The 57,671-nt window shown below is 48.7% G+C and carries 51 protein-coding genes (1 of these 51 cut by a window edge); 45 read left to right on the top strand and 6 right to left on the bottom strand.

What is annotated here, in order from left to right:
* The first annotated feature begins 1 nt into the window (after window position 1).
* From B9D94_RS12525 to B9D94_RS12555, 7 genes are all read left to right on the top strand, one after another.
* A complete protein-coding gene (locus tag B9D94_RS12525; protein ID WP_006210517.1) occupies window positions 2-1,297 on the top strand; it encodes a PTS ascorbate transporter subunit IIC in 1,296 nt (431 codons plus the stop codon).
* Between the two features lie 159 nt (window positions 1,298-1,456).
* Window positions 1,457-2,449: a phosphotriesterase family protein gene (locus B9D94_RS12530; protein WP_036637405.1), complete on the top strand. Its 993-nt coding sequence runs from the start codon at window positions 1,457-1,459 to the stop codon at window positions 2,447-2,449.
* Between the two features lie 14 nt (window positions 2,450-2,463).
* Window positions 2,464-3,192: a creatininase family protein gene (locus B9D94_RS12535; RefSeq protein ID WP_148247149.1), complete on the top strand. Its 729-nt coding sequence runs from the start codon at window positions 2,464-2,466 to the stop codon at window positions 3,190-3,192.
* Window positions 3,193-3,276: 84 nt separating this feature from the next.
* Window positions 3,277-4,011 carry an SIS domain-containing protein gene (locus B9D94_RS12540; RefSeq protein ID WP_006210513.1) on the top strand — a complete coding sequence of 245 codons (735 nt, stop codon included), beginning with the start codon at window positions 3,277-3,279 and terminating at the stop codon, window positions 4,009-4,011.
* Window positions 4,012-4,130: 119 nt separating this feature from the next.
* Window positions 4,131-4,400, top strand: a complete 270-nt coding sequence (locus B9D94_RS12545) for an HPr family phosphocarrier protein (RefSeq protein ID WP_006210512.1) — start codon at window positions 4,131-4,133, stop codon at window positions 4,398-4,400.
* Window positions 4,400-6,169, top strand: a complete 1,770-nt coding sequence (gene ptsP, locus B9D94_RS12550; RefSeq protein ID WP_148247150.1) for a phosphoenolpyruvate--protein phosphotransferase — start codon at window positions 4,400-4,402, stop codon at window positions 6,167-6,169. The genes B9D94_RS12545 and ptsP overlap by 1 nt, the downstream gene beginning before the upstream one ends.
* A gap of 140 nt (window positions 6,170-6,309) precedes the next feature.
* Window positions 6,310-6,879, top strand: a complete 570-nt coding sequence (locus tag B9D94_RS12555; RefSeq protein ID WP_063480638.1) for a YdeI/OmpD-associated family protein — start codon at window positions 6,310-6,312, stop codon at window positions 6,877-6,879.
* Window positions 6,880-7,001: 122 nt separating this feature from the next.
* Here B9D94_RS12555 and B9D94_RS12560 read toward each other — a convergent pair whose 3' ends face one another.
* Together B9D94_RS12560 and B9D94_RS12565 are read right to left on the bottom strand one after the other, a co-directional pair.
* On the bottom strand, window positions 7,002-7,640 hold the full coding sequence (locus B9D94_RS12560; protein WP_148247151.1) for a DUF2306 domain-containing protein: 639 nt from the start codon (window positions 7,638-7,640) through the stop codon (window positions 7,002-7,004).
* Between the two features lie 53 nt (window positions 7,641-7,693).
* Window positions 7,694-8,728, bottom strand: a complete 1,035-nt coding sequence (locus B9D94_RS12565) for a DJ-1/PfpI family protein (RefSeq protein ID WP_148247152.1) — start codon at window positions 8,726-8,728, stop codon at window positions 7,694-7,696.
* A 212-nt stretch (window positions 8,729-8,940) separates the two neighbouring features.
* On the opposite strand from B9D94_RS12565, the gene B9D94_RS12570 reads away from it, so the two are divergent.
* Together B9D94_RS12570 and B9D94_RS12575 are read left to right on the top strand one after the other, a co-directional pair.
* Window positions 8,941-9,627 carry a response regulator transcription factor gene (locus B9D94_RS12570; RefSeq protein WP_063480641.1) on the top strand — a complete coding sequence of 229 codons (687 nt, stop codon included), beginning with the start codon at window positions 8,941-8,943 and terminating at the stop codon, window positions 9,625-9,627.
* A gap of 1 nt (window position 9,628) precedes the next feature.
* Window positions 9,629-10,996, top strand: coding sequence for a sensor histidine kinase (locus B9D94_RS12575; protein WP_148247153.1), 1,368 nt, complete (start codon window positions 9,629-9,631; stop codon window positions 10,994-10,996).
* Between the two features lie 193 nt (window positions 10,997-11,189).
* On the opposite strand, the gene msrA is transcribed toward B9D94_RS12575, so the two are convergent.
* Complete coding sequence (gene msrA / locus B9D94_RS12580) at window positions 11,190-11,717, bottom strand: peptide-methionine (S)-S-oxide reductase MsrA (protein ID WP_063480643.1); 528 nt, start codon at window positions 11,715-11,717, stop codon at window positions 11,190-11,192.
* Between the two features lie 249 nt (window positions 11,718-11,966).
* On the opposite strand from msrA, the gene B9D94_RS12585 reads away from it, so the two are divergent.
* Window positions 11,967-14,594, top strand: coding sequence for a family 16 glycosylhydrolase (locus tag B9D94_RS12585; protein ID WP_148247154.1), 2,628 nt, complete (start codon window positions 11,967-11,969; stop codon window positions 14,592-14,594).
* A 379-nt stretch (window positions 14,595-14,973) separates the two neighbouring features.
* Here the strand turns inward: B9D94_RS12585 and B9D94_RS12590 are convergent, their stop codons facing one another.
* Window positions 14,974-16,596 carry an amidase family protein gene (locus B9D94_RS12590; protein ID WP_063480645.1) on the bottom strand — a complete coding sequence of 541 codons (1,623 nt, stop codon included), beginning with the start codon at window positions 16,594-16,596 and terminating at the stop codon, window positions 14,974-14,976.
* Window positions 16,597-16,838: 242 nt separating this feature from the next.
* Between B9D94_RS12590 and B9D94_RS12595 the strand changes: the two genes are divergently transcribed.
* From B9D94_RS12595 to B9D94_RS12685, 19 genes are all read left to right on the top strand, one after another.
* Window positions 16,839-18,923 (top strand): methyl-accepting chemotaxis protein, encoded by a 2,085-nt coding sequence (locus tag B9D94_RS12595; protein WP_063480646.1) that lies wholly within the window; start codon window positions 16,839-16,841, stop codon window positions 18,921-18,923.
* Window positions 18,924-19,205: 282 nt separating this feature from the next.
* A complete protein-coding gene (locus B9D94_RS12600) occupies window positions 19,206-19,862 on the top strand; it encodes a DUF998 domain-containing protein (RefSeq protein WP_148247155.1) in 657 nt (218 codons plus the stop codon).
* A 540-nt stretch (window positions 19,863-20,402) separates the two neighbouring features.
* Window positions 20,403-20,678, top strand: a complete 276-nt coding sequence (locus B9D94_RS12605) for a phosphopantetheine-binding protein (protein ID WP_036637615.1) — start codon at window positions 20,403-20,405, stop codon at window positions 20,676-20,678.
* A 10-nt stretch (window positions 20,679-20,688) separates the two neighbouring features.
* On the top strand, window positions 20,689-22,164 hold the full coding sequence (locus B9D94_RS12610) for a hypothetical protein (RefSeq protein ID WP_253806147.1): 1,476 nt from the start codon (window positions 20,689-20,691) through the stop codon (window positions 22,162-22,164).
* Window positions 22,165-22,186: 22 nt separating this feature from the next.
* Complete coding sequence (locus B9D94_RS12615) at window positions 22,187-23,293, top strand: glycosyltransferase family protein (RefSeq protein ID WP_148247157.1); 1,107 nt, start codon at window positions 22,187-22,189, stop codon at window positions 23,291-23,293.
* A complete protein-coding gene (locus B9D94_RS12620; RefSeq protein WP_063480650.1) occupies window positions 23,265-24,440 on the top strand; it encodes a radical SAM protein in 1,176 nt (391 codons plus the stop codon). Before B9D94_RS12615 ends, B9D94_RS12620 begins: the two co-directional genes overlap by 29 nt.
* A 60-nt stretch (window positions 24,441-24,500) precedes the next feature.
* Complete coding sequence (locus B9D94_RS12625) at window positions 24,501-25,484, top strand: ABC transporter ATP-binding protein (RefSeq protein WP_006210486.1); 984 nt, start codon at window positions 24,501-24,503, stop codon at window positions 25,482-25,484.
* Window positions 25,481-26,290 carry an ABC transporter permease gene (locus B9D94_RS12630; RefSeq protein WP_148247158.1) on the top strand — a complete coding sequence of 270 codons (810 nt, stop codon included), beginning with the start codon at window positions 25,481-25,483 and terminating at the stop codon, window positions 26,288-26,290. Before B9D94_RS12625 ends, B9D94_RS12630 begins: the two co-directional genes overlap by 4 nt.
* Before the next feature lie 12 nt (window positions 26,291-26,302).
* Window positions 26,303-27,106: an ABC transporter permease gene (locus B9D94_RS12635; RefSeq protein WP_148247159.1), complete on the top strand. Its 804-nt coding sequence runs from the start codon at window positions 26,303-26,305 to the stop codon at window positions 27,104-27,106.
* Between the two features lie 63 nt (window positions 27,107-27,169).
* Window positions 27,170-28,219 carry a hypothetical protein gene (locus B9D94_RS12640; RefSeq protein WP_148247160.1) on the top strand — a complete coding sequence of 350 codons (1,050 nt, stop codon included), beginning with the start codon at window positions 27,170-27,172 and terminating at the stop codon, window positions 28,217-28,219.
* A 215-nt stretch (window positions 28,220-28,434) separates the two neighbouring features.
* Window positions 28,435-29,799, top strand: coding sequence for an MATE family efflux transporter (locus B9D94_RS12645; RefSeq protein WP_148247161.1), 1,365 nt, complete (start codon window positions 28,435-28,437; stop codon window positions 29,797-29,799).
* 103 nt (window positions 29,800-29,902) lie between these two features.
* Window positions 29,903-30,523 (top strand): TetR/AcrR family transcriptional regulator, encoded by a 621-nt coding sequence (locus B9D94_RS12650; RefSeq protein ID WP_036637630.1) that lies wholly within the window; start codon window positions 29,903-29,905, stop codon window positions 30,521-30,523.
* On the top strand, window positions 30,520-31,113 hold the full coding sequence (locus B9D94_RS12655) for a GNAT family N-acetyltransferase (protein ID WP_148247162.1): 594 nt from the start codon (window positions 30,520-30,522) through the stop codon (window positions 31,111-31,113). The genes B9D94_RS12650 and B9D94_RS12655 overlap by 4 nt, the downstream gene beginning before the upstream one ends.
* A gap of 244 nt (window positions 31,114-31,357) precedes the next feature.
* Window positions 31,358-32,362 carry a LacI family DNA-binding transcriptional regulator gene (locus B9D94_RS12660; RefSeq protein ID WP_006210478.1) on the top strand — a complete coding sequence of 335 codons (1,005 nt, stop codon included), beginning with the start codon at window positions 31,358-31,360 and terminating at the stop codon, window positions 32,360-32,362.
* A gap of 29 nt (window positions 32,363-32,391) precedes the next feature.
* Entirely contained in the window at window positions 32,392-33,813 is a 1,422-nt protein-coding gene (locus tag B9D94_RS12665; protein WP_006210477.1) for an extracellular solute-binding protein, read from the top strand.
* Window positions 33,814-33,875: 62 nt separating this feature from the next.
* A complete protein-coding gene (locus tag B9D94_RS12670; RefSeq protein ID WP_253806148.1) occupies window positions 33,876-34,754 on the top strand; it encodes an ABC transporter permease subunit in 879 nt (292 codons plus the stop codon).
* Between the two features lie 8 nt (window positions 34,755-34,762).
* Window positions 34,763-35,629 carry a carbohydrate ABC transporter permease gene (locus B9D94_RS12675; protein ID WP_036637634.1) on the top strand — a complete coding sequence of 289 codons (867 nt, stop codon included), beginning with the start codon at window positions 34,763-34,765 and terminating at the stop codon, window positions 35,627-35,629.
* 23 nt (window positions 35,630-35,652) lie between these two features.
* Window positions 35,653-36,960, top strand: coding sequence for a CehA/McbA family metallohydrolase (locus B9D94_RS12680; RefSeq protein WP_148247164.1), 1,308 nt, complete (start codon window positions 35,653-35,655; stop codon window positions 36,958-36,960).
* Between the two features lie 194 nt (window positions 36,961-37,154).
* Complete coding sequence (locus B9D94_RS12685; RefSeq protein ID WP_006210473.1) at window positions 37,155-37,865, top strand: lipase family protein; 711 nt, start codon at window positions 37,155-37,157, stop codon at window positions 37,863-37,865.
* 210 nt (window positions 37,866-38,075) lie between these two features.
* Here B9D94_RS12685 and B9D94_RS12690 read toward each other — a convergent pair whose 3' ends face one another.
* The gene (locus tag B9D94_RS12690) at window positions 38,076-39,539 is read right to left on the bottom strand and encodes a chitinase (RefSeq protein ID WP_148248773.1); all 1,464 of its coding nucleotides are present in this window, start codon (window positions 39,537-39,539) and stop codon (window positions 38,076-38,078) included.
* A 409-nt stretch (window positions 39,540-39,948) separates the two neighbouring features.
* On the opposite strand from B9D94_RS12690, the gene B9D94_RS12695 reads away from it, so the two are divergent.
* From B9D94_RS12695 to B9D94_RS12770, 16 genes are all read left to right on the top strand, one after another.
* Window positions 39,949-40,584, top strand: a complete 636-nt coding sequence (locus B9D94_RS12695) for a glycoside hydrolase family 11 protein (protein WP_036637641.1) — start codon at window positions 39,949-39,951, stop codon at window positions 40,582-40,584.
* Window positions 40,585-40,660: 76 nt separating this feature from the next.
* Entirely contained in the window at window positions 40,661-40,861 is a 201-nt protein-coding gene (locus tag B9D94_RS12700; RefSeq protein ID WP_148247165.1) for a hypothetical protein, read from the top strand.
* A 13-nt stretch (window positions 40,862-40,874) separates the two neighbouring features.
* Window positions 40,875-41,714, top strand: a complete 840-nt coding sequence (locus B9D94_RS12705) for a formylglycine-generating enzyme family protein (protein ID WP_148247166.1) — start codon at window positions 40,875-40,877, stop codon at window positions 41,712-41,714.
* Window positions 41,715-41,923: 209 nt separating this feature from the next.
* Window positions 41,924-42,466, top strand: coding sequence for a GNAT family N-acetyltransferase (locus B9D94_RS12710; RefSeq protein WP_148247167.1), 543 nt, complete (start codon window positions 41,924-41,926; stop codon window positions 42,464-42,466).
* A 56-nt stretch (window positions 42,467-42,522) separates the two neighbouring features.
* Window positions 42,523-43,509 carry a S41 family peptidase gene (locus B9D94_RS12715; RefSeq protein WP_172963940.1) on the top strand — a complete coding sequence of 329 codons (987 nt, stop codon included), beginning with the start codon at window positions 42,523-42,525 and terminating at the stop codon, window positions 43,507-43,509.
* A gap of 396 nt (window positions 43,510-43,905) precedes the next feature.
* The gene (locus B9D94_RS12720) at window positions 43,906-45,717 is read left to right on the top strand and encodes a cache domain-containing sensor histidine kinase (protein ID WP_148247169.1); all 1,812 of its coding nucleotides are present in this window, start codon (window positions 43,906-43,908) and stop codon (window positions 45,715-45,717) included.
* Window positions 45,695-46,462 carry a response regulator transcription factor gene (locus tag B9D94_RS12725; RefSeq protein WP_148247170.1) on the top strand — a complete coding sequence of 256 codons (768 nt, stop codon included), beginning with the start codon at window positions 45,695-45,697 and terminating at the stop codon, window positions 46,460-46,462. Before B9D94_RS12720 ends, B9D94_RS12725 begins: the two co-directional genes overlap by 23 nt.
* 94 nt (window positions 46,463-46,556) lie before the next feature.
* Window positions 46,557-47,888: an ABC transporter substrate-binding protein gene (locus B9D94_RS12730; protein ID WP_253806149.1), complete on the top strand. Its 1,332-nt coding sequence runs from the start codon at window positions 46,557-46,559 to the stop codon at window positions 47,886-47,888.
* A 106-nt stretch (window positions 47,889-47,994) separates the two neighbouring features.
* On the top strand, window positions 47,995-48,879 hold the full coding sequence (locus B9D94_RS12735; protein WP_036637654.1) for a carbohydrate ABC transporter permease: 885 nt from the start codon (window positions 47,995-47,997) through the stop codon (window positions 48,877-48,879).
* A gap of 15 nt (window positions 48,880-48,894) precedes the next feature.
* Window positions 48,895-49,725, top strand: a complete 831-nt coding sequence (locus tag B9D94_RS12740) for a carbohydrate ABC transporter permease (RefSeq protein WP_148247171.1) — start codon at window positions 48,895-48,897, stop codon at window positions 49,723-49,725.
* A gap of 18 nt (window positions 49,726-49,743) precedes the next feature.
* Window positions 49,744-52,020 (top strand): FAD-dependent oxidoreductase, encoded by a 2,277-nt coding sequence (locus B9D94_RS12745; RefSeq protein WP_148247172.1) that lies wholly within the window; start codon window positions 49,744-49,746, stop codon window positions 52,018-52,020.
* Between the two features lie 95 nt (window positions 52,021-52,115).
* Window positions 52,116-52,223: a hypothetical protein gene (locus B9D94_RS31895; RefSeq protein WP_367613814.1), complete on the top strand. Its 108-nt coding sequence runs from the start codon at window positions 52,116-52,118 to the stop codon at window positions 52,221-52,223.
* Window positions 52,224-52,688: 465 nt separating this feature from the next.
* Window positions 52,689-53,018, top strand: coding sequence for an ArsR/SmtB family transcription factor (locus tag B9D94_RS12755; protein ID WP_006210451.1), 330 nt, complete (start codon window positions 52,689-52,691; stop codon window positions 53,016-53,018).
* Window positions 53,015-53,413: an SRPBCC family protein gene (locus tag B9D94_RS12760; protein ID WP_006210449.1), complete on the top strand. Its 399-nt coding sequence runs from the start codon at window positions 53,015-53,017 to the stop codon at window positions 53,411-53,413. Before B9D94_RS12755 ends, B9D94_RS12760 begins: the two co-directional genes overlap by 4 nt.
* Window positions 53,414-53,467: 54 nt before the next feature.
* The gene (locus B9D94_RS12765; RefSeq protein ID WP_148248775.1) at window positions 53,468-55,723 is read left to right on the top strand and encodes an ATP-binding cassette domain-containing protein; all 2,256 of its coding nucleotides are present in this window, start codon (window positions 53,468-53,470) and stop codon (window positions 55,721-55,723) included.
* 13 nt (window positions 55,724-55,736) lie between these two features.
* The gene (locus tag B9D94_RS12770; protein ID WP_063480664.1) at window positions 55,737-56,444 is read left to right on the top strand and encodes an FAD-dependent oxidoreductase; all 708 of its coding nucleotides are present in this window, start codon (window positions 55,737-55,739) and stop codon (window positions 56,442-56,444) included.
* Between the two features lie 239 nt (window positions 56,445-56,683).
* Here the strand turns inward: B9D94_RS12770 and B9D94_RS12775 are convergent, their stop codons facing one another.
* Window positions 56,684-57,671, bottom strand: partial view of a DHA2 family efflux MFS transporter permease subunit gene (locus B9D94_RS12775; protein ID WP_148247173.1) — the 3' portion only. 476 nt of this gene lie beyond the right edge of the window; the window shows 988 of its 1,464 coding nt (coding positions 477-1,464); the start codon falls outside the window, past its right edge; its stop codon occupies window positions 56,684-56,686.

The raw sequence follows: 57,671 nt of genomic DNA on the forward strand, positions 1-57,671 counted from the left end.
TATGGACGTACTTTATTGGATTGCCACCAACATTTTTGGAACGCCGGCCATTCTGCTTGGATTTATCGTTCTGGTAGGTCTTCTGCTTCAGAAGAAATCAACGAGCCAACTCGTAAGCGGCACCTTTAAAGCGATCATCGGTTTCCTTATTATCGGTGCAGGATCTGATGTCATCGTGAAAGCCTTGAACGTATTTGAGCCGATGTGGAAAGAAGTTTTCGGTTTGGAAAGCGGGTCCCTCGGTACCTTCATGGGGCAGGAAGCTTTCAATTCCAAATTCGGCAGCGCCGTCACTCTCGCCATGCTGTTGGGCTTTCTGATCAACGTTGCGCTGGCACGATTCACCCGGTTTAAGTTTATTTACCTGACCGGACATATGATGTTCTGGACCTCGACCATTTTTGCAGGTGTCATCGTTCATGCTGCCAGCGGTATTTCGATCTGGAAGCTGGTTCTGATGATTGCGGTTGTCCTGGGTGTGTACTGGACATTTCAACCGGCGCTGGTTCAGCCGTTCCTGCGTAAAATTACGGGCAACGATAACATCGCGCTGGGTCACACCTCGGCCTCGGTTGCCCTGCTTGCTGCCTTGTTCGGCAAATGGTTCGGGAACAAGAACAATGACTCCGAGAAAATTAAAGTGCCGAAGGGCTTCGAGTTTCTTCGCGATTCCAATGTTATCACTGCGCTCAGTATGGGAATTTTGTTCTTGATCGGAGCGGTTATTTTATCGACAAAAGGCACGCCTGCAGCGGCCGAGCTGATTAAACAATCGGGTGACCAGAACTTCATAATCTACTCCATTATCCAATCGTTCACGTTTGCAGGGGGAATCGCCATTGTTCTGATGGGGGTGCGGATGTTTATCGGCGAGCTGGTTCCGGCCTTCAACGGAATTGCTACCAAACTGGTACCGGGCGCTAAACCTGCACTGGATGCACCTGTTGTATACGCTTATGCGCCGAATGCGGTCGTTCTCGGTTTCCTGGGAGCTTTTGCGGGTGCCATCATCTGGCTGCTTGTTCTTGGCAATACCGTTTCCTACATCTTCGTGCCGACGATGATTGTGTTGTTCTTTCACGGGGCAACGGCGGGCGTATTCGGGAACTCGACAGGCGGAGTCAGAGGGGCCGTCATGGGCGGCTTCATCACGGCAACTGTTGTGGCATGGGGACAATTCCTGATGGTGCGTTTCTTCATTGGCTCGACGGTGCCGGATACGGCCATGTGGGCGGCCGATTCCGATATGTTCATCATCGGACCGATTCTGAGTTTCCTGGCGAAGCTGTTCTTTTAACCATCCTGTTGCAAAAACGATGGAGTGTCTTAGCGGCTTGACTGTCTGAAGATTACAGATTCAAAGGAGCAGGAGGGATTGTAGCCTCGAGTTTAACTTCCGCTATATGCGGTCAATCCCTTCAGCTGCTTGCCTAACAATGAGTGGAGGAGATACGATATGGACTTTATTCGTACCTTACATGGAGATATCAGCAAGGAGGAGCTGGGCTTTACGTATTCCCACGAGCATATTGTGTGCCGCCCGGCCTACTGGCAGGAACGGGGAGAGGACGATTTGCTGCTGGACGACAAAGAGAAATCCAAGCGGGATGTACTTGACTTCAAACAACACGGCGGTCGATCAATCGTGGATGCTACAGCCGTCGATTACGGACGGGATGTTCAGGCAGTACAGGAAATCGCAATCGAAACCGGTGTTCATATTGTGGGAACGGCGGGTTTCAACAAGAGTTTCCTATGGGATGCCCAAATCAAGGAGGAGCTTAAGCCACTGACTGGCGATTATGCCAGCTACGCGCAGTGGATTGAAGCAAAAAGCATCAACGAACTGGCGGATTTCGTCATTCGGGAAGTGGAGGAAGGGCTTGAAGGCACGCCTTTCAAAGCGGGTCAGGTTAAATTCGGGACAGGCTATAACCGCATCACACCTCTGGAGGAGAAGACGCTGCGCGCTGTAGCACGCGCTCACCATGAGACGAAAGCACCGATCCACTCCCATACTGAGGTCGGGACGATGGCGCTGGAGCAAATAGATTTGCTCAAAAGCGAAGGCGTGGAGCTGTCCTATTTAAGCTTGGGACATATGGACCGCAATCCAGACCCCTACTACCATGAGCAGATCGCCTCAACGGGAGCTTACATGAGTTTTGACGGCATCGGCAAAATCAAGTATGCACCGGAAAGCTCCCGGATCTCGCTTATTCTGGAGCTTGTCCGCAAAGGCCACGAGGATCAGATTCTCATCAGTGGAGATACCGCCCGAAAAACCTATTACAAGCATTACGATCACGGTCTTGGACTGGAATACATTATCTCCAAATGGGTGCCGCGCTTTGTGGATGAGGCGAACCGCTGCGGTTTTGACGGCCGGAAGCTGGTGGAGAAATTTTTCGTAAGCAATCCGGCCAACTGCTTCTCATTTAAAAAATAAGGAGTGCGCCTACTATGAAATTCGAACTCGAAAATTCGGCTGAGGTGAAGGATAAAATCCGTAGGTTTGGCGCTGCCATCCTGCCGATCGGCGCCGTTGAAGCGCATGGTCCCCATCTGCCGCTGGGTACGGATAATCTCCTCGCGACCAGACTGGCGGACAAATTGGCAGAGCGGACGGACAGCTTTGTACTGCCGACCCTCCCATATGGTCAAGTGTGGAGCCTGCGTAATTTCCCGGGAAGCATCAATGTGTCAAACGAAGCGCTCATTCGGCTGCTTGCCGATATCGGGGAGAGTTTATATCAGCAGGGATTCCGGATCTTCATCATGGTCAACGGCCATCTGGGTAATGCCGCTGCGCTGAAGGAAGCCGCAAGAATTTTATACGAACGGGTCCCCGCATTGAAGGTATTCTATTTCTTTTATCCAGGCACGAAGGAAATAACAGCGGAAGTACGGGAAGCCTCGGCTGCTCACGGCACCTATATGCATGCCGATGAAATTGAGACATCCTACATGCTCTATCTCGCGGGCGAGTATGTAGACATGAGCAAGGCCATCGACGGTGCTCCGCACATCCCATTCGATGCGGATTTCACGCCTACACCGTGGGAGGAGATGACGGCCTCCGCCGTACTCGGTGATGCAACCCTGGCAACAAGGGAAAAGGGTGAGCGGATTATCCAGCGGAGCCTGGATGTCATGGCTGAAATGGTTCTCCGGGCGAAAAAGGCGTTATGAACCAACCGGTCCGGTCCGATACGATCCGATTACGAGACTGCAATAAGCACAAATGAATACACGAACAACGAGGTGAAAGCGATCATGATGAACACCTATTTTGATATAATCGGCAAGTTGTTTGACAAAGTCCGAACCGAACAGGCCAAGCCGATCCGTGAAGCTGCGGAGAAGGTGGCATATTGTATACAGCAGGGCGGTATCATTCATTTGTTCGGCTGCGGGCATTCGCATATCTTGACAGAGGAAGTCTTCTACCGGGCAGGCGGACTCGTGCCGATATCTCCGATTCTTATAGAGAAGCTGATGCTGCATGAAGGCGCGGTACGTTCGTCGGAACTCGAGAGACAAAACGACCTTGCCGCCGAATTCATGAGGAAGCAGGATATCCGCAAGGACGAGGTGGTATTCGTCCTGTCTACCTCGGGCCGCAATCCCGTTCCGGTGGACGTCGCTTTGATGGCAAAGGAGAAGGGAGCCTTCACTGTAGGCATGACCTCACTGGAATATTCCATGAGCCAGCCGTCCCGCCACCGCAGCGGCAAACATCTGGCGGATGCCGTTGATCTGGTGATCGATAATTTCTCGGTCAAAGGAGATGCCGTATTGAGCCATCCGGGCCTCCAGGTGCCGTTCACGCCGAGCTCGACCGTAGTCGGTGCCTTGATATTGAACGCTCTGTTCGCCGAATCCATCGAGATTATGATTGAAGCAGGGTTTAAACCTCCTGTATTTCTTAGCGGAAATGTTGACGGCTCCGATGAGCATAACCAAGCGTTGATCGAGGTTTATAGAGAACGGATAGCCTTATTGGCCTGATGATGGAGAACCATGCGATTTAGGCCAAAATACTTGATTGCCAAACTACACAATAAAGCAGGCCGCCTGGCAAGGATGAATCAGATACGGGCAGGCCGTACAGGATGAGGAGGAACGACATGTTTGCACAAACCGTAACCATACAGAATGAGCAGGGCTTTCATGTCCGTCCGGCACAGCTTTTCTCTGAAAAAGCAGGACAATATGAGGCAGAGGTACGTCTAATGACAGGAGAAGGACGTGCCGCTGATTGCAAAAGCATGCTGGAGCTGATGACACTCGGCATTGAGCGAGGAGCTGTCGTGAGCATTGAAGCGAGCGGGGATGGAGAACAGGAAGTCGTCGAAGCTTTGGTACAGCTCGTCGTAAGCAAGTTTGGTGAAGGGTGATGAAGAGGCAGGAAATTCAAGGAATCGGCGTATCGGAAGGAATTCGGATAGCCAAGGCATACATCTACAAGCCTGCGCAGGATGGCGGAACAGTTGACTCTCCCGTAAGCCAGCTGGATACCCCGGCGGCGGTCGATGCAGAGCTTCATAAACTTCGGAAGGCTAAAGCCGACTGCGCGGAACAACTGGAGGAGCTGACGCAGAAAGCAACGAAAGCTGTTGGCGAGGAGCAAGCGGGCATTCTTGCGGGACAGCGAAAGCTTCTGGACGATCCTGCCTTCTATCCGAAGATGGAAGCCCGGGTCCGAGAGCATCTGGAGCCTGCGCCGCGGGCCGTTGCCGAAATCGTTGGTCAGGTCGCTTCGCTGTTGGAAGACATGAACAACGATTACATGAAGGAGCGCGCCGCAGACATTCGCGATATCGGCAGCCGGCTTCTTGCCTGTCTATCGCCGGGGCATACGCACGGTCTTACCGGAATCACCGGACAGGTCATTCTGGTGGCTGACGATCTGGCACCGTCGGATACGGTGCAGCTGGACCCTGCCTTGGTGGTCGGTTTTATTACCCGAACCGGAGGTGCCACCTCGCATACCGCTATCCTTGCGCGGTCGCTCGGTATTGCCGCTGTCGTCGGCGCAGGTGACGGCGTCGAGGGTATCAAGGACGGCGATACGCTCGTCCTTGACGGGGCCGCCGGGCTCTGTATTGCCCGGCCGCAAGAAGCGGAAGCGGAGCAGTACCGGCTCCGCATGTTGCGGGACCTCGAGCGCAGCCAGTCGCTCGAGGCGTACGCGGCGCGGCCGGCAGTGACTGCCGACGGCGCGCGCGTGGAGCTCGCGGCGAACATCGGCAGCGCCGCGGAAGCCGGGGCCGCCGTCCTGCAGGGCGCGGACGGCGTGGGATTGTTTCGCACGGAGTTCCTGTTCATGAACGCCCAGGCCATGCCGGGCGAGGAGGAACAGTTCCGTGCATACCAGGAAGCGGCCCGCATCATGGAGGGCCGCCCCGTGATCATCCGCACGATGGACATCGGCGGAGACAAGGAGCTGCCGTATCTGCAGCTGCCGAAGGAGGCGAACCCGTTCCTCGGCTACCGTGCGATACGTGTGGGGTTAGTCCGTGAGGACCTGCTTCGCACGCAGCTGCGTGCGGTGCTGCGGGCCAGCGCCTTCGGCAAGGTGAAGATCATGTTCCCCATGATCTCCGGCCTGCAGGAATGGAGACAGGCCAGAGGAATTCTGACGGAAGTGCAGGCTGAATTAAGGCAGGAGAGCCTTCCGTTCGACGAGAATATGGAAGTGGGCATTATGGTTGAGATTCCTTCAACGGCCGTATTGGCAGGACTTTTTGCAAGTGAAGTGGATTTCTTCAGCATCGGTACGAACGATCTCGTTCAGTACACGGTAGCAGCAGACCGTATGAATGAATATGTGGCTCACCTGTACGATTATTTCCATCCAGCTGTGCTGCAGTTAATCCGCACGGTCATTGAGGCTTCCCATGCGGCCGATAAATGGACCGGCATGTGCGGCAGCATGGCGGGTGATCCCTTGGCCGCACCACTCTTACTCGGTCTTGGGCTGGACGAATGGAGCATGGAGGCCGGCTGTCTCAGCCGGATGAAGGAGACGCTTGCAGGCCTGGATCGCCGGGAGTGCCGCGAGCTGGCAAAGCGCATTCTTCTTCTCGATACCCCCAAGGCTGTTCGTCAGGCGCTGAGAGACTTTCACAACGCCAAACTCAACAAACTGTATGAAGAAGTATGACAGACCACTGTCATACTTCTTTTTTTATATTTAATGATAGCCGGGGGTAGAATTGCTCTCGCGCATTACTTAATGACTGCATCATCGACCAAGGCATCCATATTGTATATTCCATATAAAAGGAAGGTTGTATTTAAACCATGGAAATTGAAAACTTGCTGGCAATTACTTCGAGAGCAGAATTGAGGAGTTGGCTGCTGGAGAATAGCCTTACTGAAAAAAGCTGCTGGGTCATGGTCAGTATGACGCCAAACCCGGTTGCAATCTTGTATTTGGACGCAGTCGAAGAAGCCTTGTGTTTTGGTTGGATTGATGGAGTCAAGAAGAAAATACCTGGGGCGGGAGTGGTGCAAAGACTGTCTCCTAGAAGCAGGAAAAGTTCATGGACGGAACTGAATAAAGAGCGTGTCCGCCGTCTTGAAAAATTGGGGTGGATGAGAGATGAAGGAATAAAGGTTCTTCCTGATATGGATCCGGATGCTTTCGTAATAGACAATGTGATTATGCAAAGGCTTAAAGAGGACAGGGAGGTGTACGCAAATTTTGTGGCATTTCCATCACTTTATCAAAGAGTGCGGATCGACACAATACAGAGCAACAAAGATGATCCGGAATTGTATATGAGCAGATTAGACAAATTGATAACAAACACGAAAGAGAATAAAATGTACGGTCAATGGCATGATGACGGACGTCTTCTGGATTATTAACATGCACCCGCTTGTTTAACTAATGAGGATTATCGCCGCATAATGGAATTTATGATAGAAGAAAACAACGTACTCTTTAGGAGGGAGTTCGTTGTTTTCGTTCGAGGAATCTCTCTATTTATTCATCTGACTGTCAATTCCGTTCGGCTCGTTCTAATTATGATTTCCGGAATAACGAGCAGCAGCGCTATTGAAGCGTAAATGCCGATGGTGTAGCTCGCAGCGTATTCGAGCCCGAGTCCCTGATGAAATAGGGAAGTGATCAGATGAATGAACATGTTCGTGAAACAAAAGGCGTAACTTCGGATCATCCAGTTCCGGTGCCGGATTATTCGTTTCTTTTTGATCTGGATGAGAGCAGTAATGGTGATAAACAGCCATAACATATTTAGCGCGTTGAATCCCCAACTGCTAATTTTTCCGTTGGTGGCGTAAGGAGCCATATAACCGGAAGTCAGAACAACAAGCAGCACGGACACGATGTAGATATAGCCGTTGATGCGATGAAATCTGCGGCTTTTTTCGAAAATCCGATTAGAAAAGTTGACCAGTCCCGATGCCATGGCGAGGCAGGCAAATGCAACATGAACGTACATGACATTTAACCACACCGGAAGATTCAGCTCGCGCTTCAGCCCGGTTTTGCGGCTCAAGAACCCCGTCGCTCCCGGATCAATCCAATAGTTTTTTACCAAGGCATAAAAAATAAAAATAATACTGACACAGGCCAACAAACGGTATAATGTTTTCCGTTTCTTCATGTAATCCAAAACCCCCGAGACTCTACTATGATTATGGATGGGACATCCCTGCGCTAGGACACCCGGTTCCCTGTTAATTTGGAGGAGGGGAGCACCCCTGCCTTGGCAATTCCGGTCATGCGGTCTCCGTCAACTTCAACTTCGAATTTCAAGTTCAAGCGCATGGGTTTCGTGATTCGAAGCGACCAGGACAGCTTGTTGTCGATAAACACGGGGTTCGCGAAAGGGATGGTTTCTTCGCCTTGCACTGCCGTCCCCATAATTTTATCTGAACCCACCGCTATCGAGAGTTTAACCTCCATATTCCCGAGAGGTGTTGCGATCGTAGCATCCCAATCTCCGTTGAAGGCTGAAGTTTGTGTAATGTCGTTAGGCATGATGCCGAGAGTCGAGGTCGCAGGGCTCACTTCTATGTTCGATTCTTCGCTCGTCGACACCATAGGAGTGCTAGGGGTCATTCCCGTCTGCCTCCAAACGGTTCCTCTTCGTTCATATTCAAACAGCTGCTCTACGGCGTGTGCGATTTGCGGTCCCAGTTCACGCTCCACCAAATATAGCGCGACATCAAGTCCCGAGGTCACGCCGCCGCCGGTAACGAGGTTGTCATCGTCCACGACGCGTGCCCATACGGGAATTGCCCCGGTTGCTCCCAGCAAATCCATCCCCAGGTGATTCGTTACCGCCGGTCTGCCTTCCAGCAACCCTCCCATGGCAAGTAACATGGAACCGCCGCATACCGTAGCTACTATGATGTCTTTTTGTACAAGAGCCTGACGGATCAGACCGGTTAATTCGGTCTGCATCGCCCGGTTCAGAATAGCTGGGATCGATTGGGGGCCATCTCCCGTGACGTTGCCGGATGCACCAGGCACGAGAATGATGCCCGCACGATCCGGATTCAGTCTGCCAGTCGCTTCGATTCTCAATCCATTGATACCGCTGGCCACGGACCTAGCTCCCTCAGCCGTGACTAACTCTACGTTTAATTCGTTCTCGACATGCATGGCAGCGGCGCAAAAAACTTCATATGGTGCAATGGCATCCAGAAGGTCAAAGCCATCAAACAACACAATTTGAATGGTAAGCATACATACATCCTCCTCGTCTTTTTTATCCAGTGTCTGCGCTGGCAAGCGAAATATAAAGTCACCTGTGTCCGCAAGGAGAAGCATAACAAACGAATATCTCAAACAACGTCGTAAAAAAGTCACAAAACCATAAACATATCATCACAAAATGCTAATTCACATGGGCTCTGGAAGAAAAAATGATAAACTAGAATGCAAAAGGTGGGGTATGCATGAGTGTATATCATACGGTGCTTGTGGTAGACGATGACCAAAGCATCGTTGAACTATTGAGGGATTTTCTGGAGAATGATAACTTTCACGTAATGACCGCAGGTGATACCGAGCAAGCATGGGACATGTTCAAACAACAACCCGTTCATTGCATCGTGCTGGACATCATGATGCCGGGTCAGAACGGATTTGAGTTATGCCGCCGGATTCGAGGGGAGAGCAGCGTTCCCATCCTTTTCTTGAGTGCTCGCAGCCATGATGTGGACAAGATTCGGGGTTTGACGCTCGGCGGCGATGATTATATCGTCAAAACAGCTTCGCCTGGTGAAATTGTTGCCAGAGTCAAAGCCGTTCTAAGGCGCTCTGCTTCACCGCAGCCAGTGGAGGGAAGGGTCTTGGACTACGGCCGTTTCAAGATGAATCTGTCTGCAAGAGAAGTCGTAGTGGAAGGTAAGAACGTTGTGCTTACACCCAAGGAATATGAGCTGTTGCGTTTATTTGCCGAGCACCCGAGGCATGTTTTCTCATATGAACAATTACTTGAGAAATTTTGGGGTGGAGTAGGCGACAGGCACACTATTCGAGTCCATCTGAGCCGACTTCGCGAGAAAATCGAATCCGATCCGAACCATCCGCAACTTTTGGTCAACGTATGGGGAGTCGGGTATCGCTTTGAGGGAGGATAGTATGAAGCTTCGCATTCGTACGTTTACGATACTTTGTTTATTCTTCTTGCTTACAGTGCCGTGGATATTCTTTCTCACCGCTAACTTTGTCGAGACGCAAACGCTTAGCATCTCAAAAAGCCATCGATTAAACGAGGAGCTGCAGCGGCAAATAACCGAAACGATTCATATGATTGAAGCAAACTCGGACCAATGGGAGGACCCCGATTGGCAGCATCGATTGATTACCCATCTGCAAAAAACCGAGATGGATGTAGTGATTCAATCAGCGTCAAATTCGGAGATTTATCGTTCAAATCCAGAGCGCCGGAGCGCTTTGTCATCTACTGAACAATTCTCTATCATCGAAGATGGGCAGCTCCTGGGGAGGGTGAGTGTTTATCTCCCCAGATCAACTTCAGTACAGATGATGATGGCATCAATCGGACTGCTGCTTGCTTTTGTTGTTATTGGTATGGCGATGAGAAGGTTCCTTCTGAAACCTTTGGAGAGGATGAGCAAGGCCGCGAGGCAACTTGCGGAAGGCGATTGGGATGTATTGCTGCCCACGTCCAGCATCACGGAAATCGCCGAAGTGCGGGACGGCTTTGAGGTTATGGTGAAAGGGCTTGAGTTATCTTATCGGAAACAAACGGAATTGGAGGAGGAACGACGATTCGTGATTGCTGCCGTCGCGCATGATTTACGTACGCCATTGTTCGCCTTGCGCGGTTATTTGGATGGATTGGAGCAAGGGATTGCCCAGTCACCGGAGAAAATAGCCAAATATATAGCGGTATGCAAGGAGAAATCGGCTCAATTGGATCGATTGGTTGAAGACCTGTTCACGTTTACAAAGATGGATTATTTCGAGACGCAGCTTAACAACAAAACGATGGATTTTGCACACATACTCCAGGAGTCGATCGACAGTCTGACCCCGCAGGCTCGAGAGAAACATATATCGCTGTCAACTGACTTTACGCACAATTGTTTCATTAGCGGTGATAAGCATCTATTGGAGCGTGCGATGAACAATATTCTTGAAAATGCCGTCAGACATACACCCTCTGGGGGTGAAATTGATGTCCATTGCCACAGAGACGATCAGTATGTCAGGTTTACGATACGCGATAGCGGAGCTGGCTTTTCTATGGAAGAACTAACCCGCGTGTTTGAACCGCTGTATCGTGGGGAATCCTCTCGAAGCCGTTCTACCGGAGGCAGTGGATTAGGGCTAACGATCTCGCACAGAATCATGAAGCAGCACGGAGGCGAGCTGGAAGCAAGCAATCATCCGCAGGGAGGGGCAGTGCTGGCAGGCTGGTTACCTGTTGCTGGCTCCAATCCGAAGGTGAAAGAGGCGAACAGCGAAATATCCGACAACTAGAGAATATATTGACGACGAAGGCCGTGTATAGCGGCTTTTTTCGTTGTGAGTCATTGGTTTGTATTTGGAGACCGAGCTTAATAAAATCGCCATGGCAAGATCCCCCAGCGAATTATGGGAGAAGCAGATGGTTGATCCAATAACAAAAGGAAACGGGCTCTTCCTGTAAACAGGAGTCCGTTTCCTTTTTTCATCATACGTCCGTTACTTGCCAGTGTTCCGTTATAAATTCGTCTCGACCGGATTTCTCGCGATCTTCCTTGTAGTGCTTCACATTCTTCTTATGATAGTCCTGATGATATTCCTCTGCTGGATAGAACCGTTCAGCCGGAAGAATCTCCGTGACGATTGGCTTGTCAAATCGGCCGCTGTCCTCCACAGCCTTTTTCGAAGAGAGAGCAATCTCCTGCTGCCGCACGTTATGATAGAAAATGGCAGTTCGATACTGACTGCCCCGGTCGTGAAACTGGCCTTCAGGATCGGTCGGATCGATTTGTGGCCAGTAGAGTTCAAGCAGCTTCTCATAAGGAAATACTTCGGGATCAAACGTGATTTCTACCACTTCGTAGTGTCCGGTTATTCCCTTCTTAACCTCTTCATAGGTTGGATTCGTTACGGAACCCCCTGTATACCCTGATACAATGCCATGAATGCCGGGCAGCTCCTCAAAGGGCGTAACCATACACCAGAAGCATCCGCCTGCAAAAGTAGCCTTTTCCATATGCTCAACCTCTTTCGATATCTTGTTATTGGATCTGATAGATTCGTAGGAGTTCAGTATATCAAATCCACATGAGTTGGCACAAAGGTTCTTTCGCATATTGTAGATAGCCAAAATAAGAGGCCTGAACCCAAAAAATGGTACCTGTTTATCTGATTCCGAATTCGATAGAATGAAGAGGATCTCATCTGTAAGCGTTTTCCTGAATGCGCAGAGATTGAGAATCTATCAGATTAAGGGAGGGTATTTATGAGGCGTTCTCGCACGATGGAAAGACGGTTTATGCAAAAAGCATTAAGTTTATTCTTAGCAATAGGGATGCTGGCAAGCGTTAGCCTGTGGCAGCCTGCCCAGGTTCACGGCGCGGAGGCGGCAGCCACGACGGTTACCTCTATGGATTACTTTTCAGCAGCAGACGGACCCATTATCTCCAAATCAGGGGTGGGACAGGCCAGCTACGGTTTTGTTATGCCCAAATTCAACGGGGGCTCCGCCACCTGGAATGATGTTGCCCAGGACGTTGGCGTCAAAGTAAAAGTAGGCGCAAACTGGGTCGATATTGACAGTGTCAGCAGCTTTATCTATAACCAGAACTGGGGACACTGGAGTGATGGCGGTTTTACAGGATATTGGTTCACTCTCTCGGCAACGACCGAGATTCAGCTGTACTCCAAGGCGAATGGAGTCACATTGAATTACACGCTTGTGTTTCAGAACATTAACAAAACCACGATTACAGCCATGGCACCTACGCAAGGGCCACAGATTACAGCAAGCTTCACGGGTGGAGCCGGTTTTACTTACCCAACGTTTAATAACGATCCGGCTGTGACATATGAAGCTGTCGCAGATGATCTGAAGGTGTACGTAAAGCCAGTCAACAGCAGCACGTGGATTGATATCGACAACAACGCTGCCAGCGGCTGGATTTACGATCAGAACTTCGGACAATTCACTGATGGAGGCGGCGGGTACTGGTTTAACGTAACGGAGTCGATTAACGTCAAATTGGAATCGAAAACCTCGGGGACTAACGTCGTGTATACCGTCACGTTTAATGAGCCAGTAAGGAATTCATATGTCATTACGCCTTATGAAGGAACAACGTTTACAGCAGATGCGAACGGCGCTATCGGCGTACCGCTGCCTAAGATCGATGGAGGTGCACCAATCGGCACGGAGCTTGACAATTTTGTATACCAAATCAACATCAACGGGCAATGGGTGAACATGGGGGATTCGGGTCTGAGTGGATTTACATACTCCGCCAACGGCTATAACAATATGTCGGATGCCAATCAATGGGGATACTGGGCCGACTACATCTATGGCCTGTGGTTTCAGCCTATCCAGGAAGACATGTTGATCCGAATCGGCTATCCATTGAACGGGCAAAAGGGTGGCAGCGTGGGCAGCAATTATGTTAACTATACGTTTATTGGCAATCCCAATGCGCCACGCCCGGATGTCAGCGACCAAGAAGACATTGTCATCGGAACGCCGAGCAATCCGGCCATCGACGGCATGAATCTCATCTGGCAGGACGAATTTAGCGGGACTTCGCTGGATATGAGCAAATGGAATTATGAGCAGGGCTATTATCTCAATGATGATCCGAATACATGGGGTTGGGGCAATGCGGAATTGCAGCACTATGCTGACAGTGCGCAAAATGTATTCGTGCAGGATGGAAAGCTGAACATTCGGGCTTTGAATGATCCGAAATCTTTCCCGCAGGATCCAAACCGGTATGCACAGTACTCATCCGGGAAAATCAACACGAAAAATCATTTCACCCTTACGTATGGCCGGGTTGATTTCCGTGCCAAGCTGCCAATAGGCAATGGCATATGGCCGGCATTGTGGATGCTTCCGCAAGACAGTCCCTACGGAACATGGGCTGCATCTGGCGAAATCGATGTAATGGAAGCGAGAGGAAGATTGCCTGGCTCGACGAGCGGGGCCGTTCACTTCGGTGGGACATGGCCGGCGAACCGGCATATTTCTGGCGAATATCATTTCCCTCAAGGGCAGACCATCAACAATGACTATCATGTATATTCTGTAGTCTGGGAAGAGGACAACATCAAATGGTATGTAGATGGCAAGTTCTTCTTCAAAGTGACGAACGAGCAATGGTATTCACTGGCCGCACCAAATAATCCGAACGCACCGTTCGACCAGCCTTTCTATCTCATTATGAATTTGGCGCTCGGCGGGAATTTTGACGGTGGCATCTCCCCGGGGCCGTCTGATATCCCTGCTACGATGCAGGTTGATTACGTGCGGGTCTATAAGGAGAACGGCGGATCGAATCCTGGAAATGTTCCGGTGACCGGCGTAACCTTGAATCCTGCGACTGCGCAGGTGGAAGTGGGACAAACCCTTCAGTTAAACGCCAGCACAGCACCGTCGAATGCTTCGAACAAGCAGGTCACTTGGTCCGTATCGGGCTCCGGTATTGCTTCCGTTAGTCAGAACGGGCTTGTGACCGGGCTTGCTCCGGGCACGGCAACCGTAACGGCGACAACCGTTGACGGCAATCATACAGCGGCTTCCACCATCACGGTTGTGCCGGAACCATCCACCGTCATCATCATTGGCGATGAGGTGCGGGGTCTGAAGAAAACCGGCGATGACTTGCTGTTTTATGTCAATGGCGCAACCTTTGCTGATCTGCACTATAAGGTCAATAACGGAGGGCAGTTGAACGTAGCCATGACTCCGACTGGAAACGGCAATTATACGTATCCTGTGAAGAATCTGAAACATGGGGATACTGTCGAGTACTTCTTTACGTATAACCCGGGACAAGGAGCTCTGGACACCCCTTGGTTCACCTATGTCCACGGGGTAACTCAAGGCACACCGGAGTAAACCCGACAGCTTCGGAAAGATCAGGCTGCTGCTGAAACAGCAATACCTTCCGAGCAGCGGGAGAGCCATAACCATATGCTCTCGCGCGTATCGTTCAGAATAGCCATTCGTGTCAGGCAGACAACTTTATAAAAAGCTTCTCTAAGCAGCCTTAGTTCGGATCTTGACCGGACTAAGGCTGCTCATTTGTGCTTCAAGTTATGTACGAGTGAAATGGAGTTCTCATGCAAGGAAGCTTTTTCTGCTTGCCTGAAGTGAGGCTGAGCTTTCTATCCCATAAAACAGAAAACCGCTCCGTATGGAACGGAGCGGTATCATAGAGTTTCTTCAGCCTGCATGTTGAGGGAGAGAATGAGCGAATTCAGAGGCTGTCATGTCGTTACTGAATAGTTTCTGGTGTATGAACAGGAACGAATCGGGCATGGGTAGCTTGCTCAAAGGAATAGGCAAGATCAAGAAGCTTTTGCTCACTGTATGCCGTACCGAGGAACGAGATGCCCACGGGTACTCCTGCTTCCACTGCTCCTGCAGGGACGGTGATTTCAGGGAAGCCTGTTGCTGATGCCACATAACTTGCGGCATAGGTGTCATATGCTTCACAGATATAAGTAGGATCTTCTTTGTCAAAACGGTTCGAAGCCGGGCAGGACATGGTAGGAAAGACAATTGCATCAAGTTTGTTGTCCTTCATTATTTTCGTGATTTCCTCACGGGTCTTCGGAATTTCTTTGTTCATGATGTTCTTGTATTCTTTGGAATACAGCGTATCCGCTTGTGCCAATGCTGTCTTCAAGCCTTCCAGACGTGCGGGGTTAACAGGCGTCTCCGAGTTCAATACTTCAGGAGACTCACTAATATCAATCACGTCCTGCAGCGTTTTGGGTGCGCCAGCAGGAAGGAAACTTAAGAATTTTTCAAACTGGCTTTTGAATTCGGCATCCCCGACCGGTCCAAGCACCGGAGTCCAGAGGTATTTGGTTTGGTTGGAGAACGATACAGGCACGACAACCGTTCCCATACTTTTCATTTTCGCGATTGCTTGATTTGTTATCGTATCCACTTCGACATTGTCACCGAAGAAATCAGTTGCGACCCCAATGCGTGCATGCTTTAACGAAGAAGAATCTAATGCTTTGGTGTAGTCTTGAACATGCTGTTTCGCAAATTTTGTTGCTTTATCTTCTTTATCTGTTCCAGCCATCGCAGTGAGTACCAAGCCAGCGTCCTTCACGCTGCGTGCCATAGGGCCCGTTACGTCCAGAGAGAGTGAGCTAGGAATCACGCCGCTGCGGCTGGTCAATCCCATAGTTGGTCTGATACCAACAAGGCCGGTAACATTAGCTGGACCTCTGACCGAACCGGAAGTATCCGTTCCAAGCCCGAATACGGCAAAATTAGCCGCAACAGCTGCAGCACTGCCACTGCTGGACCCCGAAGCATCACGGTTCAGATTATAAGGATTGATTGTTAAACCGCCCATGGAGCTATAGCCCAGTCTTCCGTAGGAAGCGGCAAGCTCAGACATGTTTGTTTTGGCAATTACAATAGCCCCGGCATCGACAAGCTTCTGTACGGTGAATGCATTCTTGGTCGGATAGGCATTCTTCAGAGCAACGGATCCGCCTGTTGTCGGCATGCCCACGACGTCGTAATTATCCTTAACGACAAAAGGGATGCCATGCAGTTTGCTTCTTGGACCTTTCTTTTTAAGTTCAGTATCCAGAGCTTTTGCTGTTTCAAGCGCTTTGTTGTTAATTGTAATAATGGAATTTATAGTGGGACCTTGTTTGTCAAGGGCCTCAATACGGTTCAGATAATATTCTACGAGTTCTTCCGATGTAATTTGCTTTGTTTTCAAAGCAGTTGCGACTTCATCAATACTTTTCTCAAACGGATCAAACGCCTGTTTCTTTATTTCGGCACTTGCATGATTCCATGGAAAAATGGCTGCAATTAACAAAATAGCTAATAATACTTTGAAATTTAAAATTCTTTTACTCAAGTGTCTTACCTCCTGATGTTTGTATAGTACAAATTACTCATTATGTTTCTCTCTCTCCCTATATTAATATCGTTATTAATAGTGTGAAAATGAATAGTATCCAACCAAAGTCTTAAAATTTGTGAACAATTCGACAAATTTTAACAAAATCCACTCCTTCTGCCGATAGAATGTAAGGACACATACATAAATGTTTAACACTGGAGGAGAAGCAACATGAGAGAAACTGGAGGAGAAACAACATGAGAAAGAAATTGCAATGGAATTTAAAGCTTCAACTATTGGTTACGATGGTCGTCATGGTATTGATATCGACATTATCACTCGGCCTCGCGATAGACCAAAAAGTTAAGAAAGACATGGAAAATAATTTCTATGAAGCCACTCGTAAGGAAATTAAGCAAGTTAGTGGTGCTATGAACCTATACTTTAATACGGTAAATGAATCGGTTGAATACTTCGCTAATCACCCTCTCACTAAGCAGATCGATAAATCCATCACCTCTTATGTGAATGAAGTAGGCCAAGACGGGACCATTCAGATGACGCCATCAAAAAAAGCAGGTTTGGAATCGGACATTTACAACTTTTTCTTGAATTATTCCAAAACACATCCGAATGTTGCTTACATCTATTTGGGAACAAAGGATGGTGGATACATTCAATGGCCGGAAGGTACTTCTAACGATAAATTCGACCCAAGACCCAGGGAGTGGTACACCCAGGCTATCGATAACCCGGATAAAGTCATGCGCACAGGTGCTTATGCTTCGTTTACCGGAAATGTTCCAATTGTCAGTTCATCCGTTACCATCAAGGACAAGGCAGGCAACATCGTTGGTGTTCAAGGTGTAGATGTAAGCTTGGAATCACTGACGGAGACCATCAATGACATAAAAATCGGTGAAACCGGCTATGTCATTCTGGCAGACCAAAATGGTACGATTCTGGCGAATCCTAAGAACCCGGAAACGAATTTCAAAACGCTGAAGGATCTGGGAGTGAAGGAATTTACTGAAATTGACAAGTTGAAAGATCAGAATTTTGATATCACCTTGGATAACAAGAACTACACAGCCAGCGTCTTTGTATCACCGGAAACCCAGTGGAGATATATCGCGATCATGGACAAGAGTGAAATCGTGGAATCCATCAATGCAATTCAGCGAATTATTTTCATTGTTATGGGTATTATCGTCCTGATTGCCATCGGTGTCTCGTTGATTGTATCCGGCGCGATTACCAAGCCGATTCATGCTGCTGTCCATTATCTGCAGCAAATTGGCAGTGGTAATCTTGCCGCTGAAATTCCACAAGCGATGTTGAAGAAGAAGAGCGAGGTAGGCACAATGGTTCGGGCCATTGATGTCATGAAGCAGGATTTACAGAGAATAATCGGTGGGATATCGGGTTCGGTGCATATTGTCTCACAATCGGCGTCCAACCTTAAAGATGGCATGGATCAGACTCAAAAGGCTTCCTCTCAAATAACCGAGTCCATCATCCAGCTTTCTACCGCATCCAGTGAAGAAGCGAACACTGTTATGAATGGCTCTGAAAAAGTAGAAGAACTCGGCGGAGCGATCGATCAGGTCACAACATCCACTCAGGAAATACTGGATATTGCTCGACATACGGGTGAGCTTAATCAACGAGGGATTGTCATTATGCAGGAGTTGGTAGGAAGATTCAACAATACGCTGAAATCGTCAGAAGAAACAGCACTGGCCATTAATCAAGTGAATGAAAGTGCAGGTGAAATCAGCAGCATACTTGTCACAATCCTTGAAATATCCAGACAGACCAACCTGCTGGCCCTAAACGCTTCGATCGAGGCCTCCAGAGCAGGCGAGCATGGGCGTGGATTCTCCGTTGTAGCTGCCGAGATCCGCAAGCTTGCTGAGCAATCAGCTTCCGCGGTGAACAGTATTAGCTACATTATTTCAAACGTAAACAGTCAGGTAGGTGCGGCAGTTCAGGCTATCGGCACATCCCGTGAGCTCTTCAGGGATCAAGAAACGGCTGTACGGGAAACGGAATCGATCTTTAACGACATTATGGTCTCCGTTGACAGCCAAGTGGATAAAACAAGCGAGGTAGATGTTCATATCCAGTTGATGGAAGAAAAGCGGTATGCACTTACGGACGTCTTTACCAATATATCAGCGATTACTGAAGAAAATGCAGCCATTACTCAAGACGTGTCTGCGGCTGCTGAGGAGCAATTGGCTACGATTGATGACTTGGCAGATTATCTGTCTCAGCTCAAGGCACTGTCCACTGAACTGGAGGATAATGTAAAAAAATTCACCATAAATAATAAGTGATTCACTTCAGGCTGGAGAGAAGCTGTACGGCTGACCCGGTTTACATCTCTCGATATGCCTGCGAAGTAGTATTTTAGAGGAAACTCATCCTACAGCAAGCCTTGCTATTGAAGCAGGGCTTGTTTTTTTGTACAGCGATAGAACATCGTTAACGAGCCATTCCATTAAAATCGCAAAAAAAGAATGGAGGAATGTCGATTAGATCTGCTCTTGTTCGTTGTCTATATAACGGAGAAGTTCATTCTGCGTAGGTAAAAAGGAAAATTAAGGAGGAAGAAGATCATGATGATGATAAATAAGCAAAATTTTAAGGTGATTCGTATGCTTCTGATGGGTGGAGTTATATCCACCCCGTTGTTCTATGTAGTAGCTATTATTCAATCGTTTACGCGTACGGGATTCGATATCAGGCTCCACGCTATCAGTACTCTTACTTTGGGGGATGCGGGATGGGTCCAGAGCGCTAATTTCTTCATTACTGGATTGCTTGCTGTATGTGCGGCGATTGGCGTGCGCCGTTTACTTCGTGGATTCCAGGGAGGTACATGGGGGGCTCTGCTTATTGGAATCTATGGGATTGGCATGATGATGGCCGGTCTGTTTCGACCAGACCCTGGGCTCAGCTTTCCTCCGGGTGCGCCCGCAGAAGCGCCGACATCGATGAGCGGCCAGGCAGCCCTTCACTCGGCAGCTTTTTTTACCGCCTTTATTTGCCTGATCGTGGCCAATATGGTCTTTGCACGTCGGTTTGCTTCACAAGGCGAGCGTGGTTGGAGCTTCTATTGCATTGCATCTTGCATTCTTGCGCCTGTGCTCATCATAGTAGGTTCGATGAACAGTGCTTGGATTGGCGTTATTATGGGCAGCGCCGGAATGGTTGCTTTCGGTTGGGTTTCGCTGCTTGCCGCGAAATTGCGTGCTGAAACACTCCAGGTATAAGAAACATAAATACGAGGAGGGAATCCAAATGCAATTTAGGTTAATTGTCGATGCGATGGCGGACAAAAAAGACACAGTCAAAGGGAGTCGCTGTGCTTCCAGCTGCTGACGTGCTTATGCGAAGGCTTGACGATAAAATGAAGCCTTCGCAGGAGCCCGGTATACAGATCATGGAGGCTGATTTGCAGGATCATCTCCACATGTTGAGAAAGAAAATATAGAATATTGGCGGCTTCCGTATGGTAGACGGGAAGGTGACATGTATAGATTTTGCGTGCATTCGTATGAATTGCCTATTGGAACAACGCATATATATTAGCTGGTGCATGAGGACCGCCGTGTCTGTATTACTCCGGCAGTAATTGTTGAAAGACAGCAACGCAACGGCATTTATCATTGACAGAAATTGGCATGATGAGCATAATAATTGTAACTATGGAAAAGGGAGGGGCGTCTAAGTCAGGTTAGATTTGAATGGCATTCTCTAAACGTAAGGATCGGTTGTACCCTCACACATTATCACTTTAAAGGAGTGTAGTCATGTACGATAAAATCGTAGACATTTTGTGCGCTATTAAGGAAGACCAACCGGAACTTCGCCAAATTCTGTCCCCTACCACGGAACTGAACAACGATATTGGCCTCGATTCACTCCAAATGATCCAGTTTATGCTTAAAGTCGAGGAACAGTTGAACGTTGTCATTGACTATGACCAATTCGATTACGAGCATCTCCAGTCGATCGACACCTTTATGGCTTTCCTGAAAAGCTGCCAGCCTCAGGAGTTATCTTTATACGAAGATGTCCAGAAGTGAGGCCGGCTTGATGCCAACCATCGTAATGGGTACATTCGATCCCGAAACGAGGTGGAGGGATCCGAATCTAACCAGGCTGCCCGCTATGCCGGATAGAGAACGGGAATCCGTAGTTCTCTGTATGGACGAGCTGCTATTTCCATTTTGCGGACCGGACGATATCCTCTACAGCCGGTGTCAAATCGATCCAGAACTGTATGAGTACCTGGCCGGGTTAGGATTTTCCTTTCGAAGTCGTTATCACTTTGATTTAAGCGATGAGAAGAAGCCCCTGCCAGAAGCGGACGTTTTCAAGCGGTGCATGTTCCGTCTTGCGGCGGATCAAACCCAAAATCAGATAACGGCAGACCGCATGCTGCAGGCAGTAGGTTCCGGCTATCCGGAGGCAACGGGGGTGGCGGAAATGATATCTCTCAAGCATGCTGCCGGTGGTCTGCACCGTGAAGCGGTATGGACTCACACCGTCAAACCTCTCACTCCGTACGCCATTACGGCTGATACGGAAGTTTACCTTCAAGCCGCCGGGCCCTTTAGTCCTTTGCCTGACCTTGAGACGGTTGTCCGTGTGAACTCCAAAATCTACTCCAGCCGCCTGCTGGCTAGAATCGGCGAGAAGTGTTACGGCATGGAGGCGAACAGCGCAGCGGAAATGGAGTCGGCCGGAAATACGCTTCTGAAGCAGGGGCCGTATTTGCTGAAGGATCCCTTCGGTGTGTCGGGCAAGGGTAACCTGCTCATCGACGGCGAAGCCATGCAGCGAAGGATAGCGGGACATCTGGATAAACAGGAGCGGAGCGGCCTCCGCTCACAATTTCTGCTGGAGCCTCTGCTGAGGAGGGGGACCGACTTCAGTTCCCACTGGTTCATCCGGGAAAATGGTGAGAAGGATTTCATCTCCGTTCAGCGGATGATGAATCAGCAGCAGAACTACGGCGGGTCTATTAAAGCGGATGAAGCTTTGATCCGTCTTCTGGAGCACGCCGGTTATTTCGACACGATGGAAAAAGCACTCGGCATATTGGCTGAGGACGGCTACCACGGTTTCGTCTGCTTCGACTCCATGATTCTGGAGAACGGGGATGTGGTGCCGATTGTAGAGATTAACGCCCGCATGTCCATGGGCCTCATTAACGCTTATCTCAATAAAGTCTGGGAAACGCATGGCCATACCAGTTGGATTACATTCCTGTCCCTCGGTTTACCCGAAGGCTTCGCGTTCGGGAGGCTGCTGGACGCGCTGCGCGTGTCCGGTCTTCTCTTAACTGTCCAGGAAGGGTACGGGATTGTGCCTCTTTCATCTAACACCGTAATGGTGAACGATATTCTGACCTCCCGCCGTATCACCGACGGATTGCAGAGCAAACGGGGCATGCCGAAGGGACGGCTGTATGTATCGGTGGTAGGTCGTGACAACGAGCACCGTAGTGAACTGATTAACAGGCTGAGACAGGTGCTCGCTGACTTGTCGGTTAAAGTGTACAACTAAATCGGGAACGAGGAGGCAGGGCATGAATTCATCTTCGATCACCATGCTGGCGTCGGGCAATTCGCTTGGCGCGTACATTCCGGCTATGCACCTGTACACGTACCTTCAAGACAGAGGTGTCAGAGCAGCGGTTCACGTTCTGGAGAATTTGTATCACGAAGAAATCAGGCGCAAGATCCCTTCCACAAAAAAAGCATTCCATGCCGATTTCTCCGTTGCCCTGATGGGCCATAAGCTGGCCAAACCCGTTGAATCTTCCCTGAACGAGGAGGAGGTCCAGCGTCTGCTGGATGCATGGAACCGTGATGGGGTATCCCGCTTTGCCGTGTTTACCGGCTTCTGGCTGCCGATCCTGGAGCGCTACAAGATCATTGCCCGCGAACCCCTGGATATACGACTGATCCGGTTGGATGCGTGGGATACGCCGTCGTTCAAGGTACACAAGTCCTTGTGCCCCGGCTACCATAACGTCTGGTTCTATGAGCCTTCGAAATGGTCACCGGGCGGCTATATTGCTTCAGACGAGACGGAGCCTCTGCCTTATGCGCAGCGTGCCGGACGCATTCTGATCCATGGCGGCGGCTGGGGGATCGGGACGTATGCCGGAACGATCCCTAAGCTTCGCGAGCTCGGTTACCCGCTGGATGTGATTGTCTATGATCCTTCCGAGGTGGAGGAGGACGACGGGGTTACACGGTACTTCGGAACGGACGCAGCCTGGGACCCGTGGAGCCGGGATGAACAGGGGCGGCATACGTTTCCGCCGATGGTCCGTTATCTCCGTGAGGGCGGCGTTTTACAGGATATCCCGCTCAGGGATTACGCCGCTTACACGGATCTGATGCGGAACTGCGCTGCCATCATCAGCAAGCCGGGAGGAGCCACCCTGAACGACTCGCTGTCATATGGAATCCCTTTTGTCATGCTGGAGCCGTTCGGCGAGCATGAGCTTCACAATTCAAGTTATTGGGAATCCTGCGGCTTCGGCATCCGGTTCGCGGAATGGGCAGCCCAGGATTTCTCGAAACAACATCTGGAGAGAATACACACGCGTTTGCTGGAGGAGCGATCAAAAATCAATCATTTCGGGAGGAAAACTTATGCAGCCGAAAACAGCAGTTACGTTTGACCAGCTGACATTCCAAAATATGAAAAGGACCCTCGTTCCGCTGGCGGAAACGGGGAGGAAGCTTCGGGAAGATCCGACTTATGCCGCCCCCGTGCCTTATGAGATCGGGATCAAGCTTAATAACGGCTGCAACCTGCGCTGCAAGCACTGCTTCGAATGGAATCCGGACGGGTTCCATCACGGGTTTGCCAAGGAAGAGAAGAAAGACGAGATCGACATTCCCGTTGTGGAGAAGCTTCTGGCTGAAACGAGAGAGCGCAAATCGCGTGTGTTCCTGTGGGGTGGAGAACCGCTGTTCTATTCCAAGTTCGATGAATTGGCGGAATTGCTGGCCAAGGAAGACCGGTACACAACCATTTGCACAAACGCGATTCTCATCGAACAGAAGCTGGATTCCATTCTGAAAATGTCGGAAAATCTGGTCATGCTGGTCAGCCTGGAAGGTTTCGAGAAGGAGAATGACGCGATTCGGGGCAAAGGCACCTTCAAGAAAGTGATCCACGCCGTACAGCTGCTGCTTGATCTGCAGAAGCAGGGCTTGTACAAAGGCAAAGTTTCCGTAGCCCTGACGGTGAATGACCAGATGGTTGGTCAGCTTTACAGCTTTATGGAATTCTTCGAAGAGATGGGCGTCGATTCCGTTTACTTCTGCTTCCCATGGTACATCCCTCCCGGTACGGCGGAAAAGATGGATACCTACTTTGATGCCCATTTCCCGCACCTTGCCTCCCGCTTTGCGGACAATCACAAGAATAGCTGGCACTCCTTCACATTCCATATCTCCCCGGGCAATTATGACACACTAATCGAAGAGCTTAAACGCGTCAATTCCCGTGTATGGAATGTGCGCATTCGCTATCAGCCTGCACTGGAGGCCGAAGAAGTAGAAGGATTCATCCGAGGCAGCGAGAAGCCGGCCATGAAGCGGACCAAGTGTTTCTCCATCTCGAATCGGATGGATGTCATGCCGGACGGCAAAGTGAATCCGTGCAAATTTTTCCCGGAATTCAGTGTCGGCAATCTGTACGAAGACAGCGTGGCGGATATTTTTCACGGCGAGGATCTACGGAAACAGCGCGAGGTGCTGGCCTGCGGTTTGATGCCGATATGCTCCAAATGTGTGCTTCTGTATAACAATGGAGTTTAAGCTTTCAGATTGGATACCGCCCAAAATGGGACTATATGTTATCGTTCAGGAGGAGCGGGGATGGACTTTATCCGTGTGCGGGAGCTGCACAAATCATTTGTGTATTACCGGAAAGAAGCAGGACTTAGGCATTCACTGAAAAATCTGTTTGCCCGGAAGTCACTTGTGAAGGAAGCGGTTAAATCCGTTTCCTTCGATATCGGCCCCGGCGAGTGCGTTGGATTTCTGGGTCCTAACGGGGCGGGGAAAACCACGACACTCAAAATGCTGTCGGGTATTTTATATCCTACAAGCGGGGAGGCCAACGTGCTCGGCTATGTGCCTTGGGAGCGAAGGAACGAGTTCAAACGGCTGTTCTCCATTGTGATGGGTCAGAAAAACCAGCTCTGGTGGGACCTTCCCGCCAGCGAATCGATTTATTTAAACAAATGTATATATGACGTGGAGGATGATCTTTACCGCCGAAGTCTTGCCGAACTATCGGAGATGTTAGGTGTGCAGGAGCTTCTGAATGTGCAGGTGCGCCGGCTGTCCCTGGGCGAACGGATGAAAATGGAGCTGATTGCCGCTCTGATCCATCGCCCGAAGCTGCTGTATCTGGACGAGCCGACGATCGGCCTGGATTTCCCCTCCCAGAAGAAGGTCAGGGAGTTTTTGAAATATTATAATGAACAGTTCGGCGCGACGATTCTGCTGACCAGCCACTACATGAAGGATGTGGAGGATCTGTGCAAGCGTACGATCATCATTAACGAAGGAAGCCTGCTGTATGACGGCGATCTTCATAAGATTAACCATTTATTTGGCGAGCACAAAATCATCAGGCTGCAGTTCTCCGAGCCGGTCGCGGAACAGCGGCTGGCTTCGTTCGGGAAGATTGTGAGTATGGACGATTATAACGCTGTGCTGGAGCTGCCGAAATACCGCATGAAGGAAGTATCGCGCGCCGTCCTTGATTCGTTTGATATTTTGGATTGGACGATTGAGGACGTGCCGATCGAAGAGAGTATATCAAGGCTGTACCGCAAGGAATATGCAGGATGAATAGACGGAGATTGTATGCGGCTGTTTTTTCGATGGGAATTCAGCATTCGATGGAATACCGATTCCACTTCTTCCTCGGACTTCTTGGAGCCGCGTTTCCGATTCTTGTCCAATATTTTATCTGGACGGCAGTTTACCGGCACTCCGGCGAAACGGCGCTGTTCTCGTATTCATACCATCAAATCATATTGTATACGATTTTGGCGGGATTGGTGTCCAAGCTGATCGCGACCCAGTTCGAGCACCAGATTGTCGACGATATCAAGAACGGCGGACTCAACAAGTATTTGATCAAACCGGTCAGCTACTTCGGGTATCGACTGGTGTCCTTTTTCGGGCAGAAGGCGATTTATTATGGAATTACCGCTGTCATGCTTGTCGGGATCATCTGGATCGCAGCGGCCGGGGACGTAATCGAGCTCCAGGCCGTACGGCTGGTCTTGTTTACTGTCACGCTGTGGGGCGCGCTTTTGCTTAATTTCCTGATCGCTTACTGCATCTGTGCGAGTGCTTTTTATCTGAATGAAATCTCTTATTTTTTTGTTATTACGAGTCTGCTTGTCAATATTTTGAGCGGAGGCATGTTTCCGCTTGAGATTTTCGGAGATTCGGTGGTGCAGGCACTTCAGTACACGCCGTTTCCGTACACCATTTATTTTCCGGTCAATGTCCTCAGCGGCAAAACAGAGGTAGGGGCGATGTACCAGGGGCTGCTCATCCAGTGTGGATGGATACTCCTGTTCTTCTTGCTATCCCGACTGACGTGGCGGGTTTCCATGAAGAAATATTCGGCGGTTGGGGGGTAGCGGGCATTCCATATGTTTAAAACCATAAGAAAATACGCACATCTGTATGGCATGTTCATCAAAAATTGTCTCATCGCCCAGATGGAGTTTCGGGGCAATTTTATGATGAGTCTGCTTGTGGAATCCGTCTACCTGCTCGCCAAGCTGTTGTATGTGCTCGTTGTGTTCCGCACCGATCTTCACGTAGACGGCATACCGCCTGAAGGTCTGCTTCTATTTATAGGCATGCACACCGTAGTGACCGGCATTTATGTGGGACTCTTTTTCACGAATTTCACAAAAATTCCGGAGTATATCAAGGACGGCACGCTCGACTTAATGCTTACAAAGCCGGTTTCTCTCCAATTTATGGCTTCCTTGCGTTATGTCGATCTGGCGCTGCCGATCCCTGATATTCTGGTTGGGTTCGTCATGATTGGCATAGGCTGGCATGCCATGGATATTCCGCTGACGCTGCTGCAGCTTGCCGGGTTTATGCTGCTGCAGCTTGTCTCCGTTGTCATCACATACTGTCTGATGATTATCCCTGCGCTGCTGTCATTCTGGTTCGTTCAGACGGGCTCTGCGTCGGAGATCGCCCATTCCGCCTGGGACGCCAACAATTTTCCCATGGCGATTTACCCGGCTTGGGTCCGCCGAATCGGAACATTTGTCATTCCATTGTTCCTCATTACCAATTTCGGACCGCTGTTCCTGCTGGGACAGCTCAGCTGGCTCTACGCGGGATTGGCACTTGCCGGTTCGCTTCTGCTCTTCACAGTCATTCGACTGATTTGGAAGCAGGCTGTGAAGGGATACAGCAGTGCAAGCAGCTAAGAAGATCTGTCGGTCATGTATGGCAGCTGGGTGATAACTCAGAAACCAGAAGGGGGAGAATCCATGAGGGCTGTTCAGCTTCCGATATCGAATCCGCCGCTTAAAGGATTTTTACGATGGGCTTATACACTTTCGATCACCAGCATCCACGAAGAAACGATTCCTTGGTATTACAGCAATTTTATTCAGTTGTCCTGCAAAAAAACATTCCTGGAGGATGGCGGGCAGTTCTATTTCGATTTTTTTCGCGGCAAACCGAATGAACTGAATTTCAACAATCCGTTTCTGCTCACGTGCTCCGTCAACTATACGATTTTGGAGTTTTTGCCCTTGGACGCCTGGCCGCAATTCTTTGCGGATCAGATTCGCAGCGGCTATTATTGCGTTGTGTTTCTGGACGAATCAAGGCTATCCCCGGCGGCGGCCTATCAGAAAGAGCCGTTTCCCCACCATCTGTTTCTATATGGTTTCGACTTGGACCAAGCAATTTTCGATGCTTCCATGTTCGACCATACGGGAGTGTACCGCAATCTGCAGATCCCGTTCACAGAGTTCCAGGATGCTGTCCATTCCATGAGGTATCTGCTGAAGGAGGGGGTTACGGCGGATCATCACACGTATTTCTACAAATACGAACCGCATTCTCCGTATCCTTTTGATCGAACAGCTGCGATTGACCAACTGCGCGATTACTTAAACGGTGAGACTCATTTAAACCGAATCAATTATAATCCGGACGAAGAGCAGGCTTTCGGATTAAAGGTCTACGACTATTTGCAAATGTACTTTGATGCCGTAGAGAGCAACGATTCCCGGCTTGGTGACCGTAGTGACGTGAGGCATCTACATGTGCTCTGGGAGCACAAAAAAATGATGAGCGAGCGGATCGACTATTTGGTGGACGAGGGGATCATCCCGTACGATGAAGAGCTTGCGGATGGCTACAGGGATATCACCAAGAGTGCGATGAAACTGAGGGATCAGTACATTCGTCATGAAATTCGAGCAGACAAGGACGTGTTTGAGCGGCTCAGGCTCCGGTTCGACCAGTTCCGAAAGGAAGAGCCGGTTCTGCTGCAAAAATTGATTGCACTGCTCGAAGGCTCCACCTAGCTGATCATAATAAATGATATGGATTACTATCTGTTTCTTACACGGATAATCGTATTTTCTCCATCTTGTAATATCCAAATCCTGGTGCTATACTCATAGCAATATACAGGCAATGCTACTGAAAAGTACAACCTTGGCTTCGTCCGGGGTTGTGCTTTTTTTGCGTTCAGATTTAACTTATACATCAAAAATTGAGTGTAGAAAGAGGTAAATCCATGAGTGACCATGCAAACAAATCATTCTACAGGACGCTATATACATTAGCGATTCCCATTGCGCTGCAGAGCTTAATAATGGCTCTGCTAAACATGACAGACCAAGTCATGGTAGGACAGCTAGGTGATATTGCCATCGCATCAGTTGGAATCTCCAGCAAAATTTTCAGCGTTATTTCCGTCGTTCTGGCTGGACTTGCTGCCACACTTTCCATCTATACTGCTCAGTACTGGGGGAAGAAGGATACAAAGAGCATTTCACACTTGCTGGGACTGAGCTTGTATCTGGGATTATCACTGTCGATACTGTTTGCCATTATCGTTTTTTTCAATCCGCAGCCGCTGCTCTCCTTGTTTACGACAGATATGCTTGTGACAGGAGAAGGCGGCATCTTTCTGCAGATCGGAGCGCTTAGCTATGTTCCAATCATGCTGACGATGTTATACTCTGCAATTCTGCGCAGCACAGGGCATGTAAAGCTTCCGATGTATGTCAGTTTATGCGCGGTCATGCTTAACATTATTCTTAATTACTTGCTGATCTTCGGACATTTCGGTTTCCCGCAGCTTGGACTCGCAGGCGCTGCATATGCAACCGTTATTGCCAGGTTAGCGGAATGTTTACTCATTATTGGAGCCGTATACTGGTTCCGTCTTCCGGGGGCCGTGGAATTCCAACATCTCTTCCGCACATCGAGGCCGCTAGCGAGAAAGTTCCTTGTCACCATGTACCCGCTTGTGCTGACAGAGTTGGTATGGGTGCTCGGTGAGGCAGTTTATGCTGTTATTTATAGCCGAATGGGTGTGGCCGAGATGACGGCCATGACCATTACGTTCCCGCTTCAAGGGCTGATGATCGGTTTATTGTCGGGTATAGGAGCGGCGGCAGGTGTAATGGTTGGAAACAAGCTTGGCGAAGGTGATCATACGCAGGCAATGAATTACGCTAGAAAACTCATTCGCGTCGGCCTGGTGACTTCATTCGGACTTGGTATTGTGGTCGTTCTCCTAGCTCCAATGTATACGAGAATATTCCAAGTTTCGGTGGAAGTGAAACAGCTGTCCGTTTATGTCATATGGGTTTTTGCTGCATTCATGTGGGTTAAGGTTGCAAATATGATCATCGCAGGGGGTATCCTGCAAAGTGGCGGTGACAGTAAATTCGTTTTTGCCATGGAGTCGACGGCTACATGGCTAGTCGGGGTACCCCTCGGATTCATGCTGTCTTTTGTATGGAAGCAGCCGCTGTTTTGGGTTTATTTTTTCCTCTCCTTGGAGGAGGTCGTGCGATTTATAATCGGTTATATTCGATATCGATCTGGTAAATGGATGCAGAATTTAACGGTGCAATCGGATGCTTCCTAATGAGATTTATTCAATATCCAACACATTAAAAGTTGTGGATTGTTAATCGGGTTGTTATGTTTTATAATGAGTAAAAACTCACTCATAAAAAGGAGCTGTTCAATTGCCGCGTACGAAGGAACAGTTTGAAGAAATGCGCAATGCCACTAGAGCGAAAATACATGCTGCCGCAATGCAGTTATTTGTTCATCAAGGATTCGGATCGACCAATGTTCAAGATATTGCGGATACGGCTGGCATCAGTATTGGGCTTCTGTATCGGCATTATAGAACAAAGGATCAATTGTTTCACGAATTGGTGGACTTTGCCGTCGAAGGATTGAAACGTAATATTGCCTATTTCGAATCCAATCTATCCCCCAAAACCTTAATGGCGCGATTTGTGGACGAAATCTACACAGATTTCATGAATGGGGAGGAACTAGTCAATCTGTTGATTCTGATCAATCAATCCATGTTTGCAGGCGCTGGCACACCCTCCAAACAACATGAAGAGATTCTCCAGGTCAATGCAAGACTGCTTGATGCTACGGCCCAACTTATTCGTAAGGGGCAGCATCTTGGAGAATTCCGCTCAGGCGATGCACGCGAAATGGCAGTCTTTTTTTACGCATCGGTTCAGGGCTTGGCTGAGATGAAGGTGCTGTTGAAGAATAGTTTTGCGATGCCCTCACCATCGGTGCTCACAGCGTTTCTATTTAGAGAGGGAGTGGACGTGTCATGATTACCATTGTAAGAGCGGATCAAGCCGAGTGTGATGTGAGGCAAGGAATAGCTGAAACATTCGCCGAGGGCTTTACACAGTGGCTAGGATTTTTCTCCAAGGATCCCAAGAAGATAGCAGCGTCATTTGCCCATATGTTCATTCTGGATCAATTCTACGTGGCTGTATCCAACGGACAAGTAATCGGAATGGCAGCCTGCACGGATGGAGCCTCATTTTCGGTTCAACTTGATAAAAAGGAACTTCGAAAACATCTGGGCTTTTTCAAAGGCAGCATGGCCGCTATTTTCCTGAAAAAAGAATTTGAAACGACTCCCGGACATCCTTCACCTTGCGCAGGTTCCATCGAATTTGTAGGCACGGCTGCTGAGTTCAGAGGGCAAGGTGTTGCTTCACAACTGATATGTCATATCCTTGAGCATACACCTTATCAAGTTTATTTGATTGATGGAGTCGCAGATACCAATATTCCGGCCATGAAACTCTATCATAAATTAGGTTTTGACGAATACAAGCGAAAGCCAATACCTGTTAAGCAGGCTAAGAAAATAGGAATTAATTACTTTGTGTCGTTGATCCATACCCAATAATCTCCAAAACGAATTCTCGCCAACTCTACGTTCAGACCACCCCGTATGCCAAACACACACTATGATCTAGCTTATTCAGATCATAGCGTGTGTTTTTTTATTTAAGAGATTTTATTTTCAATTAACATAAACATGGATTCTATTAAATTATTCTTACTTAAAATCAAATACGCAGGGTCATTAAACCGGTTTAATGATTATGCAGAGTATTCAGAATTCGCAGCAGAGGAAGGAACCAAATGTAATGGCTACCATTGATGATGTTGCCAAGATGGCAGGAGTATCCAAGGGGACCGTATCCAGCGTGTTCAGCAAAAAAAGACCGATCAGCCAACAAGTGACGGAGCGGGTACTGAGAGTAGCTCAAGAGCTGGGATATTTCCCTAACCATCTGGCGCGAAGCCTCGCGATCAAAAGGACGATGAGCATTGGTCTCAAGATACCCCTTCCTCCCGACGGGACGATGACGGCCTTTGATACTCAGATGATAAACGGTGTCATCAAGGAATGCACCAAGCAAGGCTACAGGGTGGTGCTTGACACTCTGCCGGAGCAGGAGGATCCCACTATGTATTCCCAGGATCCCGTTGATGGCGTCATCCTGCTGAACCCTCGTAAGAATGATTCACGGATTAAACGGTACCGTAAGATGGGAATTCACCTCGTACTGGTGGGACGGCCTGACCCGCATGACGAATCGATCAGCTACGTGGATAACAACAATACGGAAGCTGCCCATGAGGTAGGAGACTATTTGCTCCGAAACGGCCACGAATCGATACTGTTTCTGAATGCTGCAGCCGATATGACGGTGGCCCAGGACCGGAGACAGGGCTTGTCGGAGGCCTATCGCCTGCACGGCCTGTCGTTACGGGATGAATGCGTGATGTACTATGCCCATACCAACGGAACGGATTACGGTTATATGTCCATTTTGAATACTTATGGGAAATTAAGCTATACAGCCATCATTACGGATACGGACAGAGTGGCTCTTGGCGTGCTGAGGGCTGCTAGAGAGCTTGATATCAAGGTGCCGGAACAGCTGTCGGTCATCGCGCTGAGCAATGATGCGATTTTAGCTCAAGACATGAACCCGAGGCTTACGTCGGTCGAATTGTCGGCAGAAAAGCTCGGAGATGAAGCTGCCAAGCTGTTAATTGAGAAAATAAACGACAGCAGCGTCCACAGGCAAGTCATCATCCCCGCGCAGCTGGTTGTAAGGGAATCCTGCAGTGTTTTTTGTTGATCATAAATGACGAATAAGGAGTGGTTAGCTTGGCAACAGGAAAGAAGATTCTTAGCGCAATCATGGTTGTAACTTTATTCGGAAGTGTACTTGCAGGCTGTTCTCCGAGTTCGGACAACCGCAGCAGTGCGGCATCTCAAGAATCATCGAATGGGGAGGAACGCACGCTCAAAATCATGACAGGTGTCATCGGTGGGAAAACGCCGGAAGAAAACATTCAGTTCGAGCAGGAAATCGAACGTTTAACCGGCATCAAGGTAACGATGAACAAGCCGGCTTCCGACTACGATCAGAAGCTGCTTGCCGCTATCGCTTCCGGAGAAAAGTTCGATCTGCTGCAGATCAGCAAAGAGAAAATGTCCACCTTTATTGATCAAGGCATCCTCATGCCGTTGACCGATCAAGTGAATGGCTCCAAGGTGCTATCAGACACTGAAGTTATTCCCGCCAAGGAATGGGAGCAGGTTAAGACCAAGGATGGGCAGGTTTACGGTGTGTTCACCAAATATCAGGGAGGTACGATGCCGATCGTTCGCAAAGACTGGCTGACCAAGCTGAATCTGTCTGAACCTGAAACGCTTGATGATTACTATAAGGTCCTCAAGGCTTTCACGGAACAGGATCCGGACGGCAACGGCAAAAAAGACACCTACGGACTCAGCACGGCAGGCATGTACGAATTGCAGGGCTTCTTCAGCGCAGCGGGCCTTAAACAGCGATATGTGGAAACAGCGGACGGCAAGCTGGACGTTCCGTATTCTACAGATGCGGCCATCCCGGTTTATGAATGGCTGAACAAGCTGTTTACAGAAGGGATTCTTGACCCGAACTTTGCCACCAACGACACAGGTAAAATGCGCGACCTGTTCCTGACCGACCGCGTCGGCATGATTACGTACTGGGACGCTTGGGTAGGCATGCTGAACAATACGCGTTATGAACAAGATCCGACTACGAAATTTGAAGCGAAGGGCCTGCCGGGAGCGGCAGATTCAAACGGCAACCACATGCTGCGCAGAGGTGATCCGGATGTTTGGGTTGTTCCAATCAATGCAGAGCATCCGAAAACAGCCTTTGAATTTATTGAATGGTGGCATTCCGAGGAAGGCATTACTTTAGGAAGCTTAGGTATCAAGGATATTGATTACACAGTAGATAATAGCGGCAAGTATGCACTGACCCAGATCGGTAAAGAGCATGCTTCCGACCACGGTGTTCCATTCTGGTACAACAGCAACGTCGAAGCGCCTTTTGGCAAACTGCCAGGCGTACAGGAAGCGCAGGATCTCGTTGATCAATACGCATCACTGGAATTAACGCCTCCCCATTGGTCGGACGCTGAGAAGATTATCAATAAATATTCCTTCAAAGCTATCATGGGCGAAATGCCGGCTGCCGATGCAGTGAAACAAATGCGCGAAGAACTCAAGGCAGGCGGGTTTATCGATTAATGCTTGAAGAGGAGGGGGCGGCGGCACTCTGCTCCCTCTTTATTTTATTATGAAGGTGGTGAATGTACGTGAGAGCCGTGTTCAAGTATAAAACACTCTATTTTATGATGTTTCCAATCCTGGCTTATTTCCTGATTTTTTCCTTTTATCCACTTGCGCGCGGACTTGTCATCAGCTTTCAGGATTACCGTCTCATCGGGGACCGGCCGTTTATCGGTTTCGATAATTATGGAAGTGTACTAAAGGATCCGGCTTTTGGGGATGTTTCCAGGAACACTCTTGTGATCGGCGGCGGAATTTTTGTGATCAACTTTATTTTACCGCTGATCCTGGCGCTTTCCTTGAATGAAGTGGCTTCGGTCTGGTTCAAAAAGATGACCCAGATGATCGTTTATTTACCTCATTTGTTCTCCTGGGTTGTTGTAGGCGGCATGTGGATTCTGCTGCTGTCCCCGGACACGGGCATCGTAAATCAGATCATTCAGCTCTTCGGCGGTCAGTCTGTTGGCTTTCTGTCTTCCGACCGCTATGCCCGTACCGTGATGATCCTGACCTCAGGTTGGAAGGAGATGGGGTATACCTGCATTCTGTACTTGGCTGCCATCGTGAACATCAATCCGTCATTATACGAGGCTGCAAGCATGGACGGAGCCAGCCGCTGGCAGAAAGTCCGTTATGTAACGCTTCCGATGCTCAAATCCACTATGAAAGTGGTCATCATGTTGAATATACTGGGTATCCTGCGGATGTTCGATCAAATATTCGTGATGAGTAATGGCGCCATCGCTAACAAGGTGGACGTGATTATGATGTATACCTATCAGAAAGGCATATTGGAGTTTAGTATCGGGCCAGCTACGGCTGCAGGGTTCCTCGTAATTATGGCGACATTCATGCTTACGTACGCAACGAGAGCGGTTATCCGCTACGATGAAGGGTGAATCGATATATGAAATCAATGAAAAAAATAAGCTATCCGAGCCGTATTTTTGATACGATCAATATTTTGTTTCTCCTTCTGCTCGTATTGACCATGGTGATTCCGTTTTTAAATACGCTTGCGCTTGCATTTTCATCTAATTTTGCTTCCATGCAGCCAGGCATTGTGCTCTGGCCCAAAGAATTCAGCGTAGAGGGCTTCTCCACGGTATGGAGCCGCATGAAGCTCTATTTGCCTTTTACGAATAACGTCATCGTGACTGTAGTAGGTACCGTTTGTCATGTTTTCTTAAGCTCTATGGCAGGTTACGTGCTGATCCAGAGAGGACTTCCGGGAAAGAAGTGGATGTTATCCGCGATCCTTCTGACCATGATGATTCCAAGCGAGGCCATTATGATTCCTTTGTATATCGTGAATAAGGACTTGGGACTCCTTAACACGCTGAGTTCGCTGATTCTTTCGGGTTTCGTATCCGGCTTCAGCGTAATGCTCATGCGAAACTTCTTTTTAAGCGTCCCTTATGAGATGTCAGAATCAGCGCGGATCGACGGAGCTGGCGATTATCGGATATTCTTTACGATGTATCTGCCTCTTGCCAGAGCGGGACTGGCAACGGTCACTCTGTTCGAGTTTGTCAGTCGCTGGAATCAATTTACACCGGCCGTGCTTTATATTAACGACTCGTCCAAATATACGCTGCAAATTGCGTTGAAATCACTCATCGTGGATAACGATGCAACCTCCAGCAATTTCATGATCACAACTAATGTCAGGATGGCAGGCATTGTCATTGCCCTGCTTCCGCTTATCATCATCTACCCGTATGTGCAAAAGTATTTTGTTAAAGGGATGTTTGTTGGAGCAAATAAAGAATAAGGCAGGAATCAGGAGGGATACACATGGCAAACTCAAACGCGCAGCGGCGTTCTTCTGCTACTTTCAAGCGATATATTGAGCATTCGGAGCAAAGCACGTACATTGAGGTTCCGTTCCAAATGCCGGAGCAGGTTGAGGAAATCCACGTTCGCTATCAGGTGGAAGCATACGGCAGGGAATCCGCAGCGGTGATTGATCTTGGTGTACGGGACAGCGTCAGAGTCAGAGGCTGGAGCGGGGGAGCGCGTCAGGAATTTAACATCGCACAGAGCCAAGCGACCCCGGGTTATCTGCCGGGAGCACTGGCCCCAGGCGAATGGGCTGTACTTCATAATGCCTACAAGGTACCGGAAGAAGGCTGCACGGTAACGATCGACATTGAGTTTATGCACAAGACACCGCGCTGGTTGAAGGGAGACCTTCACACGCACAGCGTTCATAGCGATGGTGCCTATACACTGGAAGAGAATGCAGCCATTATGGAGAGTCTGGGATGCGATTTTATCGCGATGACAGATCACAATACGAGCAGTCAAAACCTCGCGTATCCCCGAGAAACATCGGTTCTGATGATTCCGGGTACGGAATTTACAACGAATTTCGGGCATAGCAATTTTCTCGGAGCTATGAGCCCCATGGATGATTTCCGTGTAACAGAGATGTCCGATGTACATGAGAAGTTTCGGATTGCGCGTGAGCGGGGGGCCAAAATAATATTAAATCACACACACTGTGATCATTGCCCATGGGAATGGGACTTCGAAGTGGATCACGACGGGGTGGAGGTGTGGAACGGCCCCTGGGATGAACGAAACCGACGCGCGCTTTCCTGGTGGCAGGAGCAGCTCGTCAAGGGCAAACGTCTGGTAGCGGTGGGCGGAAGCGACGTGCATCGTCCGGGTCCGTACGTGAAGCATGCGACGCCATGTGTATGGGTCTGGTCTGAGGAAAAAACCGTGGAGCGAGTGCTGGACGGCATTGTTCAGGGTCATGTCGTAATCACTCATGCCCCTGACGGGCCGTTTGCCAACCTCCAATGCGGCGAGTTTGGAATTGGAGATGAAGTGCCATTTGATCAGGCTGATCAAGACGTAGTTGTTCAATTGGATGGTTTGCGTGCCGGTGATCTGGTTCGGCTATACAGCGAACGAGGCTTTGAAGAGGAGATCGCTGCTGAAACGGATGGGGAAAGGACACTTAGATTTGATGCTAAGGAACGGCGCTTTCTGCGAGCCGAAATCTGGCGGTATTTTCAACAGGTGGAAAGGACGATGATGGCTGCATTGACCAATCCGATCTATTTTAATACCAACGTGATAGTCCGGGACTAATGGGGAAGGACGAAATTTTGAGCTTAGAGCCTGGAGAAGTCGTGGGAACCGCGGCTTTTTTGTTTTTACTGATAGGAGTTGTTGTCCCAGGCTGCCTTTGAACTGAACTGAAGTTTTGTTTATCATAGGGGTAATACTTCTCCAACAGCATGAGTGCGCTGAATGTGATTAATAGACAAGAAGGGGACTGTGGAATGACAGAGACGTTTGTATCCTCCAATAGCGCATGCACAACACAGTGCCGCACGGTGGTTTTCTTTTTTGCTGGTGTGTTGACGTATCGGAATAATTTTGAAGCGGCTGCCAGTGAGATTGCCAAAAGCTATCAGCAAGCTAAGATCGTGATGATCTTTCCTTACGGTATGGCAAACGGCACCAAGGGCTCCTCAACCTTGCGTTTGCTGGCCCGGCAGCTTACGCAGGTTGGCTATGATCTGGCTCGCGATCAGTCCCGGCGAGTTACCAAGGCAGCGCAAATCATTCTTCAGCATGCATCAGATGCAGATCGCCTGATCCTTATCGGACACAGCGCCGGAGGTGTAATTGCCTATCGGGCAGGACTTTATTTGGAGGACAAACACGATATTCAGCATGTGCAGGTATTTGCTGTGGGCTGCCCCAAGTTTTATGTGAAGGACATTCCATATAATGAAAGATTCACCTATATTACTGGACAGAACCCGGACAGGATCACCCAAATCGGCAGCTGGCGTAAGCCAGGATCCAGGTTGTACCGAGGGAAGCCGGGGCGCGAAATTCAGATGGATTTTAATCCGGATCATCAGGGCTGGCGATTTCATGCCTCGTATTTTCTCAATTCAACCTGGACGGATTCGAACCAAGCGTTCCGTACCAATTCAGAAGAGCTGATCTCCCAAATCCATAACATTTGCCCGGACCGTTGAGCGTGAAAATAGATACCTTGCTGGAGATCCAGCAACAGGGCTGGCTAATGCATCCGAAAATGGAGTCAAGTCAAAAAGCCGCCGCTTCTTTCCGTCAACGGAAGAGAGCGGCGACTTTTAGTGGCAGTCAGTGAAGAAATTTATATTAGTTCTGGCAGCACTAAGGCTGGTTATTGATTGGACTGGCTCTCAGCAAGCAGCTCCCTGATATTAAGGGAGTGTGCTCAAGAATGGTCTTACTGTCTTGGCAAGGGTATAATTCGTGGTTGCATCCCAGTTAATGGACCATGTCATCGCTCCTCGGATATCAGGGTATTTAGCAACTGGCTTATAACTTCCGCAGCTGTTTCCGGTTGCAAGACAATTCAGTGCATTATTGACAACCGTAGGGGAAACATATCCTCCCCCTGCGGCTGAAGGGGTAGCTGGCACGCCCAATCCCAATTGGGAAGGAGACACCCACTGCAGCGTCAAGTCCGAAAGAGCCGTAAGGAAATCAACGGTTCCCTGGCTGTAACATTTTCCGTCACGACCCAGCATGCATCCGGAATTATAGTACTGCACGTTCACCACGGTCGTTATATCCTTCAGATTGTTATAAAGCTGGCTATAAGATGTATTTGGATTCTGCATGTCGATGGTTTGCGGAGCCATCGTCAATACAAAATCATTCCCGACTTTTTGCTTCAATTGACGAATCGCATTGGTTAAATTAGGTACATTCAAGCCATGCTCGAGGTCAACGTCCAATCCATCCAGTCCAAATTTCGTGATGATCCCATAAACGCTGTTCACAAAATTCGTTATATTCGGCGAAGGATTATTAAGATTGACGTTCCCCAGTTCTCCTCCAATAGATATAATAACCTTCTTGCCTTGAGCACGTTTAGCCTGGATATCCGAGATCAGCTCAGCTTCTGTGTACCCGCCGAGAGCATTGGATAGGGCAGAATTAACCGTAAAGGTGACACCTCCGGGATTAGCAGGGTCCATCTCTGCGAAGGCTAATACAATGATATCGTACTGATCCGGTATATTTCTCACTTTCACATTGGTAGCACCATTGACAAAATTTTGCCAGTATCCTGTCAATATATGCTTCGGCAGTTGGCCAACACCGCCAGGAGTTCCCTCGGCTGTTGTTGCACTCACCGTTGTACTGGCTGGAGAGAGGTTTCCAGCAGCGTCCTTGGCAACGATCTTGAAAGAATAGGTTGTCTTGGCGGAGAGCCCGGTGATTGTCGCTGTATTCGAGGTTACGGTTACTGCAAGTGATGTACCTTGGTATACATCATAACCTGTCACACCTACATTATCCGTGGAGGCCTGCCAGGACAAAGTTACGCTGGAGGAGGTGACTCCGCTCACGGTTACGTTCGCGGGAGCTGTGGGAGCTACCGTATCGGAGCCTCCGCCGCCTTGAACCTGCTGCCACAATGCCGGAACATTGGGTGGTTCCCAGCCTGTCAATGAGGTATGGGGCTGAATAGCCTTGTACGTCTTTCCACTGTAAGTGACGGTATCGTTTACGGCGTAAGCCACATTGGGTGCCCATGCACCCCGTTCTGCTGCTGAAACCTCGCGCGGGAACAAGCTCATCATCATAGCTACGACAATCAATAGAGGCAGCATCATTTTGGATTTACCCAGCGCCCCGAATATGCCCTTTCTCATCATTAATTCCTCCTCACTAATCGTTTATCAGATTTTGTCTACCTGCGTAAAGCAGCATCGCCTCCTTTCAAAACTTCATAGAAAACTAGTGATTGAAAGCGCTTGCGTGATTGGCGTGAAACGATTTCCTCTGCTTATCATTGCTCTTGGTTTGATAAGCATAATTTACTTTAAATGTTAATTATTCTCAATAGATCTGGAGAATCAATTTAAACCCAGAATATTTCAAATTGCAAAATAATTGATGTAACATATTTAATTTGTGAAGTGTTATGAAATCGCTATCATTCTATAATTTACTTAGAAAGGAGGTAAAGGAAAAAACATACAGGATAAGGGATGTGCTGCACAGCGAACCAATCGACATGCAGACGTATGAGGCAATGACAAAAATCTGAGGAGGTAGATTATGTTTAGGTTTAGTAAGAAATTGATGACGGTCATTCTTGCAGCATCCATGAGTTTTGGCTTGTTTGCATCAACCTCAAGTGCAGCTACGGACTACTGGCAAAATTGGACGGATGGCGGCGGTACGGTCAATGCCGTTAATGGGTCCGGCGGCAATTACAGCGTGACCTGGCAAAATACCGGGAATTTCGTAGTCGGTAAAGGCTGGAATACCGGATCTCCAAACCGGACAATTAACTATAATGCCGGTGTCTGGGCGCCGTCCGGCAATGGGTATTTGACCCTTTACGGATGGACCCGGAACTCACTCATCGAATATTACGTTGTGGACAGCTGGGGGACGTATCGGCCTACGGGAACACATAAAGGCACGGTGACGAGTGATGGGGGCACATATGACATCTATACGACAATGAGATACAACGCTCCTTCCATTGACGGGACACAAACGTTTGCCCAGTACTGGAGTGTTCGGCAATCGAAGAGAGCGACCGGTGTCAACTCAAGTATTACGTTCAGCAATCATGTGAATGCATGGGCTAGCAAAGGAATGAATCTGGGAAGCAGCTGGGCCTATCAGGTGTTAGCGACAGAGGGCTATCAGAGCAGCGGCAGCTCCAACGTAACGGTATGGTAACGGGTGCATTGAAGGCAACACAACGAACGATCAGAATTGAAACCGCTTACTCATTCGGTGTTTCAAGCTACCGGTAATGAATTACGCGGATAAATTATGTCATACCAAAGTGGACTTCAACATTGGAGGGCGGCCGATTGGCCGTTCTCCTCCCGTTGTATCCATCGGTCCCGTTGTGCTGGGCAGGGCTAGCGGAATTAACGGGAACAGCGGCCTATGTCTTGCCGGAGCCGAGCAGCAGGCTATCATCGTTTATCATTTTTCCTATCAGGCTTAAAGGAGATATGTCAATGAGAAAGCTATTCATGTTTCTTTTAATAGCAGCAGTGGTTGTGATCAGCGCATGTTCGGAAGAAAAACCTGAATCGAAGAATGGTCTTGTATTCGTGGAGGGCGGAACTTTTAAGAATAACAACTCCAATTTCGCTGGAGAAGGCATGACCCTATCGAATTTTTATATCGGCAAATATGAGGTCACCCAAAAAGAATGGGCCGAAGTCATGGGCAGTAATCCCTCGGGATTCAAAGGCGACAATTTACCTGTAGAGATGGTGAGCTGGTATGACGCTGTGGAATACTGTAATCAAAGAAGTCTAAAAGAGGGTTTAAATCCGTTTTACAATATAGACAAGAACAAAAAGGACCCGAATAACAACAATGAGAACGATAATATAAAATGGATAGTCACGATCCATGAGGGGGCTAACGGTTACCGATTGCCAACCGAAGCGGAGTGGGAATATGCTGCAGGCGGAGGTCAGGCGAGCAAGGGTTACATATACAGCGGCAGCAATAGTGCCGACGAGGTCGCATGGTATTGGAAAAACGCCGGGAACAAACCCTTAACCGGAAATTGGAACTGGCCAGCCATAGAGAACAACCGCAATCAAACCAAATCGATTGGTACCCGGAAACCCAATGAGTTAGGCATTTACGATATGTCTGGCAACGTAAGGGAATGGTGCTGGGAGTGGCATGGCGATTCGGACAGCCGGACCGGCTCCTACCGGCTTGTGAAGGGCGGCGGTTGGATGGGTGACGTCAGCAACAACGAGATATCCTTCCGAGGCAAGTTTGATGCGAATGGCTTCGGTCCTGATCAAGGCCTTCGTGTCGTTCGCGGAGAATAGTCGGAACAAGGCAGACAAAGCATCACTTTTATCTCCAGGAATAAGGGGAACAACGAGCTCAGCGAAGTCTCGTTGGACAAGAGCATATAGGTCTGGGAAGTCGCGCCATTCGCGGCTTTTTTTGTTTTACCTGCGAATCGCAATATCTGCCCCTTTCCATCCTGTGCTATAATCTCCTTACATTTTATGAGTTGGTGGGGATGGTGCAGATGATAGAGCAGCAAGTATATGTCCGATTTCCGGAGGAAGCGGACGCCGCAGAATTGACAGACATGTACAATCGCAATCGGGTCTTTTTTGAGAACTTCTCACCAAGCAACCCGGAAGCGTTCTATACAGAGGAGCATCAGCTCCAAATGATTAGGAAAAGTAAGACGGACAGGGAGGAGGACCGGAAATATGACTTCGTGATATGCCGCACCGAGGACGACCGGATTATTGGTAGTATAGGGCTGTCCTTCGTGGTACGGGACCCGCTTCAGAGCTGTATGATCGGATACAGCCTGGACCAGAATCATAACGGCAAGGGTTATATGACAGAAGCCGTAAAACAGGTGGTACGCTATGCCTTCGAGGAGCTTCGGTTTCACCGGATCGTAGGGGAGGCCTCTCCCCGGAATCCCGGCTCCATACGCGTGCTTGAGCATGCAGGGTTCCACAAAGAAGGCATAGCCCGAAGCAACGTGAAGATCAACGGGGTATGGGAGGATCATCAGGTTCTTGCACTTATCAATCCCTCCGAGAGCAGTTAGATCAATTGTTTTTCAACGGGTCCGTTTTGAACAATAATTTAGAGGGGATGATGATCGTGGAAGCTAACCAGATGAGGGGTTGGGCTCATGAAGAGGTAATCCATTCATTAGCCAAAGCGTTAAATAATCATTATGTGTTTCCCGATGTTGCTGAAGAAATGGGAAATTACTTGGAGCATAAGTTAGTCGGAAAAGAATATGAAGCGATTAAAAACGCAGAAGCTTTTTGTGAACAAGTCACATATGACCTTCGGGAAATTAGTAAAGATAAGCATTTGAAATTACGATACACGGAACAAGAGAAGTCGGTTGATATGAAGATTAGTGAGAAGGAGCAAAGGGAGGAATATCTCCTGCATGCAAAGCTCGATAATTATGGTTTTCATAGAATTGAACGTCTTGCGGGGAACATTGGTTATATCCATTTGCGAGGTTTTCACGATCCAGAATTTGCAGGCGAGGCTGCAGTAAATGCAATGAATTTGGTGGCTAACACGGACGCGCTTATCTTTGATTTACGGAATAACGGTGGCGGGAGCCCATCGATGGTTGCCTTTATCACAAGTTATTTGTTTGATTCCGAACCTTTTCACTTAAACAGTTTTTATTCGCGGGCAAACGATGTTATAAGTCAGTCTTGGACGTTATCGTATGTGCCCGGAAAGCGGTATGGAACCAAACCTGTTTATGTATTAACGAGCCACAGAACATTCTCTGCTGCGGAAGAGTTTACATATAATCTGAAAAACTTAAAGCGGGCAACCATCATTGGAGAAGTTACCGCAGGAGGAGCCAATCCTGGAGCCGTTCATCAATTAACGAAACACTTTGGTATATTTATCCCGGATGGACGAGCGATTAATCCCGTTACCCAAACCAATTGGGAGGGAATAGGCGTGACGCCGGACGTTGAGACAACTCAACATGAGGCATATGAAACGGCGTATAAACTTGCTCTTAAACACGTAATATCTTTATATCAGGACAGAAACGAATATGGATTTATAGTAAAGGAAGCCGAGAACCAATTGAAGCAGCTGTAGGAAATGAATGATCAGCCGGATATGATAAAAACCTATGCTCCAATTGTTCGGCTAAGGAACGCAGCATGGGATATGAGGATAAAGTCGCGGAATTCGCGGCTTTTTTTGTTTTAAAGCGTGTTGCACTGATTCGTTCGCGTGACGGATCTAGTCGCGTTCATACGGCACACCGTACAGGCGCAGTATTATATGAGGATTTGGGATTGCCTAATACATACATGACAAGTATAGATCCATAGAAATGCCGATTCAAAAGCGTAAACCAGACTCTATCAAGGTCTGGTTTACGTTTCTTCAAGATCTGTTCGTTTGAGCTTAAAAAAATTAGGGTTGCGATCAAGTGTAACCTCAAGTAAATTGGGAGATACACACCGATTGGAGGGCTGAGCCATAATCATGTTGACCAGATGGTTACGACGAATAACGCCTGAAACCTTTAAACACCGAATCTTGTTTTCCTTTCTGTTGTTTCTCCTCGCGCCGATTGCGCTGTTATTCCTCTACAACTTCCGGGAAACGGAAACGATACTCCAGCGGAATGCTTCGGACAGCAACATCAAGCAGCTCGAAGGCATCAAATACGATCTTATCGATTTGATGAGCCTTGTGATGAAAACCGGGATGCTGCTGGAACAGGATTCCGTCCTCCGCCAAGTCATGCAGCAGCCGGAATTATATGATGCTATCCATCGAAAACGAATCGTTGAAAATAAATTTGCAGGTATTGAAAACAGCTTTTTCCTAACAGGAGCTACGGTTTTCTACACTTTAATCGATTTAAAAGGAAACGCTTACACCTCGTATACACCGGTGAGCTCCCTGAATTATGCCGCCATGAGCTCCGAGCCCTGGGTGCAGGAGCTGAAAAGGGCAGGGGGACAGCGTTACATCTGGGCATCCGATGATCACACGACGGAGGTCCGAGAGAGGCAGGGCATTCGGATGCTGAGCCTTTACGCATTGCTGCGTGACGATGGATTGAAGCCATTTGCTTACGGACGTTTTAGTATCGATTATGAGGGCTGGTTCGAGGAAAAAACATTCGGCAGACATGGGGAAGGCGCCTATTTCCTGCTGGATGCAAACGGACATACGCTGCTTCAATCGGATTCGGAAGAGGACGTGCCGTCTACCGTGTCATCTACTATTGCAGCAGCCAGTCAGAGCGCGGGAGCGGATTCCTCCTCCCAATCCATTGTGAACAATCATACGATGTATACCTACAGCAAGATTCAAGAGCTGGACGGTTATCTCGTGAAGAAGGTGCCGCTGTCCTTGTTGTTTGAAGAAGTGAACAAACAGAAGCAGAGGTTTTATACCGTTTATGGGGCTATCCTGCTGCTGTTTGTACTCTTGACTTACCTCATTTCTTCAACGGTCACCGGGCCTTTGAAGCTGCTTCAGCGAAAAATGGAGACCACCGTAAAATTGAATTTGAAGACCAAGCTTCCGGAACAGGGTCGGGGTGAATTACTGGCGTTGACCCGAAGCTTCAATTACATGATTGCAGACATTAATAATCTGTTGGAGCGGTTAAAGCTTGAGGAGCGTCAAAAGCAATTTGTCCGGTTTCAGGTGCTGCTCAGTCAGATGAATCCTCATTTTCTGCTGAACACGCTGAACACCATCAAGAGTATCGCGCTGGATAAGGATGAAGATGAGATTTACGAGATTTGTGTTGCGCTTGGCAACATATTGGAAACGACGCTGAATTTGGAGGTTGACCTCATTCTTCTGAAGGACGAAATTGTACTGGTCGAATCCTATATGGATATCCAGCGGAAACGATTCGGGCACGGCATCGAGATTCAGTATGAAGTAAGCGAGGATCTGGAGTATGCGCTGATTCCAAAATTTTGCCTGCAGCCGCTGGTAGAAAATTCGCTGCTCCATGGGTTTGGACAATCCCATCATGAGGGGCAAATCGTCATTTGTGCATCAAGCCGCAATTCGCTGCTTTATTTGGAAGTTGTGGATAATGGCATGGGGATTAAGCGATCGCAGGAGAATCAGTCCAACCGGAAACGAAAAAGCATTGGCCTCCAAAATCTTCGGGAAAGCCTGGAGCTTATGTTTAAGAACCAGCCGACAGGACTTCTGATCGAGTCGACGGACGAAGGAACCAAGGTTGTCATGCATTTCCCGTTATTGCTATCCAAACCCTATTTGAAGGAGGGGAGCGCGCATGTGGCGCACGCTGATCGTTGAAGATGAACAGTACGCGAGAGCAAGCTTACGCAAATTGTTTGTAAAGGCGGATATTCCGTTCGAAATTGTAGGTGAAGCGGTAAACGGTGAGGAGGGTCTGCAATTGATTCGGGAGCTGCAGCCCGATGTTGTCATCTCCGACATTTTTATGCCGCGAATGGATGGCGTCCGATTATTGCAGCTGACGAGGGAGGAAGGTTTCCAGTGCCGGTTTGTCATGCTGACGGCAGTAAGTGAGTTCGAGTATGCCAGGCAAGCGGTGGAGTACGGGGCTTCTGGCTATTTGATGAAGCTTTCTCTGGATTTGAAGGGACTCAAGCAAGCCATGGACAAAGTGGCTGCAGAGCTGACGAGAATGGACAAGCTTCGCCTGGCAGATAAATGGTTCCCGGACAGGACTGCCCAAGAACCGACGGACCACCCGGAGCTGAACCGAATGATCAACTACATTGAAGAGCATTTTGCCGAGGGAGTGACATTAAAGAGATTGGCTGAATTTGTCCGCATGGATGCCAGTTATGTCAGTGATTTATTCAAGAAGAAGACCGGCACCACGCTGACGCACTTTATCCAGAACCGCCGCGTTCAAGCGGCGAAAATGCTGCTGACCGAAACCGAGAAAACGGTTAGCGAAATCGGCAGAATGGTAGGCTTTGAGAACGACAATTATTTCATCAAAATATTCAAGCGCTGGTGCGGTGTGACCCCAAACGAATACCGGAAAGAACAAAAATTCGTTCTATGAATATCCAAACGCCGTTCATACCCCCAATGCCAGGCAGGTGATAAAGTTAAAGACGTAGGCAATAAGCTTATCATTTTGATGAGGGGGACCACGAGTGAAACGGAGAAAATGGTTGAAGTTAGTTCTAATGACCACTCTGGCAGCTTCGATGCTCAGCGCATGTGGAGGCATTAACAGCAGTAGCAGCAATGAAGGGGCGAATGCAGGATCGGCAAGTGAAGCTTCAGCAGGCGGTTCGGGTGAAAAAATCAACCTCAAGCTTTGGGGAGCGGTTCCTGCTGAAGCAGGTCCTCAAGAGGTGATTGACAACTGGAATAAAGAAAATCCGGACATTCAGGTGGAATACGTCCGCTACGTAAATGATGATCCGGGTAACCTGAAGCTGGATACGGCACTCATCACGGCCCAGGATGCAGACTTGTTCATCAACTATACGATTAACCGCCTGCAAAAACGCGTTGACGCAGGGGTCGCTTTGGACCTCAGCAGCAAAACGGATTACAACATCGATGAGCAAATGGGCCCGGATGCTGCTCAATGGAAAATCGGCGATAAATACTACGGGATTCCTACAAAGAAAAACATGCTGTTCATCTGGCTTAACAAAAACATGCTTGATGAAGCAGGACTTCCGGTTCCTTCCGTCGACTGGACATGGGACGATCTGAGAGAATACGCGAAGAAATTAACAAAAGAGAATGTGTATGGCCTTATGCAGCATGACGCCGCCTTTACCGCTACAATTGATGGCACTATTGCCGGTCTTGGCGTAACGAAGCCGGATGGCACATCCAACTTTGATAACGATCTTTGGAAGCAGCAGCTTCAAACCGTGCATGATATGATGTTCGTGGACAAATCGACACCGGAGTACGGCGAACAAGTAACTAGCAAAATGCCGGTAGATACAAATTTCTTAAAAGGCGAGGCAGCCATGCTGGCCGCAGGGGAATTTATTTTCCGCAATGCCAACAATCAGAAGGAATTTCCACATGATTTCAAGATCGCTTTTGCAACGATTCCGAAAGTAACCGCTGATCAGAAGGATTATAAATATGCTGGCGGACTCGGTGATATGCTCTCCGTCAATGCCAAATCCAAAAATCAGGATGCGGCATGGAAGTTCGCGAAATGGTATGCCGATGGCGGCATGCTGCCAATGGCTAGCGGTGGTCGGATTCCATCCTCGAAGAGTGTGGATAACCAACAGGCGATGGAGCTGCTACTCAAGGGGAATGAGGATAGTTACGATACAGCATCGCTGAATAACGTGGTGTTCGGTCAGTTCCCGTCGTTCCAGCTGAATGTTCCGCAGCAAGCGCTGGATGCCCGCAAGGAAGAATATGAGAAATACTTCCTAAATGAGCAGGATATCGATACAACACTTACAAATATGACCAAACGCCACCAGGACTATATCAAGTAATCGCATATGGTCAATACCCTTAAGAGAGAAGAAGGATCTTCCGCTTCCTTCTTCTCTCTTTGTTGTATCTAGAAAGCTCTAAACAAGAAGAAAGGCGGTGTTTTCTGTGAAAAAGAACAGCTGGATTCGGAAACAGGGCTGGGTTGGCTATGCCTTTATTCTGCCTAATATGCTGGGGATTCTGGCATTTTTCATTCTGCCTGCCCTGTTTTCCTTCTTTATGATGTTCACCGACTATCAATTTGCCAATCCGAACTGGACGTTCACGGGATTGGATAATATCAAACGCCTTTTTGGTGATGATCAATTCTATGCCTCGATCAAATATACTGTGATTTTCCTGTTATCCGTTCCGGTTTCACTGGGACTGGCATTCCTTGTAGCGCTTGTGCTTAACCGCAGTGTGTATTTGAAGGGATTGCTCAGGGGTATGTTTTTCCTTCCGTATATCTCTAGCGGCGTTGCTGTTGCTTTTGTCTGGATGCTGTTGTTCCAGCCGTCGCAGGGACCGATCAATGAAGTACTGCGTTGGATCGGTGTCGCCTCTCCTCCAGGATGGTTTGCGGATTCAGGCTCAGCGATGTATGCGATCAACGTTGTACAAATCTGGTTCATGCTTGGCTACAATATGATTATTTACCTTGCGGCGCTGCAGGAAATCTCCACCGAGCAGCTGGAGGCGGCGCGAATCGATGGAGCTGGCGCGTCGACGATTACGTGGAAGATCGTATGGCCGCTCGTTAGTCCGACAACGTTTATGCTGTTGGTTACAGGACTGATCATGACGGTCAAATCCTTCTCACTGATTCAAGCCATAACGGGCGGCGGACCAAGCGGAAGCACGACAATCCTGTCCTTATTCGTCTACAAAACGGCATTCAGCTACTATGAGATGGGTTATGCGTCAACGATATCCTGGTTTCTGTTCGCGGTTATTCTCGTAATTACCATCATCCAGTGGGTAGGCCAAAAACGCTGGGTTCATTACTAGAGAGGAGCAGGCAGTATGATTGAAATCAAAAAGAACCTCTCCATTAAGCTTTTTGTCACGACAACTCTTATGTTGATTGCCGGATTCTTTATGATTGTCCCTTTCCTATGGATGCTCAGCACCTCGTTCCAAACGCCGAGCGAAGTTTTTCGGCAATGGCTTCCTTCCAGGCTCGACTGGAGTAACCATATCCGAATATGGTCTGGGAACTATAATTTTCTTCCTTATTACTGGAATTCGATTAAAATCGCTGTTATCGGCACGGTTGGCGCCGTATTCATGTCAGCCCTTGCGGCCTACGGCTTCGCGCGTACGGAATTCAAAGGCCGGGATACATTGTTCATGGTGTATTTGTCCATGATGATGATTCCCCCTCAAGTCGTATTCGTTCCGAAGTTCATTATGTTTAACTGGCTTCATATTTACAACACCCATTGGGCGCTCATCCTGCCCGCCATGTTCTCGATATTCGGAGTCTTCATGCTTCGCCAGTTTTTCCTCGGAATACCGAAGGAGATTACCGAATCCGCGTTTTTGGACGGAGCCGGCCATTTTCGGATATTCTTCAAGCTGATTCTTCCGTTAGCCAAGCCAGCGATTGCGACGTTTGCCATTATCGACTTCTCCTGGCAATGGAATGATTATGAGAATGCGCTCGTGTTTCTGACAAGTCCGGAGCTCTATACGATTCCGCTTGGCCTGCAAAATTTCGTTCTGGAAAACAACGTTGACTATAATGGCATGATGGCTGCTTCTTCAGCGGCAATCGTTCCTATGATTCTAATATTCCTGATAGGACAGAAATATATCATCCAAGGTATATCGAGTTCGGCAGTTAAAGGCTAATCGAAGGAGGTTCATACATTGAGACAAGAGACAGTAAATTCGCATATAACCGTCATTGGAGGAGGTCTGGCCGGAATTAGCGCCGCAATTGCAGCAGCAAGACTGGGGCAAAAGGTTGCGCTTGTCCATAATCGCCCTGTGCTTGGCGGCAACTCCAGCTCCGAGGTACGCGTATGGGTATGCGGGGCAACCGGGCACGGAGTGAACCGTTATGCCAGGGAGACCGGCATCATGGGAGAACTGTTTATAGAAAACCAATATCGTAACCCGGAAGGCAATCCCTATTTATGGGATGTCACGTTGTTGGATGCCGTCAGAGCCGAGCCGAACCTCACGCTGTTCCTGAATACGGATGTAAGAGAGGTTGAAGCTGTCGGAGAACTGGATAACCGGGTGATTCGCAGCGTCACAGGCTGGATGATGGGATCGGAGCGCGAAATTACGTTCGAAAGCGAGATTTTTCTCGACTGTACAGGCGACGGACTCATTGGTTTTCTTGCAGGAGCAGCATACCGCATCGGGCGTGAAGCCAGGCACGAGTTCTTAGAGGATTGGGCCCCGGAAGTGGCTGACGACATCACGCTCGGCAGCACCTTGCTGTTCTATACTAAAGAAACGGAGAAACCCGTGCGTTTCGTGGCCCCGTCTTTTGCAAAAGATATTACCACAACGTCGATTCCGATCAAACGCGTCATTCGAAGCGGTGACTCCGGCTGTCATTATTGGTGGATTGAATGGGGAGGCGAGCTGGATACGGTCCATGAGAACGAGCGGATCCGGGATGAGTTATGGTCAGTCATTTACGGCATATGGGACTATATCAAGAACTCGGGGGAGTTTGAAGCCGATCATATGACCTTGGAATGGGTAGGATCGATTCCGGGTAAACGCGAATACCGCCGTTTTCTGGGGGATTCCATATTGACGCAGAACGATGTTATTGCGCAGCGTTCGTTCGAAGATAGGGTAGCTTTTGGCGGGTGGTCTATCGATCTTCATCCGCCGCAAGGGATGTATGCAACTGAAAGCGGCTCGAAGCATTTGCATATGGACGGCATTTATCATATTCCATTCGGTTCGCTTTACTCGAGGAACGTAAGCAATCTGCTGTTCGCCGGACGGAATATTAGTGCAACACATGTGGCCTTCGGAACGACGCGCGTCATGGCGACCTGTGCGGTGATGGGCGAAGCAGCCGGCGTTGGTGCCGCATTGTCCGTTATGAAAAGGATCACGCCGCGCGAATTGCGGGAGCGGCACCTGTCTGAGCTCCAGCAAACGATGCTGCGCACCGATGCTTCGATCATCGGTCTGCGTAATGAGGATGTTCATGACTTGGCAAAGAAAGGAGTTGTCAGCGCGTCGAGCACAATGAAGGGCATACGGCTCGATAACGCTGCTCAAGAGTATCGACTCATATCGGACGTTGGATTGTTGTTCCCGGCTGATGGAGAGGTTGAAGGACTCCGTATCCTGGTTACCGCCAGGGAACCCTCGCAGTTGAACATCGAGCTGTGGGATACGGGACGCGATGAGAACTATGTGCCTGCAAATCACAGGCAGACTTTGATCATTGAGGTTGCTGCCGGTGAGAAGCAGTGGCTGGATATTCCGGCGGACCGGATGCTGTTTGGCGATAAACCGTGCAATGGATTTGTTATTGTCCGCGCCAATGAGGTAGCAAGTCTCTTTACATCTGAGGCACCCCTCACCGGCGTGCTCGCATTCGAACGCGGGGCCAAGCCGGTAGTCAGCTCCGATCTGGAGGACCATCAGCCGGATCAGCTGGTGATCGAATGGTCGATGAGAGGCCTTGTCCGCAAGCCGTTCTGTTTTGCGGTTGAGACCAGCGCTTATTCGGCTGACAAAGTGGTTAGCGGTTATGTTCGTCCTTATGGAGGTCCGCAGATGTGGGTATCGGAGCCCCTCGTAAACGGCCGGGTAGAATGGGTGGAAGTTGAGCTCCCAGAACGAGCGGATATCCGGGAGATCCATCTTACCTTCAATGATGACGTCAATGAGGATTTGATCAATCTGCATCATCACGAGACGCCGTTCCTGATCATTCCGGAGCTGGTTAAGGCATATGAGCTGCAGGCATATATGGATGGGGAGTGGGTAACGGTTGCCGGTGATAACCATAATCGTACACGCAAAAAGATCCATCGATTTGAGGAGCCGATACCATCGAACCGAATCAGGGTCGTCATCAAGGAAACGAACGGCAGTGAACGAGCAGAAGTAATCGAGATTCGAATATATGAGGTTCATAGTATCGAAATGAAGACCTCGTAAGAGCGATCAAGGGTCCGAGAAAGTGGAGCTCGGGTTTCTGTGCGTCCGGTTTAAGAAAATCATGGCCTCTTATCGAAACTCTTGAAGAGCTTGCAGTGAAATACGATGCCTCACCGACACAGATCGCTTTGAATTGGATGATACACGCTCAAGGCGAGGGCATATTTGCGATTCCTGGATCCACTAAAGTGAAACATGCCTAGGAGAATGTCAAAGCAATGAACTTCTCTTTGACGCGAAGTGAAATGGACGAAATTAGTGATGCTTCATGGGCAGTTCTTAAAAAGTAAACCTCGTGTTGCCGTGATCAAATCCTTCCAGAAACGAATAAAAATAACCAGTCGCTGATAAAGTCGAACTGGTTATTTTTGCTGTTATGGATTCGTGGTTCATTCATGAAGGTCAGCTCTCGCTGTGGTTATCCGCTGCTTCTGTTAGTTTTGTTTCTAATCCATCGATTCAGCTGTATTATCCGTTGAGATACCAACGCAGGCAGTTATGAGAGAATGTTGACGCGACACCAAAGGGTGGCCTATAATCAAAACGACACTAAATGGTGTCGATTGAGTACATTTGTTACATAAGCGCAAAGATCGAAGAGACTTGTAGTTTAATGGATGGGAAACTAACGCCTGTCCCTTGGCAATAATATTATAGGAGAGGGTGTTGTGACCGAGATCAATCAGTTGCGAGACGTGTTTGATGCGATTGCAGATCCAACCAGGCGTCATCTGATTCATCTGCTATCAGAGGCAGAGGAGCTGCCCCTGCATGAGTTGACGCCACAGTTTCAAATGGGCCGCACAGCGGTATCGAAGCATTTGACAATTCTTAAAGAGGCCGGACTGGTAGAGGACCGTAAAGTAGGCAGGGAAACGAGATACAGGCTAAATGCCTCTCCACTGCAAGAGGTTCAAGATTGGGTGGGCTTCTACAACAAGTACTGGAGCACGAATATGCTTCGATTGAAGCAGTTATTAGAGGAGGAAGAAGAATGAGTTTAACTTTATCTATGGATTTTCAGTACACGTCAACAATTGAAAAGGTATGGAGCGCTTTGACCGATCCCAACAAGCTTGCCCAGTGGATTACGGAAAATGATTTTAAACCTGTCGTAGGACATCGTTTTCAGTTTCGTCATCAGCCGTACAATGGATGGGATGGAATTGTTGAAGGAGAAGTAACGATCGTGGATGAACCCCATCGATTGTCTTATATTTGGGCAACCGGGGATGAGCAACACACGGTGAACTGGACCCTGCAGGATTTAGGGGATGGGAAGGTTAACCTTCATCTCGAGCAAATCGGATTCTCCAATGTCCATGGACTTGAAGGCGCTAAGTATGGTTGGAGCGCTTGGACTGTCGAGCTTGAAAAGGTGTTGGCACAATAACCGTGTTTCAGCAGTAGAAAAGAAAAAACTTGGAGGATATGAAGCATGAACGGCATGAACGAATCTAATCAGGAATATATCGTTATCTCAGGTGCGAGGGAAAACAATCTCAAGAACGTATCCTTGCGTATTCCCAAACGGAAGATCACGATTTTTACCGGGGTATCCGGATCTGGCAAATCCTCGATCGTCTTTGATACGATTGCTGCGGAATCCACACGTTTGTTGAATGAGAACTTCAGCATGTTCATACGTACCTTCCTGCCCCGTGTTCCGCAGCCGGATACGGATGCAATCGAAAATCTGAGCATGGCGGTTATTGTGGATCAGAAGCGGTTGGGCGGGGGCTCCCATTCCACGATGGGCACGATTACCGATATATCTCCCATTCTCCGATTACTCTTTTCCCGAGTGGGTCAGCCCCATGTTGGAGGAGCGAACATGTTCTCCTTTAACGATCCGCAAGGCATGTGTCCAGAGTGTAACGGAATCGGCCGCAAATTAGGCGTAGATATGGGCAAGGCGGTGGACATGTCCAAGTCGCTGAATGAAGGAGCCATCATGCTGCCGGACTATTCAGTGAACGGCTGGGAGTGGAACATGCTTGTGCAGTCGGGAGACTTCGACCCTGCCAAGAAGCTGAGTGATTACTCGGATGAGGAGCTGGAACAGCTGCTGTACGGCAAGGCCAGGAAAGTGAAGATGGATTTCGCCGGTAAGGCAACGAATATAACGGTGGAAGGCGCCATCGAAAAGTTCACTAACAAATACATCAAGCAGGATGTCAAGACCAAGTCCGAGCGGACACAAAAAGCGGTTGCACCCTACATTTCCGAGGGGCCTTGCTCCAGCTGCCATGGTGCGAGGCTCAGCCAGGACGCCTTAAGCTGCAGGATTAATGGATATAACATTGCGGAGTTGTCTTCCATGGAGGTCGGACAACTCGTCCGCGTCATTCGGGAGATTGACGATGCGGTCGCCGCACCGGTGGTTAAGTCACTGGGCGAGCGCTTGCAGCATCTGGTCGATATCGGACTTGATTATTTGACTCTGGACCGTGAGACGGATACATTGTCCGGCGGCGAATCACAGCGCGTCAAGATGGTGAAGCACTTAAGCGGCAGTCTCGTGGATGTCACTTACATCTTTGATGAGCCCAGCGTTGGTTTGCACCCTCGTGATGTACACCGCTTGAATGAACTGCTGCAGAAGCTGCGCGACAAAGGCAATACCGTCATTGTTGTTGAACATGATCCCGATGTGATCAAAATCGCGGACCATATCGTCGACGTTGGGCCTCACGCCGGCAGCCGCGGCGGTGCCATCGTGTACGAAGGAAGCTTCCAGGGTCTTCTGGAAGCAGGCACACTGACGGGAACCCATATGAAGCAAGCGCTTAAGCTGAAGCAGGACTGCAGGCAGCCATCCGGCAAGCTATCCATTAAGGATGCCACACTGCACAACCTGCAGAACGTGAGTGTCGATATTCCTGCCGGGGTACTTACCGTCGTTACGGGTGTCGCCGGTTCAGGCAAAAGCACGCTGATCAACGAAGTATTCCTCAGCCAGCAATCGGATGCGATTGTCATCGACCAATCGGCGGTAGGCGTGTCTACACGCTCGAATCCAGCGACCTATACGGGCATTATGGATGATGTTCGCAAGGCGTTTGCATCCGCGAACAAAGTCAATCAAGGCCTCTTCAGCTTCAACTCCAAGGGGGCATGCGAGAACTGCCAAGGGCTGGGTGTCGTGTATACGGATCTAGCGTTCCTTGACAGCGTGAAACTTCCATGTGATGTATGCGGGGGTAAGCGATTCAAGGAAGAGGTGCTGGAGTACAAGCTGAACGGGAAGTCCATTGCCGATGTATTGGAGATGACGGTAGAGCAGGCCTTGGAATTCTTTCAGCTAAAAGAGGTTGTGCGCAAGCTCCAGGCAATGAGTGATGTAGGGCTGAACTATATTACGCTCGGTCAGCCGCTAAGCACCCTTTCGGGCGGTGAATGCCAGCGTATTAAGCTGGCAAGCGAGCTGCATAAGAAGGGCAGTATCTACGTGATGGACGAGCCAACGACTGGGCTGCATATGTCAGATATCGGCCATCTGTTGGAGATCATGAACCGCCTGGTGGATGCCGGCAATACGGTCATTGTCATCGAGCATAACCTCGATGTGATCAGCCAAGCGGATTGGATCATCGATATGGGACCGGACGGAGGCAGCAAGGGTGGTCAGGTGGTATACGAAGGAACTCCTACGGAGATCATCCATGAAGAGCATTCCATTACGGGCAGGTATTTGAGGTAAGGGGGAATGCATAATGGCTTTTTTTAAAGACATGATCTCCGTATTCCGAAAGCGAGAATTGTTATTTATAGAAAGCCTTCGAGAATCGGAAGATGTATATACTTTTTCATTCAAAAAAGATGAGGATCTAACGTGGACGGCAGGGCAGTACGGTTTGTTTAGCATTATACACAAGAAAATCAAAAGCCCAACGAAGCCTTTCAGCATAGCTTCTGCTCCGACGGAGAACGTTGTTAAAATTACGACGAGAATTGGTGATAACCCCAGCGACTTCAAACAAGCGATGTTGGAATTAAAGCCTGGAATGAAAATCAAGATGGGCGGTCCTGTAGGGTCATTTCATTTGGATCAAGAACACCCATCGCTGCTAATTGCAGCCGGTATTGGTATTACGCCTTTTCGAGCAATCCTGAAGCAAATGACTGCTGGAAGAGACAGAGAGGGGAAACCCGTGCGTGTGCTGTATCTGGACAGTCAGAAGTCACACCTCTTTCGGGATGAGCTCGATGCTCTGGCTAACTCTGCTGCCGTTCAAATATCCTATCTTGAATCCAGGGAAGCATTAGAGCAAGAAATCAATAGGTTTGTTAACCAATATCAGAACCAGGGCAAATACTTTATCGCGGGTCCAAAATCCATGGTTGAGTCGATAACGAATTTGCTGCAAAATAAAAAAATCGCGAAGCAAAATATAAAAAAAGATGCGTTTTATGGATTGTAACGAATATTTGCATACAGCCTATCGCCATGTATAGGAGATTGACAAAGGGTGACTTCATTGAAGTCACCCTTTTGCTTTAATGGTATTGAACTGATAGCTACGTGTATCTTGTATTCCACGACGGCTACACTTGCCTTCAGAGGCAGCGTAGCGGACGCCGCGTATCACCTGCGATCAAAGCGGAGATACGTTAGATCACTCATGAGCAAACCTTGATTAGTGAATGACGTTACCTTTATTTACTCAACAGATGCTGCCTTTGCGGATTCCTTTTTTGCAATTCCTTTTGAGGGCGGCATGAAGAGTGTCATAACCAGCGCAAGAACAGCCAATATCATCATAAAATAATAGGCGTCACTCGAACCCAGCATGGTAGAGAGACTGGCGACTTGATCTGGTGATACAAGTTCATTTTGGCTTTTGATGTCTGCTGCATGCTTCAAAGCCTGCGACGTATATATCGTAATAACGACAGCTGTCCCAATGGCACCTGCAATTTGACGAACTGTGTTATTCACAGCCGAACCATGCGTGCCTAATTCTTTGGGTAGTGCGTTTAATCCTGCTGTATTCAGCGGCATCGTAATAAAACTTAAGCCTACTCGTAAAAAGACTGTTCGAATCATTAAATAGGAATAAGAGGTCGAAGCCGTTAAGTCCGTTACAGCCCACATCGAAGGTATAACAAACAATAATCCGATGATAAATAGTGGTTTTGCTCCAAATTTATCGTATAACTTGCCAGTTACCGGTGATAAAAATGCATTGATCACAGCACCCGGCAATAATAACAGGCCTGCCTCAAAAGCAGAATAGCCTCGACTGCTCTGAAGATACAGCGGCAGCAGGATCATGTCCGCGTACATCATCATGGTGACTAATATATTGATGAGTGAGGTTAAGGTAAAGATCTTATTTTTGAACACATCCAAATTCAGCAGCGGGTCCTTTGATTTCATTTGACGCATACAGAACCATGTCGTGAACATAACGCCGATAATTAATGACAACAGGACTACAGGAGATGCCCATCCTTTGCTCCCGGCATTACTGAAGCCATAGAGGATGAAACCAAATCCAATTGTGGACAAGATGACACTGATGATATCAAGCTTGGCTTTTGCCGCTTGGGATACATTTACCAGATACTTTAATGCCAGTAAAATCACGATGAAGACTAGAGGGGCTAAACCGATAAACAGCCATCTCCAGGATACATATTCAATG

Origin of the sequence: Paenibacillus sp. Cedars, from assembly GCF_003184205.1 — a bacterium.
Taxonomy (GTDB): domain Bacteria; phylum Bacillota; class Bacilli; order Paenibacillales; family Paenibacillaceae; genus Paenibacillus_AQ; species Paenibacillus_AQ glucanolyticus.

Coding starts and splice junctions, on each gene's coding strand:
- B9D94_RS12670 (WP_253806148.1), top strand. CDS start 33,876: ATGTACGTGAGAGCCGTGTTCAAGTATAAAACACTCTATTTTATGATG.
- B9D94_RS12530 (WP_036637405.1), top strand. CDS start 1,457: ATGGACTTTATTCGTACCTTACATGGAGATATCAGCAAGGAGGAGCTG.
- B9D94_RS12700 (WP_148247165.1), top strand. CDS start 40,661: ATGAATTACGCGGATAAATTATGTCATACCAAAGTGGACTTCAACATT.
- B9D94_RS12695 (WP_036637641.1), top strand. CDS start 39,949: ATGTTTAGGTTTAGTAAGAAATTGATGACGGTCATTCTTGCAGCATCC.
- B9D94_RS12655 (WP_148247162.1), top strand. CDS start 30,520: ATGATTACCATTGTAAGAGCGGATCAAGCCGAGTGTGATGTGAGGCAA.
- B9D94_RS12625 (WP_006210486.1), top strand. CDS start 24,501: ATGGACTTTATCCGTGTGCGGGAGCTGCACAAATCATTTGTGTATTAC.
- B9D94_RS12555 (WP_063480638.1), top strand. CDS start 6,310: ATGGAAATTGAAAACTTGCTGGCAATTACTTCGAGAGCAGAATTGAGG.
- B9D94_RS12630 (WP_148247158.1), top strand. CDS start 25,481: ATGAATAGACGGAGATTGTATGCGGCTGTTTTTTCGATGGGAATTCAG.
- B9D94_RS12760 (WP_006210449.1), top strand. CDS start 53,015: ATGAGTTTAACTTTATCTATGGATTTTCAGTACACGTCAACAATTGAA.
- B9D94_RS12660 (WP_006210478.1), top strand. CDS start 31,358: ATGGCTACCATTGATGATGTTGCCAAGATGGCAGGAGTATCCAAGGGG.
- B9D94_RS12620 (WP_063480650.1), top strand. CDS start 23,265: ATGCAGCCGAAAACAGCAGTTACGTTTGACCAGCTGACATTCCAAAAT.
- B9D94_RS12680 (WP_148247164.1), top strand. CDS start 35,653: ATGGCAAACTCAAACGCGCAGCGGCGTTCTTCTGCTACTTTCAAGCGA.
- B9D94_RS12705 (WP_148247166.1), top strand. CDS start 40,875: ATGAGAAAGCTATTCATGTTTCTTTTAATAGCAGCAGTGGTTGTGATC.
- B9D94_RS12585 (WP_148247154.1), top strand. CDS start 11,967: ATGAGGCGTTCTCGCACGATGGAAAGACGGTTTATGCAAAAAGCATTA.
- B9D94_RS12575 (WP_148247153.1), top strand. CDS start 9,629: ATGAAGCTTCGCATTCGTACGTTTACGATACTTTGTTTATTCTTCTTG.
- B9D94_RS12605 (WP_036637615.1), top strand. CDS start 20,403: ATGTACGATAAAATCGTAGACATTTTGTGCGCTATTAAGGAAGACCAA.
- B9D94_RS12690 (WP_148248773.1), bottom strand. CDS start 39,539: ATGAGAAAGGGCATATTCGGGGCGCTGGGTAAATCCAAAATGATGCTG.
- msrA (WP_063480643.1), bottom strand. CDS start 11,717: ATGGAAAAGGCTACTTTTGCAGGCGGATGCTTCTGGTGTATGGTTACG.
- B9D94_RS12720 (WP_148247169.1), top strand. CDS start 43,906: ATGTTGACCAGATGGTTACGACGAATAACGCCTGAAACCTTTAAACAC.
- B9D94_RS12610 (WP_253806147.1), top strand. CDS start 20,689: ATGCCAACCATCGTAATGGGTACATTCGATCCCGAAACGAGGTGGAGG.
- B9D94_RS12595 (WP_063480646.1), top strand. CDS start 16,839: ATGAGAAAGAAATTGCAATGGAATTTAAAGCTTCAACTATTGGTTACG.
- B9D94_RS12535 (WP_148247149.1), top strand. CDS start 2,464: ATGAAATTCGAACTCGAAAATTCGGCTGAGGTGAAGGATAAAATCCGT.
- B9D94_RS12545 (WP_006210512.1), top strand. CDS start 4,131: ATGTTTGCACAAACCGTAACCATACAGAATGAGCAGGGCTTTCATGTC.
- B9D94_RS12725 (WP_148247170.1), top strand. CDS start 45,695: ATGTGGCGCACGCTGATCGTTGAAGATGAACAGTACGCGAGAGCAAGC.
- ptsP (WP_148247150.1), top strand. CDS start 4,400: ATGAAGAGGCAGGAAATTCAAGGAATCGGCGTATCGGAAGGAATTCGG.
- B9D94_RS12685 (WP_006210473.1), top strand. CDS start 37,155: ATGACAGAGACGTTTGTATCCTCCAATAGCGCATGCACAACACAGTGC.
- B9D94_RS12560 (WP_148247151.1), bottom strand. CDS start 7,640: ATGAAGAAACGGAAAACATTATACCGTTTGTTGGCCTGTGTCAGTATT.
- B9D94_RS12640 (WP_148247160.1), top strand. CDS start 27,170: ATGAGGGCTGTTCAGCTTCCGATATCGAATCCGCCGCTTAAAGGATTT.
- B9D94_RS12765 (WP_148248775.1), top strand. CDS start 53,468: ATGAACGAATCTAATCAGGAATATATCGTTATCTCAGGTGCGAGGGAA.
- B9D94_RS12615 (WP_148247157.1), top strand. CDS start 22,187: ATGAATTCATCTTCGATCACCATGCTGGCGTCGGGCAATTCGCTTGGC.
- B9D94_RS12675 (WP_036637634.1), top strand. CDS start 34,763: ATGAAATCAATGAAAAAAATAAGCTATCCGAGCCGTATTTTTGATACG.
- B9D94_RS12635 (WP_148247159.1), top strand. CDS start 26,303: ATGTTTAAAACCATAAGAAAATACGCACATCTGTATGGCATGTTCATC.
- B9D94_RS12570 (WP_063480641.1), top strand. CDS start 8,941: ATGAGTGTATATCATACGGTGCTTGTGGTAGACGATGACCAAAGCATC.
- B9D94_RS12540 (WP_006210513.1), top strand. CDS start 3,277: ATGATGAACACCTATTTTGATATAATCGGCAAGTTGTTTGACAAAGTC.
- B9D94_RS12710 (WP_148247167.1), top strand. CDS start 41,924: ATGATAGAGCAGCAAGTATATGTCCGATTTCCGGAGGAAGCGGACGCC.
- B9D94_RS12740 (WP_148247171.1), top strand. CDS start 48,895: ATGATTGAAATCAAAAAGAACCTCTCCATTAAGCTTTTTGTCACGACA.
- B9D94_RS12525 (WP_006210517.1), top strand. CDS start 2: ATGGACGTACTTTATTGGATTGCCACCAACATTTTTGGAACGCCGGCC.
- B9D94_RS12645 (WP_148247161.1), top strand. CDS start 28,435: ATGAGTGACCATGCAAACAAATCATTCTACAGGACGCTATATACATTA.
- B9D94_RS12770 (WP_063480664.1), top strand. CDS start 55,737: ATGGCTTTTTTTAAAGACATGATCTCCGTATTCCGAAAGCGAGAATTG.
- B9D94_RS12565 (WP_148247152.1), bottom strand. CDS start 8,728: ATGCTTACCATTCAAATTGTGTTGTTTGATGGCTTTGACCTTCTGGAT.
- B9D94_RS12600 (WP_148247155.1), top strand. CDS start 19,206: ATGATGATGATAAATAAGCAAAATTTTAAGGTGATTCGTATGCTTCTG.